Source organism: Mycobacterium sp. NGS22 (genome assembly GCF_059813095.1).
Genome location: NZ_JCALDY010000002.1, coordinates 225,420 through 281,129 on the forward strand (window position 1 = coordinate 225,420; position 55,710 = coordinate 281,129).

The following is a 55,710-nucleotide window of genomic DNA, read 5'->3' on the forward strand; positions in this document are numbered from 1 at the left end:
GCCGTCCCGGCATGACGGTCCGCAGATCCTGTTGTGCGCCGAGGGATCGGTGACAGTGCACGCCAAGTCCGACACCCTGATCCTCGATCGCGGCGCCGCCGCCTGGGTGGGCGCCGACGACGGTCCGATCCGGCTGTCCGCCGAGGCGCCGGCCCAGCTGTTCCGCGCTACCGTCGGGCTGTAGCCGGGCGCCGACGCTGCCGCTGTTCGCCCAGCCAGAGCCGCATGTTGTGCGCGATGGTACGACCCAGTATCGACGGCGACGGGATCATGTACAGGCTGTCGAGCAGGGAGAATCGACGCAGAAACCATTCTCCCAGAACGGGATTCGTCTCCGCGGCGCCGAGGAACTGCTCGAACAAGCCGCCCGCCGCGCGATACCACCGTGGTTCGGGGTCCATGACGGCGTGGTGGAACGTCACGTCACCGATGGCGTTCATCATCCACACCGGGAACGTGGTCTTGGCGGTGAGGCGACTCAGTTCGGTGGCCAGATCTTCCTCCGGTGATTCCAGTGCCCGGCGCAGATGCCCGGCCTGCAGCGACGTCATCGTCATGCCCTGGCCGAACGTCGGGTTGAAGCTGGCGACCGCGTCGCCGATCGGCACGATTCCGGCCGGGAAGCGCTCCAGCTTGTGATAGCGCCGCCACCGGCTGACCGGAAAAGCATGGAAGGCCGGTTCGCCGACGGGTTCGGACTGCGCCAGCGCGGCGTTGAAATGGTCGGGTAACAGCTCTTTGGCCAGCCCCAGCATCTCGGGAAAGGTCCGCGGCGGTTTGGCATGCCCCACCCCGAAGGTGGTCAGCACCCAGGTGCGGTCCTCGTAGAACAACATGCCCAGCCCGAGCGGTTGGTCGTGCGAGGCGCCGGCCACCACCACCTTCTCCTGGATCAGGCCCTCGGGCATCCGGAAGCGGTGAGTGGCGTAGTTGATGCCGATGTCCACGGTCGCCTCGGGTGCGCGCTCGTAGCCCCACTGGGTGAGCCACACCGGTAGCCGGGTGCCGCGTCCGGCCGCGTCGACGACGAGATCGGCCTCGACGAATTCGGGGTCCTCTCCCGGTTCCCGCGGATCCAGCAGCACGCCCGTCACCCGCTGTAACGGGGGCTCGAACCGTGGCTCGGCGACGGGGCGCTGCACGATCTGGACGTTGTCGATGGCCGCGGTGCGTTGCCGGATCTGCCATTCCAGGTGCGGGCGACTCGGCACGTAGGCGGTGAACTCGTCACGCAGCGTGTGGCCGGTGCCCAGCACGTGACCCGCCGCGCCCAGATGGATGCAGTCCGGGCGGTTCTCCAGCATCGGCACACCGGCGGCGACCATGTCCTGCAGCAGACCCGGATAGAGGCTTTCGAACTCGTTGGCGCCGCGGGCCATCAGCAGATGCAGGTGCTGGTCCTGGGGGACGGTGGCGCGGTTGGCGGGTTCGCTGGGCAGGTCGTCGCGTTCGAAGACCGTCACCCGCGAATAGAAGTCGGACAGCACCCGCGCCGCGCACAGCCCGGCGATGCTGGCGCCGATGACGACTGCGTGATTTCTGTTCCCTGCGCTCCCCACCATCTGGGCAGAGTACCCAGTACTGTCCGGTCACAGAACGCACCGCGGCGCTTTGAAGGGAACGGGTCGGATGGCGAATCGCTGGCGCACGAAAACGGTCGAGCAGTCGATCGCCGACACCGACGAGCCGAGCACCCGGCTCCGTAAGGACCTCACCTGGTGGGATCTGGTGGTCTTCGGCGTCTCGGTGGTGATCGGGGCCGGCATCTTCACCGTGACCGCCTCGACGACCGGCGACATCACCGGGCCGGCCATCTGGATCTCGTTCTTGATCGCCGCGGCCACCTGCGCGCTGGCAGCACTGTGTTACGCCGAGTTCGCCTCGACCCTGCCGGTGGCCGGCAGCGCCTACACCTTCTCCTATGCCACCTTCGGCGAACTGCTGGCCTGGGTGATCGGCTGGAACCTGGTGCTGGAACTGGCCATCGGTGCCGCCGTCGTCGCCAAGGGATGGTCGAGCTATCTCGGCACGGTGTTCGACTTCGCCGGGGCCACCGCCCATTTCCGCTGGTTCAACGTCGACTGGGGTGCCCTGCTGATCGTCACGCTGGTGGCGGTCCTGCTGGCGCTGGGCACCAAACTGTCCTCGCGCTTTTCCGCCGTGGTGACCGCGATCAAGGTCTCGGTGGTCATCCTGGTGGTCATAGTCGGGGCCTTCTACATCAAGGCGGCCAATTTCCAGCCGTTCATCCCCGAACCGGAAACCCAACACGGCGGGAGCGGTCTGGACCAGTCGGTGCTGTCGATGCTCACCGGCGCCGGAGGTAGCCATTACGGCTGGTACGGCGTGTTGGCAGGCGCGTCGATCGTGTTCTTCGCGTTCATCGGCTTCGACATCGTCGCCACCATGGCCGAGGAAACCAAGGAGCCGCAGCGCAACGTCCCCCGCGGCATCCTGGCGTCGCTCGGTGTGGTGACCGTGCTCTACGTGGCGGTGTCGATCGTGCTGTCGGGCATGGTCTCCTACACCGAACTCAAGACGGTGAACCATCATTCGGCGAACCTGGCCACCGCGTTCCAGGCCAACGGCATCTACTGGGCCAGCGGCATCATCTCGGTGGGCGCGCTGGCCGGGCTGACCACGGTGGTGATGGTGCTGATGCTCGGCCAGTGCCGGGTGCTGTTCGCGATGGCGCGCGACGGGCTGCTGCCGCGCGGCCTGGCCAAGACCGGCAAACGCGGCACGCCGGTGCGCATCACCGTGCTGGTCGCTGTCGTGATCGCCGCCACGGCCTCGGTTTTTCCCATCGACAAGCTCGAAGAGATGGTCAACGTGGGCACGTTGTTCGCGTTCGTGCTGGTGTCGGCCGGCGTGATCGTGCTGCGCAGGACGCGTCCCGACCTGGAACGCGGGTTCAAGGCGCCCTGGGTGCCGCTGCTGCCGATCGCGTCGGTGTGCGCGTGCCTGTGGCTGATGCTCAACCTGACCGCGCTGACCTGGGTGCGGTTCGGTGTGTGGCTGCTGATCGGGGTCGTCATCTACCTCGGCTACGGGCGCCGGCACTCGACTCAGGGGAGCCGCAGCTAGACAAATCCGATCAATTTGGACAGTTGCTTTACAAAACAGCGCTCTGTGTCTAGACAGGAGACGCAGACTGCCGTAATGTCCAATCTCAACGTGGGGTGACACACAAGGAGGTTTGGAATATGACCACACACATCGACGCCCTGAGCGCGGAAGCGCCGGCGACACAGTGGCGCGACAGGAAGCGCTATCTGTGGCTGATGGGGCTGATTCCGCCGACGATGCTGTTCGTGATGCTGCCGATCGTCTGGGGTCTCAACCAGCTGGGCTGGCACACCGCGGCGCAGGTGCCGTTGTGGATCGGGCCGATCCTGCTGTACATCCTGTTGCCGATTCTCGACCTGCGGTTCGGGCCGGACGGGCAGAACCCGCCCGACGAGGTGATGGAGCAACTGGAGAACGACAAGTACTACCGCTACTGCACCTACATCTTCATCCCGTTCCAGTACGCCAGCATGATCCTGGGTGCCTACCTGTTCACCGCGTCCGATCTCAGCTGGCTCGGCTTCCCTGGTTCTGAAGGCGGACTGGGCTGGCTGGGCAAGATCGGCGTCGCGCTATCGGTGGGTGTGCTCGGCGGCGTCGGGATCAACACCGCACACGAGATGGGGCACAAGAAGGACTCGCTGGAACGCTGGCTGTCCAAAATCACCCTGGCGCAGACCGCCTACGGGCACTTCTACATCGAGCACAACCGCGGCCACCACGTGCGCGTCTCCACCCCGGAGGACCCGGCGTCGTCACGGTTCGGCGAGACGTTCTGGGAGTTCCTGCCGCGTAGCGTCATCGGCAGCGCCCGCTCCTCGGTGCACCTCGAGGCGCAACGCATCCGCCGGCTCGGCAAGAGCCCCTGGGACCCCCGGACCTACCTGTCCAACGACGTGCTGAACGCCTGGGCGATGACCGCGGTGCTGTTCGGGGTATTGATCGCGGTGTTCGGTGTCAGCCTGGTCCCCTTCCTGATCATCCAGGCGATCTTCGGATTCTCCCTGCTCGAAGCCGTCAACTACCTCGAGCACTACGGCCTGCTGCGGCAGAAGAACCCGAACGGTCGCTACGAGCGGTGCGCACCGGTGCACAGCTGGAACTCCGACCACATCGTCACCAACCTGTTCCTCTACCACCTGCAACGGCACAGCGACCACCACGCCAACCCGACCCGGCGCTACCAGACGCTGCGCAGCATGGCAGGGTCACCCAACCTGCCCAGCGGGTACGCGTCGATGATCGGGCTGACCTACTTCCCGCCGCTGTGGCGCAAGGTGATGGACCACCGGGTGCTCGAGCACTACGACGGCGACATCACCAAGGTCAACGTGCAGCCGCGGCTGCGGGAGAAGTTGCTGGCCAAGTACGGAGCCCCGAAGGAACTCGCGGCATGACGGTTTCCAGCACCTACAAGTGTCCGGTGTGTGACTACGTCTACGACGAAGCCAAAGGCGATGCCAGGGAAGGGTTTCCGGCCGGCACGCCGTGGGACCAGGTTCCCGACGATTGGACCTGCCCGGACTGCGCCGTCCGAGAGAAGCCCGATTTCGAACCCGTCCAAGGTTAGGAGCAAGACCATGAACGACGACTACAAGCTCTACCAGTGCGTGCAGTGTGGTTTCGAATACGACGAGGCGCTGGGCTGGCCGGAGGACGGCATCGCTGCCGGCACCCGTTGGGACGACATCCCCGAGGACTGGAGCTGCCCGGACTGCGGCGCGGCGAAGTCGGACTTCGTGATGGTGGAGGTGGCTCGCCCATGATCGGCACCAACTTCGTGGCCAAAACAGCTATGGTCGCGCCTGTGAAGCGGATTCCGTACGCCGAGGCCTCCCGGGCCCTGTTGCGTGAGTCGGTGCTGGACGCGATGCGGGACCTGCTGCTGACCCGCGACTGGTCGGCCATCACGCTCTCGGACGTGGCCCGGGCCGCCGGCATCAGCCGGCAGACCATCTACAACGAGTTCGGCTCCCGTCAGGGCCTGGCCCAGGGTTACGCCCTGCGTCTGGCCGACCGACTGGTCGACACCGTCAAGGCGGCGCTGGAGGCCAACATCGGCAACATCTACGAGTCGTTCCTGCAGGGTTTCCGCGCCTTCTTCGTCGAGACGGCGGCCGACCCGCTGGTGATCTCGCTGTTGACCGGGGTCGCCAAGCCGGATCTGCTGCAGCTGATCACCACCGACAGTGCGCCCATCATCACCCGGGCGTCGGCGCGGTTGTCCACGGCGTTCACCCAGACCTGGCTGGCCACCAGCGACGACGACGCGAACGTGTTGTCCCGGGCGATCGTGCGGCTGTGCCTGAGCTACGTGTCGATGCCGCCGGAGTCCGACCACGACGTCGCGGCCGACCTGGCCCGGCTGATGACACCCTTCGCGGAGCGGCACGGGGTGAACCTGGAATCCTGACAGTCCCCCAGTTGGGTAGGGGTATACCGACGGGCGGCTACAGTGGCTGAGGATCAAACCTCGGCGCTGTAGCCGCCTGCCTTTTTCACAAGCCCGCACGAAGGATGAAACACGACCATGACCACGACCGAAAATTCGCTGACCCCCGACGTCGTCAACGGCATCGATTTCAAGGTCGCCGACCTGTCGCTGGCGGATTTCGGCCGCAAGGAACTCGACCTGGCCGAGTACGAGATGCCCGGCCTGATGTCGCTGCGCCGGGAGTACGCCGAGGTGCAGCCGCTGAAGGGGGCCCGCATCTCGGGGTCGCTGCACATGACCGTGCAGACCGCGGTGCTGATCGAGACCCTGACGTCGCTGGGCGCTGAGGTCCGGTGGGCGTCCTGCAACATCTTCTCCACCCAGGACCACGCGGCCGCGGCCGTCGTCGTCGGCCCACACGGCACGCCCGAGGAGCCCAAGGGTGTCCCGGTGTTCGCCTGGAAGGGCGAGACGCTGGAGGAGTACTGGTGGTGCGCCGAGCAGATGCTCACCTGGGAGGGCGAGCCGGCCAACATGATCCTGGACGACGGCGGCGACGCCACCATGATGGTGCTGCGCGGCATGCAGTACGAGAAGGCCGGTGTGGTCCCGCCCGCCGAGGAAGACGACTCCGCGGAGTGGAAGGTCTTCCTGAACCTGCTGCGTAAGCGCTTCGAGACCGACAAGGAGAAGTGGACCAAGATCGCCGAGTCGGTCAAGGGCGTCACCGAGGAGACCACCACCGGCGTGCTGCGGCTCTACCAGTTCGCCGCCGCCGGCGACCTGGCCTTCCCGGCGATCAACGTCAACGACTCGGTGACCAAGTCCAAGTTCGACAACAAGTACGGCACCCGGCACTCGCTGCTCGACGGCATCAACCGCGGCACCGACGCGCTGATCGGCGGCAAGAACGTGCTGATCTGTGGCTTCGGCGACGTCGGCAAGGGCTGTGCGGAAGCCGCCAAGGGTCAGGGCGCGCGGGTGGCTGTCACCGAGATCGACCCGATCAACGCGCTGCAGGCGCTGATGGAGGGCTACGACGTGGTGACCGTCGAGGACGCGATCGCCAACGCCGACATCGTGGTGACCTCGACCGGCAACAAGGACATCATCACCCTCGAGCACATGAAGGCCATGAAAGACCACGCGATCCTGGGCAACATCGGCCACTTCGACAACGAGATCGACATGGCCGCGCTGGAGCGCTCGGGGGCGACCCGGCTCAACATCAAGCCGCAGGTCGACAAGTGGACCTTCGGCGAGACCGGCCGCTCGATCATCGTGCTCTCCGAGGGCCGGCTGCTGAACCTGGGCAACGCCACCGGGCACCCGTCGTTCGTGATGAGCAACAGCTTCGCAAACCAGACGATCGCGCAGATCGAGCTGTGGACCAAGAACGACGAGTACGACAACGAGGTGTACCGGCTGCCCAAGCACCTGGACGAGAAGGTGGCCCGCATCCACGTCGAGGCGCTCGGCGGGAAGCTGACCAAGCTGACCAAGGAGCAGGCCGAGTACCTCGGCGTCGACGTCGAGGGCCCCTACAAGCCCGACCACTACCGCTACTGAGCCCGGTCGCTCTATCGCGAGCGTCACGCCAGCGTGGCAACCGACCGCGAGCGTCACGCCAGCGTGACGGCTGACACCGAGCGTCACGCCAGCGTGACGGCTGACACCGAGCGTCACGCCAGCGTGGCAACCGACACCGAGCGTCACGCCAGCGTGGCAACGGACACCGAGCGTCACGCCAGCGTGGCAACCGACACCGAGCGTCACGCCAGCGTGACGGCTGACCGGCGGGCGGCGCGGTGCTGATCGCGATCGAAGGCGTCGACGGCTCGGGCAAGCGGACGTTAACCGAGGGCCTACGCAGGTCTTTCGAGGCGGCCGGCAAGTCGGTGGCCACGTTGGCGTTCCCGCGCTACGGGCGCTCGATCACCGCCGACCTCGCAGCCGAGGCGCTACGCGGAGCCCACGGCGACCTGGCCGAGTCGGTATATGCGATGGCGACGCTGTTCGCGCTCGACCGCGCCGGGGCTGTCGGGGAGATCCAGGCGCTCACCGCCGAACACGACGTGCTGATCCTGGACCGCTACGTCGCCTCCAACGCCGCCTACAGCGCGGCACGCCTGCATCAAGATGCGGCCGGCGAGGCGGTGGCCTGGATAAGGCAGATCGAATACGAGCGCCTGGGGCTGCCGCGCCCGGACTGCCAGATCCTGCTCGCGGTACCCGCCGAACTCGCCGACCAGCGCGCCCGCAGCCGCGCCGAACAAGATCCGCAACGGGCCCGGGACAGCTACGAACGCGACGACGGACTGCAGCGGCGAACCGGCGCGGTGTACGGGGAGCTGGCCGCCGCGCAGTGGTGCGGACGCTGGCTGGTGGTCGACGCCGACGTCGATCCGGAGGCCTTGGCGGCCACTTTGACGGTCGTTTAGCACAAAATCGCCTCGATTTGTCCTCATCAATCACGAAACGCCCGTGTGGCGCGACAGTTTTGTCCTGATCTGGTGACACCATGGAGGCCATGAGGCAAAGGATTCTGGTCGTCGACGACGACGCTTCGCTGGCCGAGATGCTCACCATCGTGTTGCGTGGGGAGGGTTTCGACACCGCGGTGATCGGTGACGGTACTCAGGCCCTGACCGCGGTGCGTGAGTTGCGCCCCGATCTGGTGCTGCTGGACCTGATGCTGCCCGGCATGAACGGTATCGACGTGTGCCGGGTGCTGCGTGCCGATTCGGGGGTGCCGATCGTCATGCTGACCGCCAAGACCGACACCGTCGACGTGGTGCTGGGTCTGGAATCCGGCGCCGACGACTACATCATGAAGCCGTTCAAGCCCAAGGAGCTGGTGGCGCGGGTGCGGGCGCGGTTGCGCCGCAACGACGACGAGCCGGCCGAGATGCTGTCCATCGCCGATGTCGACATCGACGTGCCGGCCCACAAGGTCACCCGCAACGGCGAGCAGATCTCGCTCACCCCGCTGGAGTTCGACCTGCTGGTCGCGTTGGCGCGTAAACCGCGCCAGGTGTTTACTCGTGATGTGCTGCTCGAACAGGTGTGGGGATACCGGCACCCGGCGGACACCCGCCTGGTGAACGTGCACGTCCAGCGCCTGCGCGCGAAGGTCGAGAAGGACCCCGAGAACCCGACCGTGGTTCTGACCGTTCGAGGAGTGGGATACAAGGCCGGACCTCCGTGATGCCGGCTTGGAGAGCGCGGCATAGGTGATCTGGCGCTCCCCGCGACGTAGTAGAGGCCGTTGGGGGCGTTCGGGACCCCTGCCCCGCGGTATGAGCGCGTTGAGTCGCGCCGTCGCCGTCGTTTGGCGTCGATCGCTGCAGCTGCGCGTGGTCGCCTTGACCATCGGTCTTTCGCTGGCGGTGATCCTGGCCTTGGGCTTCGTGCTCACCAGCCAGGTCACCAACCGTGTGCTCGACATCAAGGTCAAGGCCGCGATCGACCAGATCGAGCGGGCCCGCAACACCGTCACCGGGATCGTCAACGGCGAGGAAACCCGCTCCCTGGACAGCAGCCTGCAGCTGGCCCGCAACACGCTGACATCGAAAACCGATCCGGCCTCCGGCGCCGGGCTGGCCGGCGCTTTCGACGCGGTGCTGATGGTGCCCGGCGACGGCCCGCGGGCCGCGTCCACCGCCGGGCCCGTCGACCAGGTGCCGAACGCGTTGCGCGGCTTCGTCAAGGCCGGTCAGGCCGCCTACCAGTACGCCACCGTGCAGACCGACGGCTTTTCCGGACCAGCGCTGATCGTCGGGACGCCGACGTCGTCGCGGGTGGCCAATCTGGAGCTGTACCTGATCTTCCCGCTGGCCAACGAGCAGGCCACCATCTCGCTGGTGCGCAGCACGATGGCGACCGGCGGCGTGGTGCTGCTGGTGCTGCTGGCCGGCATCGCACTGCTGGTCTCTCGTCAGGTGGTGAACCCGGTGCGCTCGGCGTCGCGGATCGCCGAGCGGTTCGCCGAAGGGCATCTGTCCGAGCGGATGCCGGTGCGCGGTGAGGACGACATGGCCCGGCTGGCGGTGTCGTTCAACGACATGGCCGAGAGCCTGTCCCGCCAGATCACCCAGCTCGAGGAGTTCGGCAACCTGCAACGCCGGTTCACCTCGGACGTCAGCCACGAACTGCGCACCCCGCTGACCACCGTGCGCATGGCCGCCGACCTGATCTACGACCACGCCGACGACCTGGACCCGACGCTGCGGCGCTCCACCGAGTTGATGGTCAACGAGCTCGACCGGTTCGAGAGTCTGCTCAACGACCTGCTGGAGATCTCCCGCCACGACGCCGGGGTGGCCGAGTTGTCCGTCGAGTCGGTCGATCTGCGCACCACCGTGAACAGCGCGTTGGGCAATGTCGGGCACCTGGCCGAGGACGCGGGCATCGAGTTGCTGGTGGACATGCCGACCGAGGAGGTGATCGCCGAGGTGGACGCGCGCCGGGTGGAACGCATCCTGCGCAACCTGATCGCCAACGCGATCGACCACGCCGAGCACAAGCCGGTGCGGATCCGGATGGCCGCCGACGAAGACACCGTCGCGGTCACCGTCCGCGACTACGGCGTCGGGCTGCGCCCCGGCGAAGAGAAGCTGGTGTTCAGCCGGTTCTGGCGCTCGGACCCGTCGCGGGTGCGCCGCTCCGGCGGCACCGGGCTGGGACTGGCGATCAGCATCGAGGACGCGCGGCTGCACCAGGGCCGGCTCGAGGCCTGGGGAGAGCCCGGCGAGGGCGCCTGCTTCCGGCTGACCCTGCCGTTGGTGCGCGGGCACAAGGTGACCACCAGTCCGCTGCCGATGAAACCGATCCCGCCCACCTCCGGGCAGCCGAGCCCCCAACCGTTGACCCCGACGGGCCCGCAACCGATCACCCGCCACCGCGAGCCCGCGGAGTGGAGCGTGTGATGCGTACGATCCTGGCCCTGCTGATGACCGCTGTGGTGCTGGCCGGATGCGCGAGCGTGCCCAGCTCCTCGGCGCCGCAGGCCATCGGCACCGTCGACCGCCCGGCGCCGTCGAATTTGCCCAAACCCACCCCGGGCATGGATCCCGACGTGTTGCTGCGCGAGTTCCTCAAGGCCACCGCCGACCCGGCCAACCGGCATCTGGCGGCGCGCCAGTTCCTCACCCAGTCGGCCTCCAACGGCTGGGACGACGCCGGTAGCGCGCTGCTGATCGACCACGTCGTGTTCGTGGAAACCCGTGGCGCCGAACGGGTTTCGGCGACCATGCGGGCCGACATCCTGGGTTCGCTGTCCGACGTCGGGGTCTTCGAGACCGCCGAGGGGCAGCTGCCGGACCCGGGCCCGATCGAACTGGTCAAGACCCCGGGAGGGTGGCGCATCGACAAGCTGCCCAACGGCGTCTTCCTGGACTGGCAGCAGTTCCAGGCCACCTACAAACGCAACACGCTGTACTTCGCCGACCCCACCGGCAAGACGGTGGTGCCCGATCCGCGCTACGTGGCGGTCTCCGACCACGACCAGCTGGCCACCGAGCTGGTGTCCAAGCTGCTGGCCGGTCCCCGCCCGGAGATGGCGCACACGGTACGCAACCTGTTGGCGCCGCCGCTGCGGTTGCGCGGTCCGGTGACCCGCGCCGACGGCGGCAAGAACGGCATCGGCAAGGGTTACGGCGGCGCGCGCATCGACCTGGAGAAGCTGACCACCACCGACCCGCACAGCAGGGCATTGCTTGCCGCGCAGATCATCTGGACGCTGGCCCGCGCCGATATCCGCGGCCCGTACGTGATCAACGCCGACGGCGCCCCGCTCGACGACAGGTTCGCGCAGGGCTGGAACACCTCCGACGTCGCGGCCACCGACCCGGGTGTGGCCGACGGCGCGGGCGCGGGTCTGCACGCCCTGGTCAACGGGTCGTTGGTCGCCCTGGACGGACAGCAGGTCACCACGGTGCCCGGCGCGTTCGGGCGGATGGGCGACCAGACCGGGGCGGCGTTGTCGCGCAGCGGGCGGCAGGTGGCGTCGGTGGTGACGTTGCGCCGCGGCGCCCCGGACATGGCCGCGTCGCTGTGGATCGGGGATCTCGGGGGCGAGGCGGTGCAGTCCGCCGACGGGCACAACCTGTCGCGGCCCAGCTGGTCACTGGACGACGCGGTGTGGGTGGTGGTCGACACCAACAACGTGCTGCGCGCGATCCAGGAACCGGCGTCGGGTCAGCCGGCGCGCATCCCGGTGGACTCCACCGCGGTGTCCAGCCGCTTCCCGGGTCCGATCACCGACCTGCAGCTGTCCCGCGACGGCACCCGCGCGGCCATGGTGATCGGCGGCCAGGTGATCCTGGCCGGTGTCGAGCAGACCCAGGCCGGCCAGTTCGCCCTGACCTATCCGCGCCGGCTGGGCTTCGGTCTGGGCACCTCGGTGGTGTCGTTGTACTGGCGAACCGGCGACGACGTCGTCGTCACCCGCAACGACGCCACCCATCCGGTGTCCTATGTCAATCTCGACGGGGTGAACTCCGACGCCCCGTCCCGCGGCCTGCAGATCCCGTTGTTCGCGATCGCCGCGAACCCGTCCACGGTGTATGTGGGCGGCCCGCAGGGCGTGCTGATGTACTCGGCGTCGGCCGCCGAATCCCAGCAGGGCTGGTCGGAGGTGGCCGGCCTGATGATCGGGGGAGCGGCCCCGGTGTTACCGGGGTAATCACGGTAGATGCCGAAGGTTCCGTTCCTGCGTTGGGATGACCCGTTCCGCGCCCTGGAGGCGCTGGCGTCGCTGTGGTCGTCCACCGGGTTGCCGGCAGTGGGCGCGCAGGCTGCCGCCGTGCCCTACAAGACGTTGTTCGCCACGCTGCAGCAGCTACTCGTCGGCAAGGAACTGACGGTGCGCATCGGTGAGCACGACGTGGTGCTCACCGTGACCGAGCTGGAGTCCGATCTGGACCCGCAGGGTCTCCCCGTCGGTCAGCTGGGCGAGGTCCGGGTGGCCGCCCGCGACATCAAATGGGACGACAACCGGCTGCAGAGCGCCGTTGCCGTGCTGCACAACGTGCACATCCGGCCCGGGGTCCCGCCGATGGTGGTGGCGGCTCCGGCGAACCTGTCCTCCGAGCTGTCCGAAGAGGTCTTCGACGACGTGTTGCGCCAAGCGGCGCCGCAGTTGCGCAGCGAGTTGGGTGAGCACGGGACCGCGCGACTGCGCTGGGCGCGGCAACCGGCGCTGGGCGGTCTGGAGGTCGACGCCGACGTCACCGGGAACACGCTGTGGCTGCGCCCCCGTGCCGTCGTCGCCGGACACCGCAGGTGGAAGCTGCCGGTGCGGACCCCGTCCTACCGGGTGCCGTTGCCGGAACTGCCGCTCGGCCTGATGATCACCGGCGTCGAGCTGTCGCCGGAGGGTCTGCGGGTGTCCGGACTACTGCCGGAATGGCGCATGGAGCTGCCGCTGCGGGCGCTGGAGGAGCTGATCACCCGGCTGAGCCAGGGCGCGCTGAGCTTCAGCTGGCCGTCGCTGTGGTGGGGTTCGGACTGATCGAAGTCACCGTTCAGCCAACTCGAGGTCACGGCACGGCGCGAGCTGCGTATCGGTTCGGCAACTGATGTTTGCCCAGGTCTGAGCGGTCGATACGGTTCGGGGACCATCGGGCACGAGCAAGGAGAAATAGGCGTTGCGGAGCTTGGAGCGATTCAGCGTTGCGGTTGCGGTCAGCGCCGGCCTGTGCGGAGCCGCCTTGGCGCTGAGCCCGGACGGATCGGCCACGCCGTTGCGGACCGGCGGTGCCGGGTGCGTCGACCAGCTGACGGGAGTGGTCCCCGCGGCGCCGATCGCGCCGATGGCCCTGCCCGGACCGGTGGCCGGGGCGGTCCCGGTGGTGCCGGTAGTGCCCGCCGCGCCCCCGGTCCTACCGCCGGTGCCGGTGGCACCGGTGGTGCCCGCCGCGCCGATCGTGCCGGTCGCCGGGGCGGGCGCGCTGCCCGCCGACGGGGTGCCCGCCGCTCCGGTGACCAAAGCGGCCGGCACGGGCAAGGGTGCGCCGATGAGTCCGCCGCCGGCGCAGGCCGCCGCGCCCGTGGTGCTGCCCGGCCCGGTGCTGTCAGCGGAACCTCCGGCTGCGCCCATCCCCGCCACGCTGACCGGTTCGACCATGGCGGCCGCCGGTTGTGCGGCCATCCCCGGCCTGGCGCGCTAACGCGGGCTACGAGGGCGGCAGCTGACGCACCTTGTCGGCTTCCTTGTCTCCCGCTCTGCTCACCCCCTGCTCCACGATCACCGGGTCACCGACATTGACCGTGTCGAAATACCACTCCGCGTCGGCGGGACTCAGGCTGATGCAACCGTGGCTGACGTTCTCCAGGCCCATCGCCGGAACCGCCCACGGAGCCGAGTGCACGAACAGGCCCCGGTTGGTGATGCGCACCGCGTAGTCCACCTTGAGCTGGTAGCCGTCCGGGTCGTCGACGGGGATGCCCACCGAACTCGAATCCATGATCACCGAGCGTTCTTTGGCGAGCACGCTGTAGGTGCCCACCGGGGTCGCGAACTCCGGCCGGCCCATCGACGCCGGCAGCACCCCTTCCTCACCGAAGTGCGGCCGGTGGTGCGGCGCCGGCCGCGGGCCCGCCGCTGCGTCGTCGATGCGCACGGTGAACGTGTGATTGGTGATGTCGGCCACGCCGACGACCTTCGGGCCGGTCTGGAACTCGGTGCGCAGGCCGCCCACCGACAGCATCACGGTGCTGTGGGCCGGCCAGTAGCGGTCCGGAACCCATTGCACGACGTTGCTGTCGAGCCACTCGAACCTGCCGGACATCGCCGGCACCGACTTCACCTCGATGGCACGCTCGGTCGCCTGCCGGTCGGTGACGGGACCGCCGAACGTCACCACCAGGGGATGCGCGACCCCTACCACCGCCCCGCGCGCCGGTAGCACCGAGGCGATGTCGAAGTGGGCCTGCTCGTGCACCGCCGTCAGCGTCACGCCGGCCTGCCCGGTGCACACCGTCGCGGTGATCCCGAGGATCACGACCAGTGACCGTATTGCCGCCCGCATCGTGCTCTCCCAACATTCGAGTCTGTCGTCGCACGGATCGTAGGGCGCGCCGCAACGGCGAATAGGTAAGCGCGCGTGCGCTTTCGGTCAGGGTTTGATTACAGCTCGGTCTCCGGTCGGGACATGTCAGTCCCGGTGGCCAGACTGGGGTAATGCTCGACCTCGTGTTGCCGCTGGTGTGCGGCGGCTGCGCAGCGCCCGGGACGCGCTGGTGTGCGGCGTGCGCCCGCGAGCTGTCGGTGGCCGCCGGGGAACCGCAGCTGGTCAGTCCGCGGGTGGATCCCGACGTGCCGGTCTTCTCGCTGGGCCGCTACGCCGGCGCGCGGCGGCAGGCGATCCTCGCGCTCAAGGAGCGGGGCCGGGGCGACCTCGTCGCGCCGTTGGCGTACGCACTGGCCGTCGGGGTGCACCGGCTGCTGGTCTGGGGGATGGTCGGCACGCCGTTGACGCTGGTGCCCGCCCCGACCCGGTGGTCGGCGGCGCGGCGGCGCGGCGGCGATCCCGTCGCGCGGGTGGCCAGGGCCGCCGTCGCCGGCAATCCCGACATCCACGTCGTCGCGGCACTGCGGATGCGGGCGTTGGTGCGCGACTCGGTGGGCCTGGGCACCTCGGCGCGCGAACGCAACGTGGCCGGGCGGGTGCTGTTGCGCGCCCCGGTGCCGCGCGGTGAGGTGCTGGTCGTCGACGACGTCGTCACCACCGGCGCAACGGCCGCCGAGTCGGTCCGCGTGCTGCAGGCCGCGGGCGTCGTGGTGGCGGGGGTGCTGACGCTGGCGGCAGCGTGAGCGGTAGCGGCGAGCGGTGAATTCAAAGAACTCGCAACAGGTTTGCGAATTGAGTGGCACGGTGAGGCGAACACGGGCTAACGTCGGAAGCAGATTCGACGACTTACGTCGCGATATTGCCCGAGTTCCGCGGTACCCGCGGTAGGAGGTGAGTATTCGATCTCTTGCTCCGGCGGGCAGCCTGCGACGGTGGCTTCCACAGACCCGTTCTTACCCCGTCGGCGCGTATTGCCATTGCCGGGCACGCATGGTGCGTGTGACGTGAAAAGAGAAACGAGTTGTCAACAATGTCAAGGCTTTCCGTTGATTCCCAGCAAGTGCTAGACACGGTGGACTCTGCAGGAACCGAAGACCAGACCGAACCGACGGCCGGCGCGGATATCGTGTTCAAGGGCCGCAACGTCGAGATCCCCGACCACTTCCGGGTCTACGTCTCACAGAAGCTCGCCCGTTGCGAGCGGTTCGACAAGACCATTTACCTTTTCGACGTCGAACTCGACCACGAACGCAATCGCCGTCAGCGCAAGGCCTGTCAACGCGTCGAGATCACCGCCCGCGGTCGCGGTCCGGTGGTCCGCGGCGAGGCCTGCGCCGACAGTTTCTACGCCGCGCTGGAATCGGCCGTCGTCAAACTCGAGAGCCGGCTGCGCAGGGGCAAGGACCGCCGCAAGGTGCACTACGGCGACAAAACCCCGGTGTCGCTGGCCGAGGCCACCGCGGTGGTACCGCCGGAGAACGCGTTCAGCGCCACGCCGACCGAGGCCCACGATCACGACGGTGTCGAGCCGGAACAGCACGACCACGCACCCGGACGAGTGGTGCGTACCAAAGACCACCCGGCCAAACCGATGTCGGTCGACGACGCGCTCTACGAGATGGAGCTGGTCGGGCACGACTTCTTCCTGTTTCTGGACAAGGAGACCGACCAGGCGTCCGTGGTGTACCGCCGGCGCGGCTACGACTACGGGTTGATCCGCTTGGCTTGAGGACCGGGGTCCGGCAGCGGGGCTTCACCTACGATGGGGATCGCTCGTAAAGAAGAAGACTCCTATCTACAGGGGAACACCCCAAAGGGGACAACACTGTGCTGTCGAGATTGCTGCGCCTCGGTGAAGGTCGCATGGTCAAGCGCCTCCAGAAGGTGGCCGACTATGTCAACACGTTGTCCGACGACGTCGAGAAACTCAGCGATGCCGAGCTCAAGGCCAAGACCGACGAGTTCAAGAAGCGCCTGAAAGAGGGCGAAGACCTCGAGGACCTGCTGCCCGAAGCGTTCGCCGTGGCCCGCGAGGCCGCCTGGCGGGTGCTCGACCAACGTCCGTTCGACGTGCAGGTCATGGGCGCGGCCGCCCTGCACCTGGGCAACGTCGCCGAGATGAAGACCGGTGAAGGCAAGACGCTGACCTGTGTGTTGCCGGCCTATCTCAACGCGCTCGCCGGCAAGGGCGTGCACGTCGTCACCGTCAACGACTACCTGGCCAAACGTGACAGCGAGTGGATGGGCCGGGTGCACCGCTTCCTGGGCCTGGAGGTCGGGGTGATTCTCGCGCAGATGACGCCGGAGGAGCGGCGGGTCGCCTACGGCGCCGACATCACCTACGGCACCAACAACGAGTTCGGCTTCGACTATCTGCGCGACAACATGGCGCATTCGCTGGACGATCTGGTGCAGCGCGGCCACAACTTCGCCATCGTCGACGAGGTCGACTCCATCCTGATCGACGAGGCCCGCACCCCGCTGATCATTTCCGGTCCGGCCGACGGCGCGTCCAACTGGTACACCGAGTTCGCCCGGATCGCGCCGTTGATGGAAAAGGACGTCCACTACGAGGTCGACCTGCGCAAACGCACCGTCGGGGTGCACGAGAAGGGTGTGGAGTTCGTCGAGGACCAGCTCGGCATCGACAATCTGTACGAGGCCGCCAACTCGCCGCTGGTCAGCTACCTCAACAACGCGCTGAAGGCCAAGGAGCTGTTCAACCGCGACAAGGACTACATTGTCCGCGACGGCGAGGTGCTGATCGTCGACGAGTTCACCGGCCGGGTGCTGCTCGGCCGCCGCTACAACGAGGGCATGCACCAGGCCATCGAGGCTAAGGAGCACGTCGAGATCAAGGCCGAGAACCAGACGCTGGCCACCATCACCCTGCAGAACTACTTCCGGCTCTACGACAAGCTCGCCGGGATGACCGGCACCGCCCAGACCGAGGCGGCCGAGCTGCACGAGATCTACAAGCTGGGCGTGGTGTCGATCCCCACCAACAGGCCGATGATCCGCACCGACCAGGGCGACCTGATCTACAAGACCGAAGAGGCCAAGTACATCGCGGTGGTCGACGACGTCTCCGAACGCTACGAGAAGGGCCAGCCGGTCCTGATCGGCACCACCAGCGTGGAGCGCTCGGAATACCTGTCCCGGCAGTTCACCAAGCGCCGGATCCCGCACAACGTGCTCAACGCCAAGTACCACGAGCAGGAGGCCGGCATCATCGCCGAGGCCGGCCGTCGTGGCGGCATCACCGTGGCCACCAACATGGCCGGCCGTGGTACCGACATCGTGCTCGGCGGCAACGTCGACTTCCTCACCGACAAGCGGCTGCGGGAGCGCGGCCTGGATCCGGTGGAGACGGCCGACGAGTACGAGGCGGCCTGGCACGAGGAGCTGCCCAAGGTCAAGGACGAGGCCGCGGCGGAGGCCGAGGAAGTCGTCGAGGCCGGCGGGCTGTACGTGCTGGGCACCGAACGGCACGAGTCGCGGCGTATCGACAACCAGTTGCGGGGTCGCTCCGGACGGCAGGGTGACCCGGGGGAGTCGCGGTTCTACCTGTCGCTGGGCGACGAGTTGATGCGGCGGTTCAACGGGGCCGCGCTGGAGTCGATGCTCAACCGGCTGAACCTGCCCGACGACGTGCCGATCGAAGCCAAGATGGTCACCCGGGCGATCAAGAGCGCCCAGACCCAGGTCGAGCAGCAGAACTTCGAGATGCGCAAGAACGTCCTGAAGTACGACGAGGTGATGAACCAGCAGCGCAAGGTCATCTACGCCGAGCGCCGCCGGATCCTGGAGGGCGAGAACCTGGCCGAGCAGGCCAAGGAGATGCTGACCGACGTCATCACCGCCTACGTCGACGGTGCGACCAGCGAGGGCTACGCCGAGGACTGGGACCTGGACGCGCTGTGGACCGCGCTGAAGACGCTGTACCCGGTGGGCATCAGCCACGAGTCGCTCACCCACCACGACGAGGACTCCGAGTGCGACGACCTGACCCGCGAGGAACTGCTCGAGGCGCTACTCGAGGACGCTGAAAAGTCTTACGCCGCAAGAGAAGCCGAACTGGAAGGCATTGCCGGCGAGGGCGCGATGCGCCAGTTGGAGCGCAACGTGCTGCTCAACGTGATCGACCGTAAGTGGCGCGAGCACCTCTACGAGATGGACTACCTCAAAGAGGGCATCGGGCTGCGGGCGATGGCCCAGCGCGACCCGCTGGTCGAGTATCAGCGCGAGGGCTACGACATGTTCATGGCCATGCTTGACGGCATGAAGGAGGAGTCGGTCGGCTTCCTGTTCAACGTCAGCGTGGAGGCGGTCCCGGCCCCGCAGGTCGAACTCGCCCCGGTCGAGACGCCCGAAGGTTTGGCGGAGCTGGATGCCGACGACAAGCCCGATACTCCGGCGCCCCAGCCGGCCCTCAAGGAGCCGGTCAGTACGTTGCGGGCCAAGGGAATTGACAACGAGGCTCCCGCGCTGACCTACACCGGACCCTCGGAGGACGGTTCGGCGCAGGTGCAGCGCAACGGTGGCGCGGCGGCCAAGACGTCGGCCGGTGCGGCGGCGGGAGGCACTCGCCGGGAGCGGCGTGCCGCGGCGCGGCAGCAGGGGCGTGGCGCCAAGCCGCCGAAGTCGGTCAAGAAGCGCTAGCGGCTGCGCCTGCCGCCGCCGGGTGTGCGGCTGGCCGCGCGTTGGCGAGGCGCTCGCCCGTCGTCGTTGCGGTCACGCTAGCGTGACGCTCGGCGCTCGGCGCCACGCTAGCGTGACGCTCGGCGCGCTCCGCTGCCGGCGAGTGTGCAGCCAGCCGCGCACTGGGCGTCGAGTGTCGGCAGGCCGCGCATTCGCGAGGCGCTCGCCCGTCGTCGTTGCGGTCACGCTAGCGTGACGCTCGGCGCTCGGCGCCACGCTGGCGTGACGCTCGGCGCGTCCACCAGCGCCCGAGCAAGTTGAGGCAGTCGCCTCATGTGCCGCGACGGCCCACGCGCGCACCCTGCTACCCATGACGCACACACCTTTCGATGCCGCCACGGCCGTCCTGCAAAACCCGACCCTGCCCGACGGAGACGACGAGCGATTCGTCGGCTTCGGAGTGATGGGCCTGCCATTCGCCAGCGGCCACTACCTGGCGCTGCGGCACTTCCCCAAAGCGACGTTCGCCCCGGCATACAAGTCGGTCTGGCACCGCGACCCCGCCGGCATCTGGACCTTCTACGCGACGACGTGCGGTGCGCAGAGCTGCGCGCGCTACTTCAGCTCGGCGACCCCGCAGGACGCGGTCCAGTGCGACATCACCGTCGAATGGCTCAGCCCCTGGTCGCTGCACGTCCGCATCCCCGGACTGCTGGAGTGGCAACTCGACATCCGCTCCACGCTGTCGACGCGGCTGATGAGCGCCGTCGGCTCCCGGCTGCCGGGCGGCACCTGGACGAACCGGCCGGCATTGGGCGCGTTGAGCCGGGCGGCCGGTCTGGCGCTGGGCGCCGGACAGGTGCGGCTGGCCGGCACCGCGCCCAACGGGCAACGATTCATGATCGCCCCGCGACAGCTGTGGGCGGTGTCGCGATCCCACGCCGTCCTGCAGGGCACCGACCTCGGCCCGGTGGGCCCGTTGCCAACTCAGGCGCGCCTGGCGGGTTTCCGGCCGCCGCAGCGGGGCCTGTTCGTCGTCGGCTCCGGGCACTTCGAACGCTTCGACGCCGACCGCCACCACGCCGTGCGGCGCACTGTCTTGATCGACTGACGCGCCCACAATAGGAGCCCACAATAGGAGCATGGTGCCCGCCACCGACCCGTCTTCGCTGCCGACCCGCGCCGAGTTGCTCGCGGCTTTGTCGGTGGCGATCGACCTCGGCCTGGGTCAGCCCGCCGAACACATGCTGCGGGCCGCCCTGATCGCCACCCGCCTCGCCGACAGACTGGGCCTGCCAGCGCAACAACGCGACAGCGCGTACTACACCACGCTGATCATGTGGATCGGCTGTCACGCCGACTCCCACGAGTACGCGCAGTGGTTCGGCGACGACATCGGTGTGCGCCATGACTCCTACCTGGTCGACTGGTCCGGCCTGCCCTATATGCGTTTCCTGATCGGCAACATCGGCCGCGGCCAGCCGCTGCTGCAGCGGGTCAGCATGATGGCGACACTGCTGGTCAATGCCCGCGGTCAGATATCGCGAATGATCCACTCGCACTGCGCATCCGCGGCGCTGCTGGCCGACCGGCTCGGTCTGGGTGCCGACGTGCAGACGGCCTTGGCGTGCGCGTTCGAACGCTACGACGGCGGCGGCCTGCCGACCGGCGCCCGCGGCGACGGAATCCCGATCCAGATGCGCGTCGCCCAGGTCGCGGAGATGGCCGAGGTGCACCATCGCACCTACGGCGTCCAGGGTGCGGTGGCGATGGTGCGGGCACGTCGCGGTGGCCAGTTCGATCCGCAGGTCGCCGACATGTTCCTGCAACACGCCGAGGAGATCCTGGACGGTCCGCCCACCGGGGACGTGTGGGAGACGGCGTTGCGGGCGGCGCCGGACCGTCATCACCGGCTCGATGACCAGACGTTGGACACGTTGCTGGTCGCACTGGGTGACTTCGTCGACCTCAAATGTCCGTTCACACTGGGGCATTCGCGGGCGGTGGCGCGGCTGGCCGGGGACGCCGCCGTCGCCGCCGGTCTCGACGACGACGCGGTGACGCTGACCCGCCGCGCCGGTCACGTCCACGACGTGGGCCGCATCGGGGTCTCGAATCAGCTCTGGTCGCGCCCGGGTTCCCTGACCTCGGCCGAGTTCGAGCGAGTCCGGCTGCATCCGTACTTCACCGTGCGGATCCTCAACCAGGTGCCCGGGCTGCGGCAGCTTGCCGAGGTCGCCGGCAACCACCACGAATGCCTGGACGGCTCGGGGTACCCCCGGGGTCTGCCCGGCAGCGCGCTGGGCCCGCCCGACCGTATCCTCGCCACCGCCGTCAGCTACCAATCCGCTTGCGAGCCAAGGCCGTACCGCAAGGAGATGCCGCCGGACGCGGCGGCCCGGCGGCTGCACGGACGGGTGCAGACCGGTGAGCTCGACCCAGTCGCCGTCGAAGCGGTGTTACACGCCGCGGGGCATCGCGCGCAACGGCCGCAGTTGCGTCCGGACGGCCTCACCCCACGCGAGGTCGAAGTGCTGTGCCTGGTCGCGCGCGGATCCTCCAACAAGGAGATCGCGGCGGAACTGGTGATCAGTGAGAAGACAGCCCGCAACCACGTCGAGCGCACCTACGCCAAGATCGGTGTGTCCAACCGCATCGGCGCAAGCATGTATGCGCTGCGGCACGGATTGGTGAACTCGTAATGATGGGGCAACCGCCTCATGCGCCGCGGCCCCCATCCGGCACACACTCGGGTTATGAAGCGATACTTGACAATTGGTTACGGCACGCTCAGTTATCTGATCTTTCTGGGCGCTTTCGGTTACGCGGTCGTCTTCGTGGGCGCAATCCTGGTGCCGCGCAACGTCGATCACGGAATCGCCGCGTCCCCGGGACAGGCGCTGGCAATAAATGTGGCGCTGCTGGGCGTCTTCGGCGTCCAGCACAGCGTGATGGCGCGGCCGGCATTCAAACGGTGGTGGACGCGCTGGGTGCCGCCGTCGATCGAACGCAGCACGTACGTGTTGCTGGCTAGTGCGGCCCTGGTGCTGTTGTTCTGGCAGTGGCGCACCCTGCCGGCGCTGGTGTGGGACGTGCGCTCACCGGCCGTGCGGTTGCTGCTGTGGGCGTTGTTCTGGCTGGGATGGGCACTGGTGTTGGCCTCGACCTTCATGATCAACCATTTCGACCTGTTCGGGTTGCGGCAGGTGTATCTGGCCTGGCGCGGAAAGCCTTACACCGAACTGGGTTTCCGCACCCACCTGCTTTACCGGCTGGTGCGACACCCGATTATGCTCGGATTCCTGGTCGCCTTCTGGGCGACGCCGACGATGACGGCCGGGCACCTGGTCTTCGCGATCGGCACCACCGCCTACATCCTGGTGGCGCTGCAACTGGAAGAGCGTGACCTGGTGGCCGCGCTGGGGGAGCAGTACCGTGACTACCGGCGCCGCGTGCCGATGCTGATCCCGCGCCCCGCTCACACCGAAACTGTTGTCCCGCAATAGGTTCAGCCGATGTGCAGCGCGACCACCAGCCAGCGGCCCGGCGTGGGCAGCTGTTCCACCCGGCAGGCGATCGCGTGCACCCGGTTGCCCCGGCTGTAAGTGCCGAACACCTCGGCGCTGGTGTCGCGTGAAGCGCTCGGCTGCAGCCGCATTCTGCGCAGTACCGCCGCACCGGACTGCCCGGCGATCCCTCCGCTCACTGCCAGGACGGAGTCGACGAGCTCCGGTGCCAACACCGTGCCCAGCTGGACGGCGGGGCGCCGGCGGTCGATGACTTCCAGCACGCGACGCAACGCAGCGTCGGCGAACATGGCCGCCTGACGCATCTGCGGGGACAGCGGCGTGGCGTCCGGTTGGTTGTGCGGGCGGGGACGGGCGGGGCGCATTGAGGCGTGCGATGATGATCCGCGCCGCGGGAGATTGCGCGTCGGGGGTTCGTACTCGATTACCGGCGTGACGGCGACAGTGGGCAACGGGCACACTCCAACTCGAACGGCAGACGAGCAGAGAGTGTCAGACAATCGGTGTCTTGGGTATTCAGTCGTCGGCCCTCATCCACAACACCGGCGGCGCGCACCCGGACAGTCGCGCACGCCCGTCGGTCGATACCGTGGCCGAGAGGTGTGTCCGATTTGCGAAATGCACGTCGACTCGAGCAGGGGGAGGTGGCCGTATGGTGACCAGGTTGTCCCCAGCCGACGCGTCCTTCTATCGGCGGGAGAACACCGCCACCCCGATGTACGTCGGCTCGCTGGCGATATTGCGCCGGCCTCGGTCCGGGCTCAGTTACGAGAAGTTGCTGGCCACCGTCGAACAACGGTTGCCGCAGATTCCGCGCTACCGCCAGAAGGTTCGCGAAGTCAAGGCCGGCATAGCCCGCCCGGTGTGGATCGACGACCGCGACTTCGACATCACCTATCATGTCCGGCGCTCGGCGCTACCGTCGCCGGGCAGTGACGAACAACTACACGAACTGATCGCGCGGCTGGCCGCCCGGCCGTTGGACAAGTCGCGGCCACTGTGGGAGATGTACCTGGTCGAAGGGTTGGCCAAGAACCGGATCGCGCTCTACACCAAGTCACATCAGGCCTTGATCAACGGCATGAGTGCGCTGGAGATCAATCACGTCATCGCCGATCGCAGCCGGCGGGCGCCGCCGTTCCCCGAGGACATCTGGATCCCCGAACGCGACCCGGGCACCACCCGGCTGGTGCTCGGGGCGATCGGCGACTGGATCGTCGGGCCCGGCGCCCAGTTGCAGGCCGTCGGGTCCGCGGTCGCGGGACTGATGACCAACTCGGCTCAGGTCGTCGATGCCGCCCGCCGCGTCGTCGACGTCGCACGCACCGTGGCGCGGGGCACCGCACCCAGCAGTCCGCTCAACGCCACCGTGTCCCGCAACAGGCGGTTCACCGTCGCGCGCGGCAAACTCGACGACTACCGCAGTGTGCGGGCGCGGTATGACTGCGACATCAACGACGTGGTGCTGGCGGTGATCGCCGGCGCGCTGAGCAACTGGCTGCTGTCGCGCGGCGAGGCCGTGCCCCAGACGGCGGTGGTGCGCGCGATGGCACCGCTATCGGTCTACCCCGACGACCAGCTCGATCCCTCCGGACCGGGTCAGGCGATGAGCGAGGTGACGCCGTTCCTGGTGGACCTGCCGGTCGGGGAGGGCAATGCGGTGGTCCGGTTGTCCCAGATCGCCCATGCCACCGAGTCGAATCCGACGGCGTCCAGCCTGGTGGACGCCAGAACCATCGTCACGTTGTCCGGTTTCGCGCCGCCGACACTGCACGCGATGGGCATCCGGGTGGCGACCAGCTTCCCGACGCTGTCCCGCCAGCCGTTCAACCTGCTGATCACCAATGCCCCCGGCGCGCAATCGCAGATGTACGTCGCCGGCACCAAGTTGCTCGAGACCTACGCCGTGCCGCCGTTGCTGCACAACCAGGCGTTGGCCATCAGCGTCACGTCCTACAACGGCACGCTCTATTTCGGGATCAATGCCGACCGCGACGCGATGAGCGACGTGGACCTGCTGCCGGGGCTGTTGCAGCAATCGCTGGACGAGTTGCTGGGAGCTTCGCGCTAGTAACATCCGTTGGGTGAGCACCCCGAGCAAGGCCGGCGCGCCGGCGAAGGCGAAGAAGAAGAAGTCGACCGCGCCCGATGTACGCAAGATCCCCAACGGCCTCTACGAAGCCGAATTGTTCAGGCTGCAAACAGAATTCGTGAAACTGCAGGAATGGGTGCGGCATACCGGTGCGCGGCTGGTGGTGATCTTCGAGGGTCGCGACGCGGCAGGCAAGGGCGGTGCCATCAAGCGGATCACCGAGTACCTCAGTCCCCGCATCGCCCATGTCGCGGCGTTGCCGGTGCCGACCGGCCGCGAACGTGGACAGTGGTACTACCAGCGCTACATCGCCCATCTGCCGACCAAGGGCGAGATCGTGCTGTTCGACCGGTCCTGGTACAACCGCGCCGGCATCGAGAAGGTGATGGGATTCTGCACGCCCCAGGAATATGCGCTGTTCTTGCGTCAGACCCCGCTCTTCGAGCAGATGCTGATCGACGACGGGATCCTGCTGCGCAAATACTGGTTCTCGGTGTCCGACGCCGAGCAGTTGCGCCGTTTCAAGGCGCGGCTCAATGATCCTGTGCGGCAATGGAAGTTGAGTCCGATGGATCTGGAGTCGGTGTACCGGTGGGAGGATTACTCGCGCGCCAAGGACGAGATGATGGTGCACACAGACACCCCGGTCAGCCCCTGGTACGTCGTGGAATCCGACATCAAGAAGCACGCGCGGTTGAACATGATGGCCCACTTGCTCTCCACCGTCGACTACACGGAGGTGGAGATCCCGAAGGTCAAGTTGCCCGCCCGCCCGGTCATCACCGGCAACTACCAGCGCCCGGCCCGTGAACTGCAGAAGTACGTCACCGATCACGTCGCGACGCTGATGCCATGACCCAGGTCTACATCCCGGCGACCCTGGCCATGCTGCAGCAACTCGTCGCCGAGGGTTCGTGGCGCCCGGTCAACGGAACCGCGTTCGCGGTCACGCCGGCCCTGCGGGAGTCCTACGCCGAGGGCGACGACGACGAGCTCGCCGAGGTGGCGCTGAGCGAGGCGGCGTTGGCGTCGTTGCGGTTGCTGGCCGACGAAGACGCGGGTTCGCTGCCGCGGCGCCGGGTGGTGCTGGCCGTCGAGGTCGACCTGGACGGCGACGGGGCGGCCTACCGGCCCGATCTGGACGACGCCGTGGTCCGAATCGCCGGCCCGGTGCAGCTGGACCGGGTGATCGCGGCGTACGTGGACAACGCGGCCGCCGAGCGGGCGGTGGCGGCGGCGATCGAGGTCATCGACGCTGCGGACCTGGGTGACGAGGATGCCGAACTGACCGTCGGCGACGCCCAGGATCACGATCTGGCCTGGTACGCCAACCAGGAACTGCCGTTCCTGCTCGAGTTCCTGTGACGCCTCGCTGGCTACGGAACCGTAACTTACGGTACCGTAGGTTGGGTGACCCGGGACCGCAGGACCTTTTCATGAGCACCAAACATGCGGCGCTGTCCGCCCGGGTGGTCAACACCAGTCCTCCCACGGTCGCCGGAGCCGACAAGCATCCCGGCTGGCACGCGCTGCGCAACCTCGCCGCGCGGATCACCACCCCGCTGCTGCCCGACGACTATCTGCATCTGGCCAATCCGCTGTGGTCGGCCCGCGAGCTGCGTGGCCGCGTCCTGGCGGTACACCGGGAGACCGAGGACTCCGCCACGCTGGTGATCCAGCCGGGCTGGGGCTTCAGCTTCGACTACCAGCCCGGCCAGTACATCGGCATCGGCCTGTTGGTCGACGGTCGCTGGCGCTGGCGCTCGTATTCGCTCACGTCGACTCCCGCCGCTACCGGCTCGAGTCCCCGGCGAACCATCACCATCACCGTCAAGGCCATGCCGGAGGGCTTCCTGTCCACCCACCTGGTGGCCGGTGTCGAGCCGGGCACCATCGTGCGGCTGGCCGCGCCGCAGGGCGAATTCGTGCTTCCGGACCCGGCGCCGTCGTCGATCCTGTTCCTCACCGCGGGATCGGGGATCACGCCGGTGATGTCGATGCTGCGAACGTTGGTTCGCCGCAACCAGATTGGTGACATCGCGCACCTGCACTCAGCACCCAACCGATCCGGCGTGATGTTCGGCGCCGAGCTCGCTGCGCTGGCCGACGAGCATGCCGGCTATCGACTGTCGGTGCGCGAGACGCGCGTGCGGGGCCGACTGGACCTGTCCCGCCTCGACGATGAAGTACCGGACTGGCGGGAACGCCATACCTGGGCATGTGGACCGGAAAGCATGCTCAACCAGGCCGAGAAGGTCTGGTCGGCGGCGGCGGTCGGGGATCGGCTGCACTTGGAGCGGTTCGCGGTGTCCAAAGCCGCCCCGGCGGGTGCGGGCGGGACGGTGACGTTCGCTCGCAGCGGTAAGAGCGTCGCCGCCGATGCCGCGACGTCGGTGATGGACGCCGGAGAAAACGCGGGCGTGCAGATGCCGTTCGGCTGCCGAATGGGTATATGCCAATCATGCGTGGTGGAACTGGTCGACGGGCACGTCCGTGACCTGCGCACCGGACGCGAGCACGACCCGGGGTCGCGAGTGCAGACCTGTGTGTCGGCCGCTTCCGGCAACTGCGTGGTCGACATCTAGAGTTACCGGCAGGTAACCTACGGTTACGTAGCTTACGATAACGTAGGTCCGGGTCCGCCAGCACGAAACGAAACGACGCAGGGAGAAGACGATGGCGATCACCGACGTCGACGTGTTCGCGCACCTCACCGACGCCGACATCGAAAACCTGGGCGTCGAACTGGACGCGATCCGCCAAGACATCGAAGACTCGCGCGGGGCCCGCGATGCCCGCTACATCCGCCGCACCATCGCCGGACAGCGTGCGCTCGAAGTGGCCGGCCGGCTGTTGCTGACCGCCGGCTCACGGCGTTGGGCGTGGTGGTCCGGAACCCTGACCCTCGGCGTGGCCAAGATCGTCGAGAACATGGAGATCGGCCACAACGTCATGCACGGCCAGTGGGACTGGATGAACGACCCCGAGATCCACTCCTCCACCTGGGAGTGGGACATGAGCGGGTCGTCGAAACACTGGCGCTACACCCACAACTTCGTGCACCACAAGTACACCAACATCCTGGGCATCGACGACGACGTGGGCTACGGCCTGCTGCGCGTGACCCGGGACCAGCGTTGGAAGCGCTTCAACGTATTCAATCTCGTCTGGAATACGTTGCTGGCGTTGCTGTTCGAATGGGGCGTCGGCCTGCAGCACGTGGAAATCGGCAAGATCGTCAAGAAGCGGATGGACCACGCCGAGGCCCGGCAACGCATCGACGAGTTCCTCGCCAAGGCGGGACGACAGGTGGTCAAGGACTACGTGGCCTTCCCGGCGCTGACGTCGTTGTCGCCGGGGGCGACGTACAAGTCCACCCTGAAGGCCAACGCGCTGGCCAACGTGATCCGCAACGTCTGGGCCAACGCCGTCATCTTCTGCGGTCATTTCCCCGACGGCGCAGAGAAATTCACCAAGACCGACATGGTCGGGGAGACCAAGGGCCAGTGGTACCTACGGCAGATGCTGGGCAGCGCCAACTTCGAGGGCGGCTGGTTGTTGCGGTTCATGAGCGGCAATTTGTGCCACCAGATCGAGCACCATCTGTACCCGGACCTGCCCAGCAACCGCTTGCACGACATCTCGCTGCGGGTGCGCGAAATCTGCGAGAAGTACGACTTGCCTTACACCACAGGTTCTTTCCTGGTGCAGTACGGACGGACCTGGCGCACGCTGGCGAAGCTGTCGTTGCCGGACAAGTACCTGCGCGACGACGCCGACAACGCTCCCGAAACACGCAGCGAGCGGATGTTCGCCGAGCTGGCACCGGATTTCGCGGGCACCGATCCGGCGACCGGCCGTCGGCGTGGCCTGAAGACGGCGATCGCCACCGTGCGTGGCTGGCGTCGCACCAAGCGGGCAGCGGCCGACGTGGTCGACGACGACGTGGCGGCCTGACCGGTTCGATTGCCGCGAGGGTCGCCCACGCTACCGTGGGAGACGTGCAGGTGTTCGCCGGCAACCAGGTCTCGCACTGGGATTTCCCGCGGAACATTGCCAGCGTCGCGCTGATGACCGAATTCGGTTGCGCGCAGGGACTTGTCGCGACGGACGTGCTCGAGGGATCCGGTTTGGCGGAAGCCGACCTGCACGACCACAACCGGATGATCGCCGGCCGCCAGGAGCTGGCGGTCGCCACGAACCTGGTCAACCGGCTCGGTGACGCCGCCGATCTCGGCGTGCGGGTGGGCAGCGGTTACCACGTCGGATCGTTCGGCATCTTCGGCTTCGCCTGCCTGACCAGCCTGACGCTGGGCGACGCGGTCCGGTTCGCCTTCCGCTACTACGAACTCAGTTACGGGTTCTGTCTGCCGACCGTCGGCGTCACGGACCAGCTTGCGACATTGCGGCTGGATCTGCCAGACCTCGACGGCCCGGTCGCGGACTTCCTGGTCCGGCGTGACCTGGCCGCGATCGCTCAGGTGATGACCGAGTTGCTGGGCCGCCCGGTCCCGTTCACGGCCATCGAATTCGCAAGTGCCGCACCGGCATCGGGTGATGGCGAGGTGCGCAGGAAATTCGGCATGACACCGCGCTATGACACGCCGGCCAACATGGTGAGCTGGCCGGCCGCACTGCTGGAGAACCGGTTGCCGCAGGCCAGCGAGATGAGCGTGGCCATCTGCGAGCAGCAATGCAACGCCCTGCTGGAACGCCGTCGACAACGCACCGGCGTCGCATTGCGGGTCCGGGAACGGCTCGCGTCGGTCGAGGGCAAGCCGCACACGATCGCCAGCGTCGCCCGGCATCTGGCGATGAGCGAGCGGACGCTGCGCCGCCGGCTGGCCGAGGAGAACACCACCTTCCGGGAACTGGCCGAAGAAGTCCACCGGGTGCTGGCCGAAGAACTGCTGGCCACCGGCGCGCTCACGGTCGAGGACGTCGCGCTGCGCCTCGGCTATGCCGAGGCGACCAGCTTCATCGCCGCCTTCAAGCGGTGGACCGGCACCACCCCGGCGCGGTATCAGCGTTCGGTGGCGCCGCGCGCGCGGTTGTTAGCCGTCTGAGCGGGTCTTGATGGTCTTGGCTGTTGAGCTGACGACTTTGATTGTGACGTCACGGCTTTGCGAGTGAAGATGGGGCGGGAAAATCGACGAATCCTCGCCCTGGCTTCACTCGCAACGCCCAGGTTTCACTCGCAACGCCCTGGCTTCACCCGCAACGCCCAGGTTTCACCCGCAAAGCCCCGTGGCCGCACCCCCAACGCCCCGTGGCCGGAATTATTGATTTCTCGTCCGGTATCGGTTGACGGCCCGACCACACCGACTCGTAACGTCGAAGTATGACTTCGAACACACGTCCTCGCGTCCTGGTGATCGGTGCGGGTTTCGGTGGTCTCGGTGCCGCCTACGAGTTGTCCCGCGATGGTCTGGCCGACGTGACGGTGCTGGAGAAGGCCGACGACATCGGCGGGGTCTGGCGGGAGAACACCTACCCCGGTGCCGCCTGCGACGTCCCGTCGAACCTGTACTCGTACTCCTTCGCCCGCAAGAACGACTGGGGCCGGCGGTACGCCGAGCAGCCCGACATCCTCGGCTACATCCACGACACCGCCGACCGGTTCGGCCTGCGCAGACTGGTGCGGACCGGGGTGGAGGTCACGTCCGCCGAGTATGACGACAACACCGCGACCTGGCGGGTGACCACCGCAACCGGCGAGGTCTACGAGGCCGATGTGCTGGTACCGGCCGTCGGGCAGCTGTCCCGGCCGGCGCTGCCGGACATAGCCGGACTCGACACGTTCACCGGCCCGGCGTTCCATTCGGCGCAGTGGCGCCATGACGTCGACCTGACCGGCAAGCGGGTCGCCGTCCTGGGTACGGGCGCGTCGGCCATCCAGTTCGTCCCGCGCATCCGCCAGACGGCCGCGCACGTCACCGTCTTCCAGCGCTCGGCCCCCTACGTGGTGCCGAAGGTGGACCGCGCGTACACCGACAAGCATCACGAGGCGTTCGAGAAGGTGCCTGGCTTCGCCGCCGCCATGCGCGGCGCGATCTGGGAGACCACCGAATTGCTGTGCCTGGCGCTGACCAGAGCCGCCCCGCTCGGGCGGGCGCTGCGCGCGCTGGCGTTGGGAAATCTCAAGCGCCACATCAAGGATCCGGTGCTGCGGGCGAAGCTGACGCCCGACTATCCGATCGGCTGCAAGCGGGTGTTGTTCAGCAGCGACTGGTATCCCGCCCTGGCCTGTGCCAACGTCTCGGTCGAGACCGAGGCGATCACCGAGGTGACCCCGACGGGGGTGCGCACCGCGGACGGCCGGCTGCACGAGGTCGACGTCGTCATCTACGGCACCGGGTTCAAGGCCACCGAATTCCTGGCCCCGATGACGATCACCGGACGCGACGGCCGCGACCTGCACGCCGAATGGGCGCAGGGTGCCCGCGCGCACCTCGGCATGGCCGTGCCCGGTTTCCCGAACATGTTCCTGATCTACGGTCCTAACACCAATCTCGGCAGCAGCTCGATCATCCTGATGATGGAGCAGCAGTCCCGCTACATCCGCCAGGTCGTCGAGGAACTCGTACGCGGCGGCGTGCCCCGTGCGTTCGAGGTCCGGCGCGGTGTCGAGCAGGCCTACGACGACGAGATCCAGGCCCGTCTGGACAGCGGGGTATGGACCAGCTGCGACTCCTGGTACCGAACCGCCAATGGCCGGGTCACCACCAACTGGCCGGGTCTGGTCCACGAGTATCAGCGCCGCACTCAGACCGCGGTCCTCGACGATTACCAGGAAGTGTTGCCGCGCAGGGAAATCGAGGAGGTCGGCGCGTGACCGATTTCGACTATGACGTGCTGGTGATCGGATCCGGTTTCGGTGGCAGCGTCACCGCGCTGCGGCTGACCGAAAAGGGTTACCGCGTTGGCGTTTTGGAAGCGGGCCGTCGGTTCCGGGACGAGGACTTCGCCGACAACAGCTGGCACGTCCGCGATTATCTGTTCCGCCCGTCGATCGGTTGCTACGGCATCCAGCGCATCGACCTGCTCACCGACGCCGTCGTGCTCAGCGGCGCCGGCGTGGGCGGCGGCTCGCTGGTCTACGCGAACACGCTGTACCAACCCGGCGACGACTTCTTCGCCGACCCGCGGTGGAGCCGCATCACCGACTGGAAGGACGAGCTGACTCCCTGGTACGACCAGGCCCAGCGGATGCTGGGCGTCGAAACCTACCCTCGCACAACGCCTTCGGACAAGGTGATGTTGCAGATCGCCACCGACCTCGGTGTCGCGGACTCCTTTCACGCCACCCGCGTAGGGGTGTGCTTCACCGACAGCGACGGCAAGCTGGCCGAACCCGGCGCCCCGGTCGGCGACCCGTACTTCGGCGGCGCCGGCCCGGACCGCAACGCCTGCCGACACTGCGGGGAATGCATGACCGGGTGCCGGCACAACGCCAAGAACACGCTGGTCAAGAATTACCTCTACCTCGCCGAGAACCTCGGGGCGAAGGTGCACCCGCTGACCACGGTCGTCGACGTCCGGCCCCGCACCGGTGGCGGGTACGACGTGATCACCCGTCGTACCGGTGCCAAGTTGCGGCGACGTCGTCGTACCTTCACCGCCGAACACGTGGTGTTCTCCGCTGCCGCCCTCGGCACCCAGCGGTTGCTGCACCGGCTGCGCGACGGTGGCAGCCTGCCGCGCATCTCACCCAAGCTCGGGGAGCTGTCCCGCACCAACTCCGAGGCGATCCTGGCGGTGCGGGCGCGCCGCGACGACGTGGACTACTCCGAGGGTGTCGCGATCACGTCGTCCATCCATCCCGACGACCACACCCACGTCGAGCCCTGCCGCTACGGCCACGACTCCAACTTGATGGGGTTGATGGGCACCGTGCTGGTCGACGGGCTGGACGGAGGGAGGCGCTGGCGTACCGGGCTGAAAGAGCTTGTGCGACAACGTCGGGACCTGCGCCGGCTACTCAACCCGAAGCGGTGGTCGGAGCAGACCATCCCGCTGCTGGTGATGCAGACCCATGACAACTCGCTGACCACCTACACCCGGCGCGGGGTGTTCGGGCGGCGCATGAAGACCCGGCAGGGTGTGGGGGAGCCGAACCCGACCTGGATCCCGGTCGGTCACGAGGTGGCCCGGCGGGCGGCCGATCATCTGGACGGGATCGCCGGCGGCGCCTGGGCCGACCTGGCGGACATCCCGATGACGGGGCACTTCATCGGCGGCTGTGTGATCGGCGAAACCGCCGACGACGGCGTCGTCGACCCCTACCACCGCATGCACGGATACCCGGGGCTGCACGTCATCGACGGGTCCACGATCACCGCGAATCTGGGCGTCAACCCGTCGCTGACCATCACCGCGCTGGCCGAGCGGGCGACGTCACTGTGGCCGAACAAGGGTGAGCCGGACGCGCGTCCGCCGTTGGGGTCGTCCTACGTCCGCATTCCGCCGGTGGCGCCGGACCGGCCCGCCGTTCCGGCCAGCGCACCGGGCGCTCTGCCCTTCGATCGGGACTACGCTCTATAACGTGCTCGCAGCGTTCGGATTCGAAACCCTGGGTGTCGTCGTCGGGGACATGTTCTTCGTCGACCCCAACCCCCGCACCGGTCAGGAAACCCCGGAACGGGGTGTCAGATTGGAACTGCGCCTGGTCGACCGGGCCGCGCCGCAGGGTTCGATCTACGCCGGCATCCCGATCACCTTCACCCGCCCGGTGTGGCGGGTGGATTTGTTCGGCTCCACCGAAAGCCCGCCGGAGACGCTGGACCGGGCCCATCATCACCCCCGGTTCGACGGCTGGGAACCCGGACAGCGGCATTTCGTGCCCGAGCTGTCCGCCGACCCGGTCGGCTGGCTGGCCGAACAACTGGCCGATCCGGCCGCGGTGCTTGCCCGCGCCGGTGTCGGTGCCGACGAGGTCACCGAAGCCGATCTGGCCGGATTAGCCGGGGCCGCACCGGAGATCGTCGCGTCGGTGCAGCGGATGCTGGACGGGGTGCGCGACGGGACGTTGGCGCCGGCGCCCCCCGAGCCGGTGGCCGCCGCGCGCACCGGCTGGCTGTAGATCATCAGTCCCTTCGCCGAACGTGTTGCTACTGCGAAATTTTGGCCGATTTTTCGCAGTGGTTACACGCTCGGCGCAGTCTAAGTTGACGTCACCTTTGCGGCCAGCGCGGCCAACTTCGCGTCCAGTTCTTGGGCGGCGCTGAGCAGTTCGGGGTTGTCGTCGATCACCATGAGCGACGACGGCTGCACATAGGTCAGGCTGCTCCGGTCCCCGGGCTCGTCGAGGATCAGCAGCTCGACGGGTGCGAACAGGCCCGCGGTCACGTCGTGGCGGATCATGGTGATCGCGATCAGCGGGTTGCCCAAGATGACGCGCAACGCCTTGCGCTCGATGGCGGCCTTGGCGATCCAGCCACCGTGGTCGACGAGGCCGAACAGCATGAATCCGCTTGGCCCGACGTGTGATTCGACCTCTTTGCGATAGGATTCCCAGTCGCCACGGGCCACCGCGACATCGTTGATCGGCACCGGCGCGGTGCCGATGTCGGCCAGCAAGGCGGCGACCAGGGCGTCGTAATCCTTGGTGCTGGTGAACCGCACCCGCACACCGTCGAACCGGATCTCCCTGCCCATCACAGCCGTCCGGTTCTCCGGTCTTCGCCGATCTTGAGTATCGGCGTGCGGTTCTGCGGTTGCACCCGCTCCAACAGACCGTCTTGTCCCGCCGATCTGGCACCGAGTTCCAGAAGTTCTTTCGCGCGCCGCGAGGTGGGGTCGCGGCTGAGCACCCGAACCGAGTACCTCCCGTCGGCGACCAGGGCCCGGACGACCGGGATGCCCTGCGCGCCAGTGCCGCCGATGACGAAGATCTGGGAAGCGGACATGATCACAGCCGCTCGATGATCGTGGCGTTGGCCATGCCGCCGCCTTCGCACATCGTCTGCAGGCCATACCGGCCGCCGCGCTGTTCGAGCGCATTGACCAGCGTGGTCATAATCCGGGCGCCGCTGGCGCCCAACGGATGTCCAATGGCGATGGCCCCGCCGTTGACGTTCGTCTTGGCCAGATCGGCGCCGACGTCGTGCGCCCACGCCAGCACCACCGGCGCGAACGCCTCGTTCACCTCGAACACGTCGATGTCGGCCAGCGTGAGACTCGCACGCTGCAGCACCTTTTCGGTGGCGGGAATGACGCCGGTCAGCATGTAGAGCGGGTCGGACCCGACCGCCGTCGCGGTGTGGATGCGGGCCAGCGGGCGCAGTCCGTGGGTGCGGGCGTAGTCGCCACTGGTGATCAATACCGCTGCGCTGCCGTCGGACAGCGGCGACGAGTTACCCGGAGTGATATGCCAATTGATCTGGGGGAAGCGCGCGGCCGTAGCCTCGCTGTAAAACGCCGGCTTGAGCCCCGCCATCGTCTCCACCGTCGTCCCGGGCCGGATGATCTCGTCCGTGGACAGGCCCGCGATCGGGATCAGCTCGTTGTCGAACAACCCGTCCTTGGTGGCGCGCGCGGCCTTCTCATGGCTGGCCGCGGAGAACTCGTCCAGCTGGGCGCGCGAGAAGCCCCACTTGGCGGCGATCAGTTCGGCGCTGATGCCCTGCGGCACCAAACCGTCCGGATAACGGCGGGCCATGTCCGCGCCGAACGGATTGCTGCCGGGCAGCACCGAGGTCCCCATCGGAACGCGACTCATCGACTCCACACCGGCGGCAATCACCACGTCGTAGGCGCCGGCGATCACGCCCTGTGCGGCGAAGCTGATCGCCTGCTGGCTGCTGCCGCACTGCCGGTCGACGGTGGTGCCGGGCACCGACTCCGGAAATCCCGCCCCCAGCAACGCATTACGGGCGATGTTGACACCCTGGTCCCCGACCTGGGTGACGGCGCCCGCGATGACATCGTCGATCTCCACCGGGTCGATTCCGGTGCGGGCGACCACCTCGCGCAGGCTGTGCGCCAGCAGGTCGGCGGGCAGAACGTCGTGCAGGGCGCCGTTGGGCTTGCCTTTGCCGACGGGCGTGCGCACTGCGCCGACGATGACGGCCTCACGAGACATGGCTCCTCCTCGAGTCATGACAGCTGAGTATTGCTGTCTATACCCAGCTATAACACCTAGGTATACTGAAAGCAACCCAGACAGGGAGGTGATGTAGGTGACAATGCTGCAAGGCGGGCTGGCCGATCGCGATGCGTGGTCGGCGGTCGGGGAGTGTGCCATCGAGAAGACGATGGCCGTCGTCGGCACCAAATCGGCGATGCTGATCATGCGCGAGGCCTATTACGGCACCACCCGCTTCGACGACTTCGCCCGTCGCGTCGGCATCACCAAGGCCGCGACCTCGGCACGGCTGGCCGAACTCGTCGACCTCGGGTTGTTGGCCCGCCGGCCCTACCGGGAACCGGGTCAGCGCAGCCGCGACGAGTACGTGCTCACCGAAGCCGGAATCGATTTCATGCCGGTGGTGTGGTCGATGTTCCAGTGGGGCCAGCGTCACCTACCCGGCCGGCACCGGCTGCGGCTCACCCATCTCGGGTGCGGCGCGGAAGCGGGCGTGGAAATACGTTGCGTCGAGGGACATCTGGTGCCTTTTGAGGAACTGGGCGTGCGAGTCGTCAAGGCGAAGGGCTGATCCAGCCGCGAGGGTGCAGAAAATGCCGGGAAGCCCGGCGCGTCTGCGCACGCTCGCGCCCGCCGTCAACCCTCCCGCAGCGTGGCCAACAGTCGTCGCGCCGCCGCGACCCGACGCTCCGCCGTACCGGTGAGCCCGTCCAGCGCACATTCCGGATCTGCGGGCGGTCCCATGTGCCCGCACCCGCGCGGGCAATCCTCAACGGCCTCAGCCAGATCCGAGAAGGCCATCAGCACGTCGTCGGGCGAGATGTGGGCCAAGCCGAACGAGCGGATGCCCGGTGTGTCGATCACCCAAGCCCCGTGCTGATCCAACGGAAAGGCGACCGACTGCGTAGAGGTGTGCCGTCCCCGGCCGATGTCGGTCACCTCGCCGACCGCCCGATCCGCTTCCGGGACAAGTCGATTCACCAGCGTCGACTTCCCGACCCCGGAATGCCCGAGCAACACGGTGATCTTGTCGTCGAGCAGATCGGCCACCGCAAGTAGCGGATCGTCGACACCGGCGGCCACCACCGTCAGGTCCAGATCCACGAACTGCTCGGCGAACGGGCCGGGCGGGGCCAGATCGGTCTTGGTCAGGCACAGGATCGGCGTCAACCCGCCGGCGTAGGCGGCGATCAGCGCGCGGTCCACCAATCCGGTCCGCGGTGGCGGGTCGGCCAATGCCACCACGATCAGCAACTGGTCGGCGTTGGCGACCACCACCCGCTCGGTGGGGTCGGTGTCATCGGCGGTGCGCCGCAACACCGTTCGCCGCGGACCCCGCCGCACGATGCGGGCCAGCGTGTCGGTGCGCCCGGACAGGTCTCCGACGATGTCCACGTCGTCGCCGACCACGATCGGGGTGCGGCCCAGTTCGCGCGCCCGCATGGCGGTGACCCGACGGTCGGGTTGCCCGTCCAGCACGCAACCCCAGCGGCCGCGGTCGACGCTGACCACCATGGCGGCCTCGGCGTCGGCGTGCTGCGGACGAGTCTTGGTCCGGGGCCGCGACCCCTTTCCGGAGCGGACCTTGACGTCGGACTCGTCGTAGTCGCCAGGTCTCAAGTGCCGGAGACCATTTCGGCCCACAGCTGCGGAAACTCCGGCAGCGTCTTGGTGGTGGCGGCGATGTCGTCGACCTCGACGCCGGGCACCCGCAGCCCGACGATCGCGCCCGCCATCGCCATCCGGTGATCGGCGTAGGCGCGCCACAGACCGCCGCGCAGCGACGTCGCCCGGATCACCAGGCCGTCCTCGGTTTCCCGGCAGTCACCGCCCAGCCGGTTGATCTCGGCGCTCAGCGCGGCCAGCCGGTCGGTTTCGTGGCCGCGCAGGTGGGCGATGCCGCTCAGCCGCGACACCGATCCCGGTGCCGCCAGGGCCGCCAGCGCCGCCACCGACGGGGTCAGCTCGCCGACCGCGCCCAGATCGACGTCGAACCCTTCGTAGCCGATCGAGCCCTGCACCTCCAGGCACGAATCGGAATGTCGCACAGCGGCATTCGTGTTCTTCAAGACATCCAGGATGTGCTGCGCGGGTTGCACGCTCGCTTCCGGCCACCCGGTGATGCGCACTGCGCCGTCGGTGACCACGGCCGCGGCCAGGAAGGCGACCGCATTGGTCAGATCCGGTTCGACCTCCCAGTGCCGGGCCGCGACGTTGCCCGGCCGCACGTGCCATCGGTGGGGCACCGAGTCGTCGACGTCGACGCCGGCCTGGCGCAGCATCGCCACGGTCATCTCGATGTGCGGTGCCGAGGGTAGTGACGCGCCGGTGTGCTGCACGGTCAGACCATCGGTGAACGACGCGCCGGACAGCAGCAGACCGGACACGAACTGCGAGGACGCCGACGCGTCGATGGCCACGGTCCCGCCGGCAACCGACCCGCTGCCGCGGACCCGAAACGGCAGCCCGGTTCCTTCGACCGGCACACCGAGGCCGCGCAGCGCGTCCAGCAGGGGGGCGATGGGGCGGGTGCGGGCCTGCTCGTCGCCGTCGAAGGTGACCGGGACGTCGCTCAGCGCTGCCAGCGGCGGCACGAAGCGCAGCACGGTGCCGGCCAGCCCGCAGTCCACCCGGGCATCCGGCCCCGGCGCGATGCGACCGCTGACGGTCAGATCCGAGCCGGACCCGTCCACGTGGAGCCCCAGCGTGACCAACGCGCCGATCATCAGATCGGTGTCGCGGCTGCGGAGCGCCCCGGTGATGGTGGACGTGCCACTGCCCAGCGCGGCCAGCACCAGCGTGCGGTTGGTCTGCGATTTCGAGCCCGGCACGGTCACGGTCGCGTGCACCGGGGTCGGCGCGGACGGGGCCTGCCATGCGTTCACCGGTCCATCATGGCCTGTCTGCGTGTTCTGCGAACATGGAGATATGTGTGGGCGTTTCGCAGTCACTACCGACCCGGCCCTGTTGGCCGAGAAGATCAAGGCCATCGACGAGGCCACCGGCACCACCGACCGGGCTGCCGAACCCAACTACAACGTCGCTCCGACCACCACCATCGCGACCGTGGTGACCCGTCACAGCGAGCCCGACGACGAGGCCACCCGCCGGGTGCGGCTGATGCGATGGGGGCTGATCCCGCCGTGGGTCAAGGCCGGCGCCGACGGCGCACCGGACAACAAGGGCCCGTTGCTGATCAACGCCCGCGCGGACAAGGTCGCGACCTCACCAGCATTTCGAGGCAGCGCGAAGTCCAAACGCTGCCTGGTGCCGATGGACGGCTACTACGAATGGCGCGTCAACGCCGAACCCGGCTCCGGCAAGAAGGCCGGCAAGACGCCGTTCTTCATGTATCGCGGTGACGGCGAGCCGTTGTTCGCGGCCGGGCTGTGGTCGGTGTGGCGAGCCGACAAAGAAGCGCACCCGCTGTTGAGCTGCACCATCATCACCACCGACGCCGTGGGCGAACTGGCCGAGATCCACGACCGGATGCCGCTGATGCTGGGCGAGGCCGACTGGGATGCGTGGCTGAACCCGGACGCGCCGCTGGATCAGGAACTGCTGGCCCGCGCGCCGGACGTGCACGACATCGAGCTGTGCGAGGTGTCGAAGCTGGTGAACAGCATCCGCAACAACGGGCCCGAGCTCCTCGAGCCGGCCAAGCCGGAGGCCGAGCAGATCACCCTGCTGTGATCCGCCCGCGTCGGAAGCTCGCGATGGGACCGCGCGGCGGCCCGAGATCAGACCGAAGGGGTCAGATTCGCCCACACCTGCTGGGTGTTGTACTGACCCCACGGGGTCCACTGACTGACCAGGACGCTCACCCTGTCCAGGTGCGGCATGTTGCCGTCGGCATCGGGGACGATGAAGCCGCCGTAGGGATACGGCACGTGCGCCGGTCCGGGCGCAAACCCGCCGACCACGATCGGCTTGCTGCGGAAGATGTCTTCGGGGCGTCCGGGCGCGCCGACGCGGATTTCGACGCCCCCGCCGCCCAGGTTCAGCCCCGACAGCACCGGGCGGCCGTCGATCTCCCGGAAACAGAGCTCACCGAACCGCTGCCCGGAGGGTGATATCGGCGTGCGGGCACGACGTCCCCGGCGTCCGTAGCTGCCGTCCGCCTTCAGGGGCCGCCAACTGCCGGGATCTGCGACGTGGGCGGGATCGTCGACCCGGTACAGGGTGACCCCGCAGCTGCGGTCGAAGGCGTCGGCCGCGATATGTACCGCGCCGTCCGAGCCCAGGTAGCCGCTGACCTGTGTGGGGGCAGGGGCCCGGCGCCCGGTGAGGCGCCACGGCTCCTCCAGCGTCGGCGTCTGATCGTATTTCCAGTCCCGGTAGGACCCGTCGATCGCTGTCCATCCTCGGCCCGGGTCATTGGTGACCTCGACCAGCCAGGAACCTCCGGTGGGCTGCAGATGCCCGTCGGTCGCAACGACTTTGAGGTAGGTCTTGGCGCCGGCGGTGATCGTGCCCGCGGGCAGGGTGAAGGTCGCGGCCGGATGCGATTTATATGCCTGCGGCGGTATCGGGAACAACTCGCGGCCGCTGCCCGCGGGCCCGCTCAGGACTTGGCCGTAGCCGACTTGCCCGGTGCTCGGGTGGAGGAGCGCCTCGACGGCCACCGAGGGGTAATGCTGTCCGCGACAGACGCCTTCGGTGAACGAGTCGCCGAAAACCGCCACCAGTCGCCCGTCCGGCAACTGGACGATCTCACCCAGATCGGTGGCGTTGATGTCCCCGATCGGCGGTGCACCGGTCCCTGCGACAGGTCCGATGTTGTGCGTTTGCCCCGGCTTGAGGGTCTTGACCGCCCGCATCGTTCGATTCTCGCGCACGATCGTCGGCGTAGTGCTCGGCATCGACAACCATTACGCCACAGAGTCAAGGCCGGGTAGGGGTTTCTATTGGTATTGCGGGGAGGTTGCTAGTTGTCGCTGAGAACCAATCGCCAATTGCCTACCGTTTGCGGATCCGGAACACACCAGTAGTCGTCCCAATTGAACGGCGGGGTGGTTGCTTTCACGCCCGGGCCCGCATTCTGACAAGCTTCCCGACTCGGATAGCTGCCTTCGGTCTGCAGCGTCCCGGCGCTGCTGACGCCCACACCGGTGGTCAGCAACGCCGAAATTGCCAGCACGCCCGCGGAAACAGATCTGAAAATCGTTCGCTTCATTTCCATCCAATCCTTTGGTTAGCGTGGAGATGCAGCATTAACGCTAGATCCAGTTCGCCAATTAAAAAAGGGTTATTTGCCGGAACGCGGGGTTTGCTGCGCACCGGATACCGCGGTGGCCACCGCCTCCAGCAGTCGCGCCAATTGGTCGGCTTCGTCGATGGTGCGATCGCCGGCGGCCAGCCGGGTGAACACCCCCGCGATAAAGGTTGTGACGGCGGCGGTTTGGGCCGCCAGCAGGTCAGGGTCATCCGTGCCGGGTTGCAGGTGGGCGATGGCCTGCTGCGCCATAGCGGTGATGCGGGCGACGAATTCCTGCGACGTGGCGGCCAGGTCGGGATCGCGCGCGGCCGCCAGAAGAAGTTCCTGACGGGCCCGGTTGAGCATCAGTCCGTGTCCTTCGGCTTGCAGCAGAGTCAGCTCGGCCAGGTGAGCGAACGGCGAATCCGGTTGCGGCGGGCGGTCTATCACCGACTTCAAGTTGGCGACGTCGATCTCCGCCACGCGCTTGCCGATGCCGCGCAGCAGGGCCGCGCGGGTGCGGTAGTAGTACGACGTGGTGCCGTCGGGCATCGCCGCGCAGCGGTCCACCTGACCGTGGGTGAGGCCGCGCGATCCCTGTTCGGCCAGCACTTGGATTGCGGCGTCACACAACTCGCGCCGACGCTCGTCGCCGTCGCGTTTCCGCGGAGGGTGAGCGGCCATCTAGCGCAGCACCGTTCCGCCGTCGATGTTGATCACCTGGCCGTTGATCCACTCGCCTTCTTCGGACAACAGGAACGCGACGAGCGCCGCGATGTCCTCGGGGTCCCCGACGCGATGTCCGCGAATCCGTTTGAGCGCACCCGCTTCCAGTTGCGGCCACTGTGGAACCGAGCGGATCGCGTCGGTGGCGGTGAACCCCGGTGCGACGGCGTTGCAGCGGATGCCGTCCTTGCCCCACCGGGACGCGACGTGCCGGGTCAGCGCGCCGATACCGGCCTTGGCGGTGGCATAGGCCGGGCGCGCCGGCTCGCCCTGAAACGCCGCCGCCGACGACATGTTCACGATCGCGCCGCCGCCCCGTTCCAGCATGCGCGGGACGGCGTATTTCATGGCGGCGACATACCCGCGCAGGCTGACCGCCATCACCCGGTCCCAGACGCCGAAGTCGATGTCGACGACGTCGGTGTCGGCACGCAGCGTCGACATGTCCGCTCCCACATTGAACAACAGATCGATCCCACCGAAAGATGTTGCGGCAGTGTCGATCAGCGCGGAGACGGAGTCGGTGTCGGCCAGGTCGAAGGCGACGTGGGTCGCGGTGTCGCCCGCGGCGACGATGCGCTCGGCGGTTTCCCGGGCGGCGTCGTCGGCAATGTCACCCACCACCACCCGGCAGCCTTCGGCGCCGAGCCGCGCTGCGGTGGCCGCGCCGATCCCGGTGGCACCGCCCACCACGACGGCGACCCGGTCGGCCAGACCACGTAGTCCCATCGGCGCTCTCCTTTCCGAGCCTATTGACATTAACTCTAGAACTATAGAGGATCACCTGTCATGGCCGGAATCCATCGTGAGCGTCCCGGTGCTGCCGACCTGACCTCGGCGACCGGCGCACCCGCGACCCCGCTTGGCGACGACGTGTGGATGTCGCCGGGTGTCTCCAACTCCTACGCCATCGCCACCGACGACGGGCGGGTGATCGTCAACACCGGATTGGTGTTCGAAGGTCCATTGCACCGCAAGGCATTCGGCGACGTCCCCGGACCGACCCGGGCCATCGTCATCACTCAGGGACATGCCGATCACTGGGGTGGCGTCGATTCGCTGCGTGACGCCGACACCGACGTCGTCATGCATCGCAACTACCGGTACTGGCGCGACGACAACGAGCGACTGATGGGCTATCGGGTACCCAAGACCTCCTTCGCATTCGGCAAGTTCACCCAGGCGATGCTGAAGCACTTCGAGACGATCGATCCGGCCACCATCGACTTCTCCTTCCCCGAGCCGACCACCACATTCGACACCGGCCATCGGCTGACGGTCGGTGGACGCAGGTTCGAGTTGACCTGGACTCCCGGCGGGGAGACCACTGACTCGCTGATAGTGTGGCTGCCCGCCGACCGAATCCTGTTCACCGGCAACCTGTTCGGGCCGTTGTTCAGCCACGTGCCCAACCTGATGACCATCCGCGGCGACCGATACCGCGACCCGGTCCATTACATCGAAGCGTGCAACGCGGTGCTGGACTACGCGCCAAACCGACTCATCACCGGTCACTTCGCGCCGATCGAGGGTGCCGAGCGCATTGCCGAGGAAGTCACCGCGATGCGCGACGCCATGCAGACCGTGCACGACCGGACCCTCGAACTGATGAACTCCGGCGCCGACCTGCACACGGCCATGCGCGAAGTCCGGATCCCGCAGCACCTCGACATCGGCGAGGGCTACGGCAAGACGTCCTGGAATGTGCGGGCCATCTGGGAGATGTACACCGGGTGGTTCCGGCACCGCTCGACGACCGAACTCTACGGCGTAACACCGGATTCGGTTGCAGCCGACGTGGTGGAAGCCGCGGGCGCCGACGCGCTGGTGGACGCCGCCAGGGCTCATCTAGACGCGAGCCGTCCCGTGCAGGCGCTGCACCTGACCGACCTGGTGCTGGCAGCTGACCCGGCACACCCGGGCGCGGCGAAGGTGGCCGCCGACTCCCACGAAGCCCTACTGGCCGGCACCGAGAACTTCTGGGAAAAGGCCTGGCTCACCAAGGAAATCCAGGAATTGAGCAGCGACCGAAGGACCGCCGAATGAACACCCTCAGCTTCGACTTCACCGGTGCCAACGTGCTCGTCACCGGCGGCACCAGCGGCATCGGCAACGGCATCGCCGAGGCTTTCGCCAAGGCCGGCGCCGCCGTCACGATCACCGGAACACGTTCCAGCTCAACTGATTACGACGACGACCTCAGCGCGTTCAGCTACCGGCAATGCCGGATCCAGGACGCCGACTCGGTCGACGAACTGGTGAACTCACTGGGCGCCCTGGACATTTTGGTCAACAACGCCGGGGGGCCCTACCCGGCGGGCGACGAGTACGACCCGGACGGCTACATCGCCTCGGTGGCGCAGAACATGTTCGGACCGATGCGATTGACGATGCGCTGCTACGAGCGACTGAAGGCCAGCCAGGCCTCCGGGGGAGCGAGCGTCGTCAACATCGTCTCGATGTCCGCGTTCCGCTCGGCGGTGTTCGTACCCGGCTACGGGTCATCGAAGATGGGTCTGCTCTCGCTGACCATGAACCTGTCCCGCCGCTGGGCGAACGACGGGATCCGGGTCAATGCCATCGCCCCCGGGTTGATCGACACCCGGATGACGCACCCCGCGATGAGCATCCCCGAGGTGATGGACGTCGAGATCGGCTTCCACACCCCGCTGGGCCGAACGGGGACGCCCCAGGACTGCGCGGGCGCAGCGCTTTTCCTGTGTACCGACGCCGCGTCCTACATCACCGGCAGCACCATCGCCGTCGACGGCGGATACCTGACGGTCTGAACCATGACCGATTTCGACGACATCACCAGCCCCGACGACGTCCTGAAACTGGCCGCGCAGCGCACCGGCCTGTCCGAGCTCGAATCCGATTCCTGGCGAGCGGGATTGGCGGTGATGCTGGACGACCTCAACACCTCGTCGGCGTTCACCCCGTTCGGCCGCAACCGCATCCTGGACGACGCCACCAACGCGCTGGGACGTCGGCTGCAGATCCACGATCACATCCAGACCCATCCCGAAGTGCTCGACCAGCCCGTCGAGCGCCCGCTCATCGTGCTCGGCATGCCCCGCACCGGCACCACGGTGATCAGCTACCTGCTCGACCAGGACCCGGCCCGGCGCTCGCTGCTGCACTGGCAGTGCGTGCACCCGATCCCGCCGGCCCCCAGCGAGGCGCTGCGCACCGACCCGCGCTGCCTCGCTTTGCTGGACGAGCAGCGCAAGATCCTGGAGATGGTCACGCAGGCCAAAGTGGCGCTGCCGCACTGGGAAGACGCCGACGGGCCCACCGAAGACATGTTCATCCACAACCAGGACTTCAAGGGCCTGTCGTGGGACTCGTTCCTGTCGACGCCGCGCTACGCCGAGTGGCTGTTCGAGGAAGCCGACATGGTCAGCACCTACGAGTACCAGAAGCGGTATCTGCAGGTGCTGCAGTCCACCGCGCCGGGCACCTGGAGCCTGAAGATGCCGTCGCATTCGGTACACATCGAGGCGCTGCTCACCGTCTTTCCCGACGCCCGACTGGTCTGGGCGCACCGCGACCCCTACAAGGCGACCGGGTCGCTGGCCAACCTGTGGAAGCTGCCCAAAGGCATGACGCACCAGCCCGAAGCCGTCGATCTGGCGGCGATGGGCCGAGATGCGAAGTGGCAGATGCGTTTTCATGTGGACCGTCCGTTGCGTGCACGCGAACGCATCGGCGACGAGCGGTTCTTTCACATGTACTACCACGAGATGATGCGTGACCCGATGGACGTGATGCGTCGCCTCTACGACTGGGCGGGGGATCCGTTCACTCCCGAAACCGAAGCGCGCATGCGCGATTGGCTGGCTGGACATCCGCAGGACCGGTTCACGCTGAACTCCTACAGCCTGGACCAGTACGGGCTCACCGTCGAAGACCTGCAACCGGTCTTCGCCGAATACCTCGACACCTTCGACATCGAACTGGAGGCTGCACCGTGAAAGCCGTCATGGTCACCGGGCCGGGCACGGTCGAAGTGGTGGACGCCGATCACCCCCGGGTTGGTGCCGGCGACGTGTTGGTGCGGATGCGTGCCTGCGGCATCTGCGGATCGGACACGTTCTACATCAGCATCGGCGGGATTCCGCCGCGGCAGAACTGCACACCGTTGGGGCACGAACCCGCCGGCGAAGTCGTCGAGGTCGGCGACGACGTCACCGGCATCGCGGTCGGGGACCACGTCGTCGTCAACCCGATGGCCGACCTCGCCGGCATCATCGGCAACGGGGGAGCGGCCGGCGCGCTGGCCGACTACCTGTTGATCGAAAACGCGGTTCGCGGAACGAGTTTGGAAGTCATCCCGAAACACATCCCGTGGCAGGTCGCCGCGCTCAACGAACCGATGGCGGTGGCACGACACGGCGTCAACCAGTGCCGGCCCAAACCGACCGACAAGGTGGTGATCTTCGGCGCCGGGCCGATCGGGCTGGGTGCGACGCTGGCCTTCAAATCCGTTGGCGTCGCACATGTCGTCGTCGTGGACGTGATCGGCAGCCGGCTGGACAAGGCGCTGCAGATCGGTGCCGACGCCGTCGTCAACTCCGCCGAGGAGAACGTCAACAAGCGTCTCGTCGACCTGCACGGAAGGGGGGAGAGCATGTTCCCCGGCAAGGCCGGCACCGACATCTACCTCGACGCCGCGGGGGCGGCCGCCGTCGTCAACACCGCGCTGGCGGCCGCCAAGAAGGGCGCCACCCTCGGCATTGTCGGCGTGCACAAGGAGCCGGTGCCCGTCGAGTTCGTCAACGTGATGAGCAACGAGATCACCATCGTGGGCTCCATGGGCTATCCGAGCGAAATCTTCGAAGTCACAAAGGATCTCGTCGCCAACTGGGAGAAATACGCGCTGATCGTCAGCCACACGATTCCGTTCGACCGGGTCGGCGAGGCGCTGGAACTGGCCGGCACACCCGGCGCCGCGGATAAGGTTGTAGTCACCTTCTAAGCGCGAGCAGACGCAAAGGCGCCCGACACGCCGAGCCTGCAGGGGCTTTTGCGTCTGCTCGCCCACTCGATGGGGAGTCGAAAAGTGACAGCTCTGAGCGCCAACCTCGTCGCCGCCAAGGACCGCTACCCCGACCACGTCGCGCTGCGCCTCGACGACCTGCAATTCACCTACGCCGAGTTCGACGCCGCCGCGGGCCGGATGGCGACCCTGCTGGAACGCGCGGGTATCGAGCCCGGTGACCGGGTGGGGGTGATGCTGCCCAATACGCCCGCCTTCGCCGTCGCGTTCTACGGGATCATGTACCGCGGTGCGGTCGCGGTCCCGATGAACCCGCTGCTGAAGTCGCGCGAGGTGGCCTTCTACCTGTCCAACAGCGGTGCCAAAGCCATCTTCGCGACGCCGTTGTTCGCCGACGAGGCCACCGCCGGCGCCGACGAGGTGGGCGCCCAGTGCTGGCTGGTCGACGACGCGGCGCTGACCGAGCTGACCGAGGGCCTGCCCGCCCACCCGCCGGTGGAGCGCGCCGACGACGACGTCGCGGTCATCCTGCACACGTCCGGCACCACCGGAAAACCCAAGGGCGCCATGCTGACTCACGTCAACCTGCGCCGCAATGTCGACTTGAGCGTCCGTACCCTGCTGCAGATCGGGCCGCAGGACGTGGTGATGGGTTGCCTACCGTTGTTTCACGTGTTCGGCCTGACCTGCGGACTGAACAGCTCAGTCCTGGCGGGCGCCACGCTGACCCTGATTCCCCGGTTCGACCCGCGCAAGGCCCTCGAGGTCATCGAACGCGACGGTGTCACGCTCTTCGAAGGTGTGCCGACGATGTATTCGGCGCTGCTCAGCCTCGCCGACGACGCCGCACAGCGGGCCACCCGAAGCCTGCGGGTCTGCGCATCAGGCGGTGCGTCGTTGCCGGTCCAGGTCCTCACCGACTTCGAAAAGACCTACGGCTGCATGATTTTGGAGGGCTACGGACTGTCGGAGACGTCACCGGTGGCCTCGTTCAACCATCCGGACCGCCCCCGCAAGGCCGGGTCCATCGGCACCCCGGTCGAAGACGTCGAGATGCGGGTGGTGGACGCCGCCGGCGCCGAGGTGCCGCAAGGCGAACCGGGCGAGATCCAGATCCGCGGCCACAACGTGATGAAGGGTTACTGGAACCTGCCCGACGCCACCGCTGCCGCCATCTCCGAACACGGCTGGTTCGCCACCGGCGACGTCGGGCGTGTCGACGAGGACGGCTACTTCTACATCGTCGACCGCACCAAGGACATGATCATCCGCGGCGGCTACAACGTGTATCCCCGTGAGATCGAAGAGGTGCTCTACGAGCACCCCGCCGTGGCCGAAGCCGCCGTCGTCGGCGTGCCGCACGACGAACTCGGTGAGGACGTCGGCGCCGCCGTCGCGCTCAAGAAAGACGCCACCGTCGAACCCGACGAACTGCGTGACTACGTCAAGGCCCGGGTGGCGGCCTACAAGTACCCGCGCCGGATCTGGTTGGTGGATGCGCTGCCCAAAGGCCCGACCGGCAAGGTCCTCAAGCGCGAGATCGAGGTTCCGGCCACTCAGGACACCGAGACTCAGGACCCGGTGTAACCCGGCGGGTTGGCACCTTCCACCCAAAAGTCAACGCCCAGTTCCGAACCCGGCACGCAGTCGTAGACCGACAGGTCGCTGACACCGGACTCGACCAGCACGTCCTCGCACAGCAGCGTGTTGCCGGTGTACTCCCGCGACGGCTTGTTCAGGATCACGTAGGCGGCGTCGGAGTACACCTCGGGCTTGCGGGACCGGGCCATCGCCTCGTCGCCGCCGAGCAGGTTCTGCACCGCGGCGGTGGCCACCATCGTGCGCGGCCACAACGTGTTCGAGGCGATGCCGTCGGCGCGCAGCTCCTCGGCAATGCCCAACGCGCACAACGTCATACCGAACTTGGCCATCATGTACGCGGTCGGCTTCAGCCACTGCTTGTCGAGCAGCACCGGCGGCGAGAGCGTCAGGATATGCGGGTTCTCGCGGCCCTTGAGGTGCGGAATGCAGGCCTGCGAGACCGCGTAGGTGCCACGCACCTGGATGCCGTTCATCAGGTCGAAGCGCTTCATCGGCACCTCGGTGATGGATCCGAGGTTGATCGCCGAGGCGTTGTTCACGCAGATGTCGATGCCGCCGAACTGCTCGACCGTCTTGGCCACCGCCGACTCGACCGATTCCGGGTCGCGCACGTCGCCCACGATCGGCAGCGCCTGCCCGCCGGCCTCTTCGAGTTCCTTGGCGGCGGTGTACACCGTGCCCGGCAACTTCGGGTGCGGCTCGGCGGTCTTGGCGATCAGCGCGATGTTGGCGCCGTCCTGTGCGGCGCGCTTGGCGATCGCCAGGCCGATACCGCGGCTGGCACCGGAAATGAACATGGTTTTACCTTGAAGCGACATGGCGTCACACTAACGCCCGCTCCCAGCTGCGCTAACCCGGGTTCGTCCGCGCAGCGCGCCGGAGTCGGAAATACCACGCCGAGCAAAGCCGTTGATTGAGGCGTCGCCGAAGGAATGAGCGACCGGGGCGGGCAGTTGTCGGTCGCGGCCTTTAGATTGGGAGGAGGAAGCCTGGTGTCAACTGCGACGAGCGTGTTGCGCGACGAGCGGTTGGATCGCTTCCTTGCGAGTCCGGCGGCGCTGGTTGCGTTGTCCGGTCACACCGCAACCGAAGGGACCGTGCTGACCAAGATGGCCGACACCGATGGCGAGACCGGGCCCGCGGTCGCCGAGAACGGGCCGCCCGAGCATCAGGAGAGCGACGCCGAGCTGACGGCGCGCTTCGAGCGCGACGCGATTCCGCTGCTCGACCAGCTCTACGGTGGTGCGCTGCGCATGACGCGCAATCCCGCCGACGCCGAGGACCTGCTGCAGGAAACGATGGTCAAGGCCTACGCCGGGTTCCGATCGTTCCGGGCCGGCACCAACCTCAAGGCGTGGCTGTACCGCATTCTGACGAACACCTACATCAACAGCTACCGCAAGAAGCAGCGGCAACCGGCGGAATACCCGACCGAGGAGATCACCGACTGGCAGCTGGCCGCGAACGCCGAGCATTCCTCGACCGGGCTACGGTCGGCCGAGGTCGAGGCGCTGGAAGCGCTGCCGGACACCGAGATCAAAGCGGCGCTGCAGGCCCTGCCCGAAGAGTTCCGGATGGCGGTTTACTACGCCGACGTCGAAGGATTTCCGTATAAAGAGATCGCCGAGATCATGGGCACCCCGATCGGTACCGTGATGTCTCGGCTGCACCGCGGACGGCGTCAGCTGCGTGAACTGCTGGCCGATGTCGCCAAGGACCGTGGCTTCATCCGCGGACAACACGAGGAGGTGTCGTCATGAGTGATCAGCTTGGCTCCGCCGACTCCTGCCCGCTCAGCCACGACGCCGACAGTCACCTGGGCTGCGCGCAGGTGATCGCCCAGATCTGGACCTTGCTGGACGGCGAATGCCAGCCCGACGAACGGCAGATCCTGCAGAGCCACCTCGACAACTGCCCGGGCTGTCTTCAGCATTACGGGCTGGAGGAACGGATCAAAGAGCTGATCGCCGTCAAATGCAGTGGTGAACGAGCCCCCGACGGCCTGCGGGAACGGCTGCGGATCCAGATCAGCCGGACCACGATCATCCGGGGTGAGTTCTAGCCCTTAAGCGTTGGGCCGCTTGCCGTGGTTGGCCTTGCTGTACTTGCGGTCGCGCTTCTTCCGGCCACGCTTGGCCATCTCTGAACCTCATTTCGTCAAGCTCTCAAGGCGGCAGCACGCCGCTCAGTTGCCCTCCAGTGTCTCATGGTCCAGGCAATGCGCCGTCAACAGCCCGCGCGCCGCGGTCGCGAACGGCCTTATGGTTCGATATACAGAGCCTGACAGACCAGCATGCGCAGTGGCCGAGACGAGTGGGGTGATGATGTCCGAGGAGGTTCGCGCCGAAATCGTGGCCAGCGTGCTCGAAGTCGTGGTCAGCGAGGGCGACCAAATCGGGCAGGGTGACACCGTGGTGCTGCTCGAGTCCATGAAGATGGAGATCCCGGTCCTGGCCGAAGTGGCCGGAACCGTCAGCAAGGTGAGTGTTTCGGTCGGCGACGTCATCCAGGCCGGCGACCTCATCGCCGTCATCAGCTAGCCCGCTACCAGGTCCATGTCCACGCTCGGTGATCTGCTCGCCGAACACACGGTGCTGCCCGGAAACGCCGTCGACCACCTCCACGCCGTCGTAGGGGAGTGGCAGCTGCTGGCCGACCTGTCGTTCGCCGACTACCTGATGTGGGTCCGCCGCGACGACGAAGTCCTGGTGTGCGTGGCGCAGTGCCGGCCCAATACCGCCGCGACGGTCCTGCAGACCGACGCGGTGGGCAGCGTCGTCTCCGCCGATCGGCTTCCGCTGGTCGCCGACACCTTCGCCGCCGGCTCCCCCGCGCTGGAAAGCGAAGCGGGCGAGCAACATTCGTGGCAACTGCCCGGTCCCAACGTCGCCGCGTCCCCGGTGCGCTACCGCGACCAGGTGGTGGCCGTGCTGACCCAGCACCAGACCGATTCGGCGGCCGAGCGCATGTCCGGCGGCTTGGAAACCGCCTACCGGGACTGCGCGACCGATCTGCTGCACATGATCGCCGAGGGCACGTTCCCCGACGTCGGCGACGTCGCCATGTCACGATCCACCCCGCGCGCGGGCGACGGCTTCATCCGCCTCGACGTCGACGGCATCGTCGCCTATGCCAGTCCCAATGCGTTGTCGGCCTACCACCGGATGGGCCTGACCAGCGAGTTGGAGGGGCACAACCTGATCAAGGTGACCCGCCCGTTGATCTCGGACCCGTTCGAGGCGCAGGAGGTGGCCGAGCACATCCTCAACCTGCTGGCCGGCGGATCCAGCATGCGCATGGAGGTCGATGCCGGCGGCGCCACCGTGCTGCTGCGCACACTGCCGCTGGTGGTGCACGGGGAGAACGCCGGAGCGGCGATCCTGATCCGCGACGTCACCGAGGTCAAACGCCGCGACCGCGCCCTGATCTCCAAGGACGCGACCATCCGCGAGATTCACCACCGGGTGAAGAACAATCTGCAGACGGTCGCGGCGTTGCTGCGTCTGCAGGCCCGGCGGACCGTCAACGCCGAGGGGCGCGAAGCGCTGATCGAATCGGTGCGCCGGGTGTCGTCGATCGCGCTGGTCCACGACGCGTTGTCGATGTCGGTGGACGAGCAGGTCAACCTCGACGAGGTGATCGACCGGATCCTGCCGATCATGAACGACGTGGCCTCCGTCGACCGCCCCATCCGGATCAACCGCGTCGGCGACCTGGGAGTGCTGGACTCCGACCGCGCGACGGCACTGATCATGGTCATCACCGAACTGGTGCAGAACGCGATCGAGCACGCATTCGACCCGACGGCCGCCGTCGGATCCGTGACGATCCGGGCCGAACGCTCGGCGCGCTGGCTGGACGTCGTGGTGCACGACGACGGGCGCGGATTGCCCGAGGGATTCAGCCTGGAGAAGTCCGACAGCCTGGGGCTACAGATCGTGCGGACGCTGGTCTCGGCGGAATTGGACGGGTCGCTGAGCATGCGGGACGGCCTCGATCGGGGCACTGACGTGGTTCTGCGGGTGCCGATCGGTCGACGGGGCCGGCTTCTGGCATGACGGGTGCGCAAAACAGTGCGGCCCCGGCAATCGCCGGGACCGCACCTGTTGGTCGAACGTTTATCAGACTCCGCTGCGAGCCTTCGTCCGGGCGTTGCGACGCTTGAGTGCGCGCCGCTCGTCTTCACTCATTCCGCCCCAGACGCCGGAGTCCTGGCCGGTGTTCAGAGCCCAGCCGAGGCACTCGGTGGTCACCGGACACCGATTACAGACCAGTTTCGCGTCAGCGATCTGCGCAAGTGCCGGTCCGCTGTTCCCAACCGGGAAGAACAGTTCCGGATCTTCGTCGCGACAGACCGCCCTATGGCGCCAATCCATTAGTTGCTACTCCTCACTATGTGCGCAGCACTGCGCACGGGCATTTTCTTCTTGGCTGTTGAACCGTGCACAAGAAAGGGGTTCCGTACCTCTGCATATCTGACGCATGCAACCTTTTGATCGTTTCACAGGCTCAACAGATGTCAATAGCGTTACGCGGGCTCGTGGGCTATCTCACTTCAACGAACTCTTACCCATGCCCTTAACCAGTTGTACTACACTACTCGGCGAATTTCGCCCCACAGTTTTGTCGCGGGCCAGTCACAGCTTGGATCGCGCAGGTCAGCGGGTTGAAGCCGGCAGCGGGGCGACCACCGACAAGGCGTTCCGGACCGATCGGAACGTGATCGAATCACGAAGACCGAGGTATTCGCCGTCGCACTGAAATGCGGCCGGGGCGTCCATCTTCGTGACGGTGACGTAACCGACGTCGTCATTGCGGATCAGTTGCTCGGCCTTCGGATCCGGTCGCTTTGCGAGGAGTTGGCGAAGTACGCGCACGGTAGGGATCAGCTTCATCTTGGTGAGCGCGAAGATGCCCAGATCCGATTCGAAGCTGGCCCCGGGGTTGGTGACCATGGGCTTGTCGTCGCTGTAGGTCCAGACGTTGGTGTTGCACACCCAGACGAAGTGCACGCCCGATACCGGCTGCTGCTCGGGCTGCTGCAGGATGAGGTTCGGCGGGCGGCGGCTGAATTTCACCGAGACGGGCACCGCGATCCGCCAGTAATTCATCGGCGTCACCTTCACGCCCCGCTCCCGGGCCGCTTCGACCGCCTCCAGCACCTCCGCATCGACACCCAGCCCGGCGTTGACGATCGCCCACAGCTCGCCGCAGTCGATCAGCGAGATGCGGCGCCACTGGCGGTGCCGCTCGTATGCGTCGAGCAGCTCGATGAGCTGGTTGGTCGCCTCGGTCGGATCCCGGTGGATGCCGAGCGCCCGCGCCAGCACATTCGCCGAGCCCCCGGGGACGATCGCCACCGCCGGCACCGGACCCGCCGGCGTCGACCCCGGACGGCCCAGCATGCCGTTGACCACCGCACTCACGGTCCCGTCTCCGCCGTGCACCACCACCAAGTCGTAGCCCTCCGCGACGGCGGACCGGCCGAGTTCCTCGGCGTGACCGGCGTGTTCGGTATGCGCGACGGTCAGCTGCACCCGGCTCTCCAGAGCGTGCGTCACCAGTTCGCGGGCGGCCGGGGTGATGCTGGTGGCGATCGGGTTGGCGATCAACATGGCACGCATGACGCTTGAGCTTACGGATGTGAGGTCACGCTTTACGCTGGCGTCTGTGACCAACCCCGCCCCGCCCACCATTCGTCGCGCCGGTTTGCTCGTGGCGGCGCAGGGCGTGGCGGCGCTGGCGGTAGCGATCATTCTGGTGATCCGTGCGGTGGCGGGAGCCGACCAGCACGTGGCCAACGGCCTGGCCACCGCGACCTGGTTCGTGGGGGTGGGGGGTGCGGTGCTGGCCGGGGGATGGGCGCTGATCACCGGTCGGCGGTGGGGCCGCGGACTGGCTGTGTTCACCCAGCTGCTGCTGCTGCCGGTGGCTTGGTATGTGGCGGTAGGGTCCCACCGGATGATGTTCGGTATCCCGCTCGGATTGCTGGCGCTGGCCACGCTCGCCCTGCTGTTCAGCCCGACGGCCGTGCGCTGGGCCGCCGGCGACGATCAGCGGGGCTCGGCCAGCGCGGTCAGTTCCGGACCGGACAACCGGTAGGTAGTCCATTCCCGCTGCGGAACCGCGCCGACCCCGTCGTACAGGGCGATCGCATCGACGTTCCAGTTGAGCACCGCCCACGCCAGTCGGGTGTAGCCGTTGGCGACGCATTCACCGGCCAACGTCGCCAGCAACCCACGGGCCAGGCCGCGGCGCCGATACCCCGGACGCACGTAGAGGTCTTCCAAATAGATGCCGGCCGCGCCGTCCCAGGTGGAGAAGTTGAGGAACCACAGCGCCATCGCGGCGACCCGACCGTCGACCTCGACCACGTGCCCGTGCACAGTCGACTCATCCTCGAAAAGTGCTGTCGCTATCTGCTTTTCGGTCACTGTGCAGTGTTCGGCGGCATGCTCGAACTCGGCGAGTTCGTGGATCATGGCGGTGATGTCGGCGACGTCGTCGGGCGTGGCGCGGCGGATGTTCACTGCTCGACTCCCAATGCGTTCAGGATGGTCGCGAATTTTGTTGTGGTTTCGACGACTTCGTCGTCGGGATCGGATTCGGCGACGATGCCGCCGCCCGCGTGGGCCAGCGCGGTGCGACGGTCGGCCGAGAGTTGCGCGCACCGGATAGACACCACCCAGTCGCCGTCGCCGTGGGCATCGCACCAGCCCACCGCCCCGGCGTAGAAGCCGCGGTCGCCTTCCAGTTCGGCGATCAGCTCGGTGGCCGCAGCTGTCGGTACCCCGCCGACGGCCGGGGTGGGATGCAGGGCCAGCGCCAAATCGATTGCGGTCGTTGAGGTGTCGCGCAAGCGGCCGACGACCGGGGTGCACAGGTGCCAGACCGCCGCGGTACGACTCAACTGCGGCTCGGCGGCGATCGTGAGGTCGGCGCACAACGGTTCCAGGGCCGCGCGCATGGTGTCGATGACCAGTCGATGCTCGTGGCGGTTCTTGTCCGATTCGGCCAGCGCGGTCCCGTTCGCGGCGTCGGCGTCGGGGTCAGAAGAGCGGGGCGCCGACCCGGCGAACGGCCGGCACGCCACCTGCTCACCGGAGCGCGCCACCAGGAGTTCCGGGCTGGCGCCCACCAGGGCGGCCCCGGCGTAGTCCGCGCCGGCAGCGGTCAGGTCGACCAGGTAGCTGTAGGCGGTCGGGTCGGCGGCGGCGAGTCTGCCCAGGACCACGCGGACGTCCAGTGGCGCCTCGGCGA

The 55,710-nt window shown here is 67.5% G+C and carries 59 protein-coding genes (2 of these 59 running past the window's edge); 41 read left to right on the forward strand and 18 right to left on the reverse strand.

Features of this window, described 5'->3' with window-relative positions; genetic code table 11:
• On the forward strand, nucleotides 1-184 hold the 3' portion of the coding sequence (gene manA, locus AC5Y47_RS02860; RefSeq protein ID WP_499941751.1) for a mannose-6-phosphate isomerase, class I. 1,091 nt of this gene lie to the left of the window's left edge; 184 of the gene's 1,275 nt are visible here — the last part of the coding sequence; its start codon lies beyond the left edge, outside the window; its stop codon occupies nucleotides 182-184.
• Here the strand turns inward: manA and AC5Y47_RS02865 are convergent.
• Entirely contained in the window at nucleotides 168-1,562 is a 1,395-nt protein-coding gene (locus tag AC5Y47_RS02865; protein WP_499941753.1) for an FAD-dependent oxidoreductase, read from the reverse strand. The genes manA and AC5Y47_RS02865 overlap by 17 nt on opposite strands.
• A gap of 67 nt (nucleotides 1,563-1,629) precedes the next feature.
• Here AC5Y47_RS02865 and AC5Y47_RS02870 point away from each other — a divergent pair, with 67 nt between their 5' ends.
• From AC5Y47_RS02870 to AC5Y47_RS02930, 13 genes are all read left to right on the forward strand, one after another.
• Complete coding sequence (locus AC5Y47_RS02870; protein WP_499941755.1) at nucleotides 1,630-3,087, forward strand: amino acid permease; 1,458 nt, start codon at nucleotides 1,630-1,632, stop codon at nucleotides 3,085-3,087.
• A 119-nt stretch (nucleotides 3,088-3,206) separates the two neighbouring features.
• Entirely contained in the window at nucleotides 3,207-4,466 is a 1,260-nt protein-coding gene (locus AC5Y47_RS02875; RefSeq protein WP_499941757.1) for an alkane 1-monooxygenase, read from the forward strand.
• The gene (locus AC5Y47_RS02880) at nucleotides 4,463-4,639 is read left to right on the forward strand and encodes a rubredoxin (RefSeq protein ID WP_499941759.1); all 177 of its coding nucleotides are present in this window, start codon (nucleotides 4,463-4,465) and stop codon (nucleotides 4,637-4,639) included. The genes AC5Y47_RS02875 and AC5Y47_RS02880 overlap by 4 nt, the downstream gene beginning before the upstream one ends.
• Nucleotides 4,640-4,649: 10 nt before the next feature.
• The gene (locus tag AC5Y47_RS02885) at nucleotides 4,650-4,835 is read left to right on the forward strand and encodes a rubredoxin (RefSeq protein WP_499941761.1); all 186 of its coding nucleotides are present in this window, start codon (nucleotides 4,650-4,652) and stop codon (nucleotides 4,833-4,835) included.
• Nucleotides 4,832-5,482: a TetR family transcriptional regulator AlkX gene (alkX, locus tag AC5Y47_RS02890; RefSeq protein ID WP_499941763.1), complete on the forward strand. Its 651-nt coding sequence runs from the start codon at nucleotides 4,832-4,834 to the stop codon at nucleotides 5,480-5,482. Before AC5Y47_RS02885 ends, alkX begins: the two co-directional genes overlap by 4 nt.
• A 117-nt stretch (nucleotides 5,483-5,599) precedes the next feature.
• Nucleotides 5,600-7,072, forward strand: a complete 1,473-nt coding sequence (gene ahcY / locus AC5Y47_RS02895; protein WP_499941765.1) for an adenosylhomocysteinase — start codon at nucleotides 5,600-5,602, stop codon at nucleotides 7,070-7,072.
• A 33-nt stretch (nucleotides 7,073-7,105) separates the two neighbouring features.
• Nucleotides 7,106-7,318, forward strand: coding sequence for a hypothetical protein (locus tag AC5Y47_RS02900; RefSeq protein ID WP_499941767.1), 213 nt, complete (start codon nucleotides 7,106-7,108; stop codon nucleotides 7,316-7,318).
• Nucleotides 7,312-7,944 carry a dTMP kinase gene (locus tag AC5Y47_RS02905; RefSeq protein WP_499941769.1) on the forward strand — a complete coding sequence of 211 codons (633 nt, stop codon included), beginning with the start codon at nucleotides 7,312-7,314 and terminating at the stop codon, nucleotides 7,942-7,944. The genes AC5Y47_RS02900 and AC5Y47_RS02905 overlap by 7 nt, the downstream gene beginning before the upstream one ends.
• A gap of 80 nt (nucleotides 7,945-8,024) precedes the next feature.
• Entirely contained in the window at nucleotides 8,025-8,711 is a 687-nt protein-coding gene (mtrA, locus tag AC5Y47_RS02910) for a two-component system response regulator MtrA (protein ID WP_065160645.1), read from the forward strand.
• A gap of 25 nt (nucleotides 8,712-8,736) precedes the next feature.
• Nucleotides 8,737-10,431 carry an MtrAB system histidine kinase MtrB gene (gene mtrB, locus AC5Y47_RS02915; protein ID WP_499941771.1) on the forward strand — a complete coding sequence of 565 codons (1,695 nt, stop codon included), beginning with the start codon at nucleotides 8,737-8,739 and terminating at the stop codon, nucleotides 10,429-10,431.
• Entirely contained in the window at nucleotides 10,431-12,188 is a 1,758-nt protein-coding gene (lpqB, locus tag AC5Y47_RS02920; protein ID WP_499941773.1) for an MtrAB system accessory lipoprotein LpqB, read from the forward strand. Before mtrB ends, lpqB begins: the two co-directional genes overlap by 1 nt.
• Before the next feature lie 9 nt (nucleotides 12,189-12,197).
• Nucleotides 12,198-13,016: an LmeA family phospholipid-binding protein gene (locus AC5Y47_RS02925; RefSeq protein WP_499941775.1), complete on the forward strand. Its 819-nt coding sequence runs from the start codon at nucleotides 12,198-12,200 to the stop codon at nucleotides 13,014-13,016.
• Between the two features lie 136 nt (nucleotides 13,017-13,152).
• On the forward strand, nucleotides 13,153-13,674 hold the full coding sequence (locus AC5Y47_RS02930; RefSeq protein ID WP_499941777.1) for a hypothetical protein: 522 nt from the start codon (nucleotides 13,153-13,155) through the stop codon (nucleotides 13,672-13,674).
• A 6-nt stretch (nucleotides 13,675-13,680) separates the two neighbouring features.
• On the opposite strand, the gene AC5Y47_RS02935 is transcribed toward AC5Y47_RS02930, so the two are convergent.
• Nucleotides 13,681-14,535, reverse strand: coding sequence for a L,D-transpeptidase (locus AC5Y47_RS02935; protein WP_499941779.1), 855 nt, complete (start codon nucleotides 14,533-14,535; stop codon nucleotides 13,681-13,683).
• Nucleotides 14,536-14,687: 152 nt separating this feature from the next.
• Between AC5Y47_RS02935 and AC5Y47_RS02940 the strand changes: the two genes are divergently transcribed.
• The 6 genes from AC5Y47_RS02940 (at nucleotide 14,688) to mddA (ending at nucleotide 22,724) form a co-directional block, all read left to right on the forward strand.
• Complete coding sequence (locus AC5Y47_RS02940; protein ID WP_499941781.1) at nucleotides 14,688-15,320, forward strand: ComF family protein; 633 nt, start codon at nucleotides 14,688-14,690, stop codon at nucleotides 15,318-15,320.
• 287 nt (nucleotides 15,321-15,607) lie between these two features.
• Nucleotides 15,608-16,306, forward strand: coding sequence for a ribosome hibernation-promoting factor, HPF/YfiA family (gene hpf / locus AC5Y47_RS02945; protein ID WP_499941783.1), 699 nt, complete (start codon nucleotides 15,608-15,610; stop codon nucleotides 16,304-16,306).
• Nucleotides 16,307-16,404: 98 nt separating this feature from the next.
• The gene (secA, locus tag AC5Y47_RS02950; protein ID WP_499941784.1) at nucleotides 16,405-19,239 is read left to right on the forward strand and encodes a preprotein translocase subunit SecA; all 2,835 of its coding nucleotides are present in this window, start codon (nucleotides 16,405-16,407) and stop codon (nucleotides 19,237-19,239) included.
• Between the two features lie 349 nt (nucleotides 19,240-19,588).
• A complete protein-coding gene (locus tag AC5Y47_RS02955; RefSeq protein ID WP_499941786.1) occupies nucleotides 19,589-20,329 on the forward strand; it encodes a hypothetical protein in 741 nt (246 codons plus the stop codon).
• A gap of 31 nt (nucleotides 20,330-20,360) precedes the next feature.
• Nucleotides 20,361-21,920, forward strand: coding sequence for an HD domain-containing phosphohydrolase (locus AC5Y47_RS02960; RefSeq protein WP_499941788.1), 1,560 nt, complete (start codon nucleotides 20,361-20,363; stop codon nucleotides 21,918-21,920).
• A 54-nt stretch (nucleotides 21,921-21,974) separates the two neighbouring features.
• The gene (mddA, locus tag AC5Y47_RS02965) at nucleotides 21,975-22,724 is read left to right on the forward strand and encodes a methanethiol S-methyltransferase (RefSeq protein ID WP_499941789.1); all 750 of its coding nucleotides are present in this window, start codon (nucleotides 21,975-21,977) and stop codon (nucleotides 22,722-22,724) included.
• Between the two features lie 2 nt (nucleotides 22,725-22,726).
• Here mddA and AC5Y47_RS02970 read toward each other — a convergent pair whose 3' ends face one another.
• Nucleotides 22,727-23,206 carry an Rv3235 family protein gene (locus AC5Y47_RS02970; RefSeq protein WP_499941791.1) on the reverse strand — a complete coding sequence of 160 codons (480 nt, stop codon included), beginning with the start codon at nucleotides 23,204-23,206 and terminating at the stop codon, nucleotides 22,727-22,729.
• Nucleotides 23,207-23,397: 191 nt separating this feature from the next.
• On the opposite strand from AC5Y47_RS02970, the gene AC5Y47_RS02975 reads away from it, so the two are divergent.
• The 9 genes from AC5Y47_RS02975 to AC5Y47_RS03015 all read left to right on the forward strand — a co-directional run bounded on the left by AC5Y47_RS02975 (nucleotide 23,398) and on the right by AC5Y47_RS03015 (nucleotide 33,919).
• On the forward strand, nucleotides 23,398-24,816 hold the full coding sequence (locus AC5Y47_RS02975) for a WS/DGAT/MGAT family O-acyltransferase (RefSeq protein ID WP_499941793.1): 1,419 nt from the start codon (nucleotides 23,398-23,400) through the stop codon (nucleotides 24,814-24,816).
• Between the two features lie 13 nt (nucleotides 24,817-24,829).
• On the forward strand, nucleotides 24,830-25,693 hold the full coding sequence (gene ppk2 / locus AC5Y47_RS02980) for a polyphosphate kinase 2 (RefSeq protein ID WP_499941795.1): 864 nt from the start codon (nucleotides 24,830-24,832) through the stop codon (nucleotides 25,691-25,693).
• The gene (locus tag AC5Y47_RS02985) at nucleotides 25,690-26,202 is read left to right on the forward strand and encodes a DUF6912 family protein (protein ID WP_499941797.1); all 513 of its coding nucleotides are present in this window, start codon (nucleotides 25,690-25,692) and stop codon (nucleotides 26,200-26,202) included. Before ppk2 ends, AC5Y47_RS02985 begins: the two co-directional genes overlap by 4 nt.
• 71 nt (nucleotides 26,203-26,273) lie before the next feature.
• Nucleotides 26,274-27,422, forward strand: a complete 1,149-nt coding sequence (locus tag AC5Y47_RS02990) for a ferredoxin reductase (RefSeq protein ID WP_499941798.1) — start codon at nucleotides 26,274-26,276, stop codon at nucleotides 27,420-27,422.
• A 91-nt stretch (nucleotides 27,423-27,513) separates the two neighbouring features.
• Complete coding sequence (locus AC5Y47_RS02995) at nucleotides 27,514-28,794, forward strand: fatty acid desaturase family protein (RefSeq protein WP_499941800.1); 1,281 nt, start codon at nucleotides 27,514-27,516, stop codon at nucleotides 28,792-28,794.
• A 44-nt stretch (nucleotides 28,795-28,838) separates the two neighbouring features.
• A complete protein-coding gene (locus tag AC5Y47_RS03000) occupies nucleotides 28,839-29,903 on the forward strand; it encodes an AraC family transcriptional regulator (RefSeq protein ID WP_499941802.1) in 1,065 nt (354 codons plus the stop codon).
• Nucleotides 29,904-30,178: 275 nt separating this feature from the next.
• A complete protein-coding gene (locus AC5Y47_RS03005; protein ID WP_499941804.1) occupies nucleotides 30,179-31,672 on the forward strand; it encodes a flavin-containing monooxygenase in 1,494 nt (497 codons plus the stop codon).
• Nucleotides 31,669-33,381: a GMC oxidoreductase gene (locus AC5Y47_RS03010; protein WP_499941805.1), complete on the forward strand. Its 1,713-nt coding sequence runs from the start codon at nucleotides 31,669-31,671 to the stop codon at nucleotides 33,379-33,381. The genes AC5Y47_RS03005 and AC5Y47_RS03010 overlap by 4 nt, the downstream gene beginning before the upstream one ends.
• A gap of 1 nt (nucleotide 33,382) precedes the next feature.
• On the forward strand, nucleotides 33,383-33,919 hold the full coding sequence (locus tag AC5Y47_RS03015; RefSeq protein ID WP_499941807.1) for a hypothetical protein: 537 nt from the start codon (nucleotides 33,383-33,385) through the stop codon (nucleotides 33,917-33,919).
• Between the two features lie 80 nt (nucleotides 33,920-33,999).
• Here AC5Y47_RS03015 and AC5Y47_RS03020 read toward each other — a convergent pair whose 3' ends face one another.
• The 3 genes from AC5Y47_RS03020 to AC5Y47_RS03030 are packed head-to-tail and all read right to left on the reverse strand — an operon-like array spanning nucleotide 34,000 to nucleotide 35,920.
• The gene (locus AC5Y47_RS03020) at nucleotides 34,000-34,494 is read right to left on the reverse strand and encodes a DUF302 domain-containing protein (protein ID WP_499941809.1); all 495 of its coding nucleotides are present in this window, start codon (nucleotides 34,492-34,494) and stop codon (nucleotides 34,000-34,002) included.
• Nucleotides 34,494-34,745, reverse strand: coding sequence for an NmrA family NAD(P)-binding protein (locus tag AC5Y47_RS03025; RefSeq protein ID WP_499941810.1), 252 nt, complete (start codon nucleotides 34,743-34,745; stop codon nucleotides 34,494-34,496). Before AC5Y47_RS03025 ends, AC5Y47_RS03020 begins: the two co-directional genes overlap by 1 nt.
• A 2-nt stretch (nucleotides 34,746-34,747) precedes the next feature.
• A complete protein-coding gene (locus AC5Y47_RS03030; protein WP_499941812.1) occupies nucleotides 34,748-35,920 on the reverse strand; it encodes a thiolase family protein in 1,173 nt (390 codons plus the stop codon).
• A 97-nt stretch (nucleotides 35,921-36,017) separates the two neighbouring features.
• Between AC5Y47_RS03030 and AC5Y47_RS03035 the strand changes: the two genes are divergently transcribed.
• Nucleotides 36,018-36,494 carry a winged helix-turn-helix transcriptional regulator gene (locus tag AC5Y47_RS03035; protein WP_499941813.1) on the forward strand — a complete coding sequence of 159 codons (477 nt, stop codon included), beginning with the start codon at nucleotides 36,018-36,020 and terminating at the stop codon, nucleotides 36,492-36,494.
• 65 nt (nucleotides 36,495-36,559) lie between these two features.
• On the opposite strand, the gene rsgA is transcribed toward AC5Y47_RS03035, so the two are convergent.
• Together rsgA and aroA are read right to left on the reverse strand one after the other, a co-directional pair.
• A complete protein-coding gene (gene rsgA, locus AC5Y47_RS03040; RefSeq protein ID WP_499941815.1) occupies nucleotides 36,560-37,543 on the reverse strand; it encodes a ribosome small subunit-dependent GTPase A in 984 nt (327 codons plus the stop codon).
• The gene (aroA, locus tag AC5Y47_RS03045; protein WP_499941817.1) at nucleotides 37,540-38,808 is read right to left on the reverse strand and encodes a 3-phosphoshikimate 1-carboxyvinyltransferase; all 1,269 of its coding nucleotides are present in this window, start codon (nucleotides 38,806-38,808) and stop codon (nucleotides 37,540-37,542) included. Before aroA ends, rsgA begins: the two co-directional genes overlap by 4 nt.
• Nucleotides 38,809-38,851: 43 nt before the next feature.
• Between aroA and AC5Y47_RS03050 the strand changes: the two genes are divergently transcribed.
• Nucleotides 38,852-39,616: an SOS response-associated peptidase gene (locus AC5Y47_RS03050; RefSeq protein ID WP_499941819.1), complete on the forward strand. Its 765-nt coding sequence runs from the start codon at nucleotides 38,852-38,854 to the stop codon at nucleotides 39,614-39,616.
• 47 nt (nucleotides 39,617-39,663) lie between these two features.
• Here AC5Y47_RS03050 and AC5Y47_RS03055 read toward each other — a convergent pair whose 3' ends face one another.
• From AC5Y47_RS03055 to AC5Y47_RS03070, 4 genes are all read right to left on the reverse strand, one after another.
• Nucleotides 39,664-40,743, reverse strand: a complete 1,080-nt coding sequence (locus AC5Y47_RS03055; protein ID WP_499941821.1) for a DUF4185 domain-containing protein — start codon at nucleotides 40,741-40,743, stop codon at nucleotides 39,664-39,666.
• Between the two features lie 107 nt (nucleotides 40,744-40,850).
• A complete protein-coding gene (locus AC5Y47_RS03060) occupies nucleotides 40,851-41,105 on the reverse strand; it encodes a hypothetical protein (protein WP_499941822.1) in 255 nt (84 codons plus the stop codon).
• 66 nt (nucleotides 41,106-41,171) lie between these two features.
• The gene (locus AC5Y47_RS03065; protein WP_499941824.1) at nucleotides 41,172-41,804 is read right to left on the reverse strand and encodes a TetR/AcrR family transcriptional regulator; all 633 of its coding nucleotides are present in this window, start codon (nucleotides 41,802-41,804) and stop codon (nucleotides 41,172-41,174) included.
• Nucleotides 41,805-42,575 carry an SDR family NAD(P)-dependent oxidoreductase gene (locus AC5Y47_RS03070; protein ID WP_499941826.1) on the reverse strand — a complete coding sequence of 257 codons (771 nt, stop codon included), beginning with the start codon at nucleotides 42,573-42,575 and terminating at the stop codon, nucleotides 41,805-41,807. It abuts the gene before it with no gap.
• 60 nt (nucleotides 42,576-42,635) lie between these two features.
• Between AC5Y47_RS03070 and AC5Y47_RS03075 the strand changes: the two genes are divergently transcribed.
• From AC5Y47_RS03075 to AC5Y47_RS03095, 5 genes are all read left to right on the forward strand, one after another.
• Entirely contained in the window at nucleotides 42,636-43,892 is a 1,257-nt protein-coding gene (locus AC5Y47_RS03075; RefSeq protein WP_499941828.1) for an alkyl sulfatase dimerization domain-containing protein, read from the forward strand.
• Nucleotides 43,889-44,635, forward strand: a complete 747-nt coding sequence (locus tag AC5Y47_RS03080) for an SDR family NAD(P)-dependent oxidoreductase (RefSeq protein WP_499941830.1) — start codon at nucleotides 43,889-43,891, stop codon at nucleotides 44,633-44,635. The genes AC5Y47_RS03075 and AC5Y47_RS03080 overlap by 4 nt, the downstream gene beginning before the upstream one ends.
• A 3-nt stretch (nucleotides 44,636-44,638) precedes the next feature.
• Complete coding sequence (locus tag AC5Y47_RS03085; RefSeq protein ID WP_499941832.1) at nucleotides 44,639-45,823, forward strand: sulfotransferase family protein; 1,185 nt, start codon at nucleotides 44,639-44,641, stop codon at nucleotides 45,821-45,823.
• Nucleotides 45,820-46,827, forward strand: a complete 1,008-nt coding sequence (locus AC5Y47_RS03090; protein WP_499941834.1) for a zinc-dependent alcohol dehydrogenase — start codon at nucleotides 45,820-45,822, stop codon at nucleotides 46,825-46,827. Before AC5Y47_RS03085 ends, AC5Y47_RS03090 begins: the two co-directional genes overlap by 4 nt.
• A gap of 84 nt (nucleotides 46,828-46,911) precedes the next feature.
• On the forward strand, nucleotides 46,912-48,435 hold the full coding sequence (locus tag AC5Y47_RS03095) for a long-chain-fatty-acid--CoA ligase (protein WP_499941836.1): 1,524 nt from the start codon (nucleotides 46,912-46,914) through the stop codon (nucleotides 48,433-48,435).
• On the opposite strand, the gene AC5Y47_RS03100 is transcribed toward AC5Y47_RS03095, so the two are convergent.
• The gene (locus AC5Y47_RS03100; protein WP_499941838.1) at nucleotides 48,420-49,268 is read right to left on the reverse strand and encodes an SDR family oxidoreductase; all 849 of its coding nucleotides are present in this window, start codon (nucleotides 49,266-49,268) and stop codon (nucleotides 48,420-48,422) included. The genes AC5Y47_RS03095 and AC5Y47_RS03100 overlap by 16 nt on opposite strands.
• Nucleotides 49,269-49,559: 291 nt before the next feature.
• Between AC5Y47_RS03100 and AC5Y47_RS03105 the strand changes: the two genes are divergently transcribed.
• Together AC5Y47_RS03105 and rsrA are read left to right on the forward strand one after the other, a co-directional pair.
• A complete protein-coding gene (locus tag AC5Y47_RS03105) occupies nucleotides 49,560-50,210 on the forward strand; it encodes a sigma-70 family RNA polymerase sigma factor (RefSeq protein ID WP_499941917.1) in 651 nt (216 codons plus the stop codon).
• Nucleotides 50,207-50,512, forward strand: a complete 306-nt coding sequence (rsrA, locus tag AC5Y47_RS03110) for a mycothiol system anti-sigma-R factor (RefSeq protein WP_499941840.1) — start codon at nucleotides 50,207-50,209, stop codon at nucleotides 50,510-50,512. Before AC5Y47_RS03105 ends, rsrA begins: the two co-directional genes overlap by 4 nt.
• A gap of 3 nt (nucleotides 50,513-50,515) precedes the next feature.
• Here the strand turns inward: rsrA and AC5Y47_RS03115 are convergent, their stop codons facing one another.
• Nucleotides 50,516-50,590 carry a 50S ribosomal protein bL37 gene (locus tag AC5Y47_RS03115; RefSeq protein ID WP_089025046.1) on the reverse strand — a complete coding sequence of 25 codons (75 nt, stop codon included), beginning with the start codon at nucleotides 50,588-50,590 and terminating at the stop codon, nucleotides 50,516-50,518.
• Nucleotides 50,591-50,774: 184 nt separating this feature from the next.
• Here AC5Y47_RS03115 and AC5Y47_RS03120 point away from each other — a divergent pair, with 184 nt between their 5' ends.
• Both AC5Y47_RS03120 and AC5Y47_RS03125 read left to right on the forward strand, forming a co-directional pair.
• Nucleotides 50,775-50,990 (forward strand): biotin/lipoyl-binding carrier protein, encoded by a 216-nt coding sequence (locus AC5Y47_RS03120; protein WP_499941919.1) that lies wholly within the window; start codon nucleotides 50,775-50,777, stop codon nucleotides 50,988-50,990.
• A 15-nt stretch (nucleotides 50,991-51,005) separates the two neighbouring features.
• A complete protein-coding gene (locus tag AC5Y47_RS03125; protein WP_499941842.1) occupies nucleotides 51,006-52,508 on the forward strand; it encodes a sensor histidine kinase in 1,503 nt (500 codons plus the stop codon).
• A gap of 63 nt (nucleotides 52,509-52,571) precedes the next feature.
• Here the strand turns inward: AC5Y47_RS03125 and whiB1 are convergent, their stop codons facing one another.
• Together whiB1 and AC5Y47_RS03135 are read right to left on the reverse strand one after the other, a co-directional pair.
• Nucleotides 52,572-52,826, reverse strand: a complete 255-nt coding sequence (whiB1, locus tag AC5Y47_RS03130) for a transcriptional regulator WhiB1 (protein ID WP_036353357.1) — start codon at nucleotides 52,824-52,826, stop codon at nucleotides 52,572-52,574.
• A gap of 282 nt (nucleotides 52,827-53,108) precedes the next feature.
• Nucleotides 53,109-54,074 carry a diacylglycerol/lipid kinase family protein gene (locus AC5Y47_RS03135; RefSeq protein ID WP_499941844.1) on the reverse strand — a complete coding sequence of 322 codons (966 nt, stop codon included), beginning with the start codon at nucleotides 54,072-54,074 and terminating at the stop codon, nucleotides 53,109-53,111.
• A gap of 46 nt (nucleotides 54,075-54,120) precedes the next feature.
• On the opposite strand from AC5Y47_RS03135, the gene AC5Y47_RS03140 reads away from it, so the two are divergent.
• Entirely contained in the window at nucleotides 54,121-54,552 is a 432-nt protein-coding gene (locus tag AC5Y47_RS03140; protein WP_499941846.1) for a hypothetical protein, read from the forward strand.
• On the opposite strand, the gene AC5Y47_RS03145 is transcribed toward AC5Y47_RS03140, so the two are convergent.
• Together AC5Y47_RS03145 and AC5Y47_RS03150 are read right to left on the reverse strand one after the other, a co-directional pair.
• Nucleotides 54,504-54,932, reverse strand: coding sequence for a GNAT family N-acetyltransferase (locus AC5Y47_RS03145; protein ID WP_499941920.1), 429 nt, complete (start codon nucleotides 54,930-54,932; stop codon nucleotides 54,504-54,506). The genes AC5Y47_RS03140 and AC5Y47_RS03145 overlap by 49 nt on opposite strands.
• Nucleotides 54,933-54,976: 44 nt before the next feature.
• Nucleotides 54,977-55,710 carry the 3' portion of an isochorismate synthase gene (locus AC5Y47_RS03150; RefSeq protein ID WP_499941848.1) on the reverse strand. It continues 355 nt past the right edge of the window, so the window shows 734 of its 1,089 coding nt (coding positions 356-1,089); its start codon lies beyond the right edge, outside the window; its stop codon occupies nucleotides 54,977-54,979.

Coding starts and splice junctions, on each gene's coding strand:
- AC5Y47_RS03135 (WP_499941844.1), bottom strand. CDS start 54,074: ATGCGTGCCATGTTGATCGCCAACCCGATCGCCACCAGCATCACCCCG.
- AC5Y47_RS03020 (WP_499941809.1), bottom strand. CDS start 34,494: ATGGGCAGGGAGATCCGGTTCGACGGTGTGCGGGTGCGGTTCACCAGC.
- AC5Y47_RS03120 (WP_499941919.1), top strand. CDS start 50,775: ATGTCCGAGGAGGTTCGCGCCGAAATCGTGGCCAGCGTGCTCGAAGTC.
- hpf (WP_499941783.1), top strand. CDS start 15,608: ATGTCAAGGCTTTCCGTTGATTCCCAGCAAGTGCTAGACACGGTGGAC.
- AC5Y47_RS02995 (WP_499941800.1), top strand. CDS start 27,514: ATGGCGATCACCGACGTCGACGTGTTCGCGCACCTCACCGACGCCGAC.
- AC5Y47_RS03075 (WP_499941828.1), top strand. CDS start 42,636: ATGGCCGGAATCCATCGTGAGCGTCCCGGTGCTGCCGACCTGACCTCG.
- AC5Y47_RS02865 (WP_499941753.1), bottom strand. CDS start 1,562: ATGGTGGGGAGCGCAGGGAACAGAAATCACGCAGTCGTCATCGGCGCC.
- whiB1 (WP_036353357.1), bottom strand. CDS start 52,826: ATGGATTGGCGCCATAGGGCGGTCTGTCGCGACGAAGATCCGGAACTG.
- AC5Y47_RS02985 (WP_499941797.1), top strand. CDS start 25,690: ATGACCCAGGTCTACATCCCGGCGACCCTGGCCATGCTGCAGCAACTC.
- AC5Y47_RS03080 (WP_499941830.1), top strand. CDS start 43,889: ATGAACACCCTCAGCTTCGACTTCACCGGTGCCAACGTGCTCGTCACC.
- rsrA (WP_499941840.1), top strand. CDS start 50,207: ATGAGTGATCAGCTTGGCTCCGCCGACTCCTGCCCGCTCAGCCACGAC.
- AC5Y47_RS03050 (WP_499941819.1), top strand. CDS start 38,852: ATGTGTGGGCGTTTCGCAGTCACTACCGACCCGGCCCTGTTGGCCGAG.
- AC5Y47_RS03060 (WP_499941822.1), bottom strand. CDS start 41,105: ATGGAAATGAAGCGAACGATTTTCAGATCTGTTTCCGCGGGCGTGCTG.
- AC5Y47_RS03105 (WP_499941917.1), top strand. CDS start 49,560: ATGGCCGACACCGATGGCGAGACCGGGCCCGCGGTCGCCGAGAACGGG.
- AC5Y47_RS03125 (WP_499941842.1), top strand. CDS start 51,006: ATGTCCACGCTCGGTGATCTGCTCGCCGAACACACGGTGCTGCCCGGA.
- AC5Y47_RS02990 (WP_499941798.1), top strand. CDS start 26,274: ATGAGCACCAAACATGCGGCGCTGTCCGCCCGGGTGGTCAACACCAGT.
- AC5Y47_RS03070 (WP_499941826.1), bottom strand. CDS start 42,575: ATGGGACTACGTGGTCTGGCCGACCGGGTCGCCGTCGTGGTGGGCGGT.
- AC5Y47_RS02955 (WP_499941786.1), top strand. CDS start 19,589: ATGACGCACACACCTTTCGATGCCGCCACGGCCGTCCTGCAAAACCCG.
- AC5Y47_RS02885 (WP_499941761.1), top strand. CDS start 4,650: ATGAACGACGACTACAAGCTCTACCAGTGCGTGCAGTGTGGTTTCGAA.
- AC5Y47_RS03030 (WP_499941812.1), bottom strand. CDS start 35,920: ATGTCTCGTGAGGCCGTCATCGTCGGCGCAGTGCGCACGCCCGTCGGC.
- AC5Y47_RS02960 (WP_499941788.1), top strand. CDS start 20,361: ATGGTGCCCGCCACCGACCCGTCTTCGCTGCCGACCCGCGCCGAGTTG.
- AC5Y47_RS02940 (WP_499941781.1), top strand. CDS start 14,688: ATGCTCGACCTCGTGTTGCCGCTGGTGTGCGGCGGCTGCGCAGCGCCC.
- AC5Y47_RS03025 (WP_499941810.1), bottom strand. CDS start 34,745: ATGTCCGCTTCCCAGATCTTCGTCATCGGCGGCACTGGCGCGCAGGGC.
- ahcY (WP_499941765.1), top strand. CDS start 5,600: ATGACCACGACCGAAAATTCGCTGACCCCCGACGTCGTCAACGGCATC.
- AC5Y47_RS02875 (WP_499941757.1), top strand. CDS start 3,207: ATGACCACACACATCGACGCCCTGAGCGCGGAAGCGCCGGCGACACAG.
- AC5Y47_RS02870 (WP_499941755.1), top strand. CDS start 1,630: ATGGCGAATCGCTGGCGCACGAAAACGGTCGAGCAGTCGATCGCCGAC.
- AC5Y47_RS03085 (WP_499941832.1), top strand. CDS start 44,639: ATGACCGATTTCGACGACATCACCAGCCCCGACGACGTCCTGAAACTG.
- AC5Y47_RS02935 (WP_499941779.1), bottom strand. CDS start 14,535: ATGCGGGCGGCAATACGGTCACTGGTCGTGATCCTCGGGATCACCGCG.
- AC5Y47_RS02975 (WP_499941793.1), top strand. CDS start 23,398: ATGGTGACCAGGTTGTCCCCAGCCGACGCGTCCTTCTATCGGCGGGAG.
- alkX (WP_499941763.1), top strand. CDS start 4,832: ATGATCGGCACCAACTTCGTGGCCAAAACAGCTATGGTCGCGCCTGTG.
- AC5Y47_RS03055 (WP_499941821.1), bottom strand. CDS start 40,743: ATGCGGGCGGTCAAGACCCTCAAGCCGGGGCAAACGCACAACATCGGA.
- AC5Y47_RS03005 (WP_499941804.1), top strand. CDS start 30,179: ATGACTTCGAACACACGTCCTCGCGTCCTGGTGATCGGTGCGGGTTTC.
- AC5Y47_RS02925 (WP_499941775.1), top strand. CDS start 12,198: ATGCCGAAGGTTCCGTTCCTGCGTTGGGATGACCCGTTCCGCGCCCTG.
- AC5Y47_RS03145 (WP_499941920.1), bottom strand. CDS start 54,932: ATGATCCACGAACTCGCCGAGTTCGAGCATGCCGCCGAACACTGCACA.
- AC5Y47_RS03065 (WP_499941824.1), bottom strand. CDS start 41,804: ATGGCCGCTCACCCTCCGCGGAAACGCGACGGCGACGAGCGTCGGCGC.
- AC5Y47_RS02880 (WP_499941759.1), top strand. CDS start 4,463: ATGACGGTTTCCAGCACCTACAAGTGTCCGGTGTGTGACTACGTCTAC.
- AC5Y47_RS03100 (WP_499941838.1), bottom strand. CDS start 49,268: ATGTCGCTTCAAGGTAAAACCATGTTCATTTCCGGTGCCAGCCGCGGT.
- lpqB (WP_499941773.1), top strand. CDS start 10,431: ATGCGTACGATCCTGGCCCTGCTGATGACCGCTGTGGTGCTGGCCGGA.
- mtrA (WP_065160645.1), top strand. CDS start 8,025: ATGGAGGCCATGAGGCAAAGGATTCTGGTCGTCGACGACGACGCTTCG.
- mddA (WP_499941789.1), top strand. CDS start 21,975: ATGAAGCGATACTTGACAATTGGTTACGGCACGCTCAGTTATCTGATC.